The following is a 49122-nucleotide window of genomic DNA, read 5'->3' as shown; positions in this document are numbered from 1 at the left end:
CTGAATTCGAAACCTTCTACACGAAGAACATTCTTCTGAATGAAGGTCTGCGTGCCTGGATGGCACCGGCTGACCAGCCGCATGAAAACTTCGTCTTCCCTGAAGAGGTTCTGCCCCGTGGTAACGCTCTCTAGTCCTTCTCTTACGGCCGTCGGCGGCAAAGACCTGGACTCCACCGGTTATGCCTGGTGGGCCGGCAATGCACGCCTGATCAACCTGTCCGGTCGTCTGCTCGGGGCCCACGTGGCCCACGCTGGCCTGATGGTGTTCTGGGCCGGCGCCATGATGCTGTTTGAGGTGAGCCACTTCACCTTCGACAAACCGATGTACGAACAGGGTCTGATCCTGTTCCCGCACGTGGCCACCCTTGGCTATGGCGTCGGTCCCGGCGGTGAGGTCACCAGCCTCTACCCCTTCTTCGTTGTCGGTGTTCTGCACCTGATCAGCTCGGCCGTTCTCGGCCTGGGCGGTCTTTACCACGCCCTGCGCGGCCCTGAGATCCTGGAGAACTACTCCTCGTTTTTCTCCCAGGACTGGCGGGATAAGAACCAGATGACCAACATCATTGGCTACCACCTCATCCTGTTGGGTGTGGGGTGTCTGCTGCTGGTGTTCAAGGCGATGTTCTTCGGCGGTGTCTATGACACCTGGGCCCCCGGCGGCGGCGATGTGCGCATCATCACCAACCCCACCCTCAGCCCTGGTGTGATCTTCGGTTATCTGTTCCGCGCCCCCTTCGGTGGCGAGGGTTGGATCATCGGGGTGAACTCGATGGAAGACATCATCGGCGGCCACATCTGGCTCGGCCTCATCTGCATCTTCGGTGGCATCTGGCACGTCATCACCAAGCCGTTCGGCTGGGTGCGTCGCGCCTTCATCTGGAACGGTGAGGCCTACCTGAGCTACAGCCTTGGCGCCTTGAGCTTCATGAGCTTCATCGCCTCGGCCTACATCTGGTTCAACAACACCGCTTACCCCTCTGAGTTCTACGGCCCCACCAACGCCGAGTCCTCGCAGGCCCAGAGCTTCACCTTCCTGGTGCGTGACCAACGCCTGGGTGCCAACATCGGTTCAGCCATGGGTCCCACCGGCCTTGGCAAATACTTGATGCGCTCCCCAACCGGCGAGATCATCTTCGGTGGAGAAACCATGCGCTTCTGGGACTTCCGCGGCCCTTGGCTGGAGCCCCTGCGTGGTCCCAACGGGCTCAGCCTCGACAAGCTCCAGAACGACATTCAGCCCTGGCAAGTGCGCCGGGCCGCTGAATACATGACCCACGCTCCGAATGCGTCCCTCAACTCCGTGGGCGGCATCATCACCGAACCCAACTCGGTGAACTTCGTGAACGTGCGTCAGTGGCTGTCTGCCACCCAGTTCGTGCTCGCCTTCTTCTTCTTGGTGGGTCACCTCTGGCATGCAGGCCGAGCCCGCGCCGCGGCGGCTGGCTTCGAGAAAGGCATCGACCGCAAGGCCGAGCCCACCCTGGCCATGCCCGACCTCGACTGAGCTCCATGGCTTCTCCGAGCACCACTGGTTGCTCTCTCCGCCCCCGGCTTCCACGGGGGCTTTTTCATGGGCTGCCTGACCAGAAAGACTTGGTGATGCTTTCCGGCCAGGCGGACACATTCGAGAGATGCCGGCTTACCCGGCTCTTCGTAGCTTTGGGGACCACCGGGAGTTTCCCTTGTCCATCCGCCTAGCCGCCGGCCGCATGGTTGCCGTAGCAGCCCTTCCCCTTGCGCTTTTGCCGTTCGTAGCTGTTCAGCCTGCAGCCGCCAAGAATGCCTCCATCGACTACCCCCGCCAGGGCGTGGTCTGCGACCGGGCCACAAAGATGTGCTTCGACAGCACCGGGGTGTCTGTGACCCTCACCAGGGAGTATTTCGGCCGCAGCGCCGAACGGGAGCTGATTCGCAAGCTGTCGGGCAGCAACCGCCCCACCCAGTTCCAGTTGAGCAACGGCGATGTCTGCGATGTGCGGCGGCAGACCTGCTGGGACGACGGCTGGGATGGCAAGAACATCAGCAGGGCTCTGAGCAAGCAGCTGTTTGGCAACAACGGCGCTTGGCGCAACCCGGGATCAGGCAACACCAGCAACAACTGGAACAACAACAGCGGCTGGAACAACAGCGGTGGCGGTGGCTGGAACAACAACAGTGGCAACAACGGCAGCTGGAACAACGGCAATAACTGGAACAACAACAACTGGCAGCAAGGCCAGGGCAACACCGCCTGCGAGCTGCGTCAGGGTAACCGCCGCCTCTTCAACGGCAGCTGCGTCCTCAATCGGCGTGAATCGTCGAACGGCATGGCCTACAACGTGGAGCTTGGGGATGGGCGCCGCTACAGCTTCTTCAACCGGCAGGGCAACCTGGTGCTCCGAGACGCCACTGGTGTCTGGCCGGTGCAGGTGAGCAACCGCAACGGCAACGTGAGCTTCCGCTGGGCCGACCTGCGGCTGGAAGCCCAGGACAGCCGTTGGAACAACCAGGGGCAGCAAGGTGGTTTTGAGGACGTCAACCCCACAGGGGCATTCCTTCAGAACCTGTTCAACAACCTGTTCCGCTGACCCGCGGGGCTGTTTCATCCTTCAACCAGCGGCGCAATAGCGGCAGGCTGAGGCCGATCACATTGCTGACGCAGCCCTCGATCGTCTCCACCAGCAGGCCGCCGCGGCCTTCAAGAGCAAACCCACCCGCGCAACCGAGCGGTTCACCGCTGGCCACATAGGCCTCGATCTCAGCGGCCTCAAGCTGAGCAAAGCGCACGCGGGTGGTGACAGCCGCCAGGCGGGGGGCTCCGCTGCCCAGCAGGCAATGGCCCGTGTGCAGCTCGCCCCAGCCTCCGGACATGCGCTGCCAGCGCTCGATCGCCTGCAGGGCATCCCTGGGTTTGCCCTGGATCTCGCCCTTAAACACGAACAACGAATCGCAGCCCAGCACAAGCTCCGGGCAGGGGTCGGCCGGGGCGCTGTCGGCCAGGACGGTGGCCACGGCCTCAGCCTTGGCTCTGGCCAGGCAGACGGCCAGCTCGCAGGGATCCGTCGCCTTGATCGTGGCTTCATCGAAGCCACTCGCCAAGACGCGATGGGGGATCTGGGCCCGATCCAGTAGCAGGCGGCGGGCCGGAGAGGCGGAAGCAAGCACCAACGGAACGGTGGACACGGCGGCAGCGCAGGACAACAGGAGGGCGAACCAGGGGTACTGCGCCGGCCTTCGGCTGGAACCGCCGCAGGCTGGAGCAGGGATTGGAGAGAATCAACGCATGGACCCCATCCTGGACAACCCTCGCTCCCTGGCTCGCGCCGCCAGCGCCATGCGCTGCCTGCCATTTCGCCTCGGTCTGTACCGCCTGCTGGAGCAGGAGGCGATCAGCAGCGTGGCGCTGTGGGCCCGCACCGACGCGGAAACGCTCTGCAGCACCAGGCTGACACCCGACGACACTGAAACCCTGTTCATCTGGCTGATCCGGCTCGGCGTGCTGCGCCGCGAAGTGGATGGTCAGGGCCTCACCGAACGGGTAAGGCTCACGCCCATGGGTCGTCAGTTGCTGGCGGGTTGGAGCCAGGAGATTCCGCGCGCCGGCTGGAAGGAACAGCTGCGCCATGCGATCAGCCGCTACCGGCCGCGCCTGTGACAGCACCGGCTGCGGGTTCCGGCCCTGTGCCGCCGGCGTTGATGGTGCTGGGCACCAGCAGCGGCGCCGGCAAATCCCTCATGACGGCGGCGCTCTGCCGGGTGCTGCGACGCCGCGGCGAAACACCGGTGCCCTTCAAGGGGCAGAACATGAGTCTCAACGCCTGGGTGGATGAGGACGGCGGCGAAATGGCCTACAGCCAGGCGCTGCAGGCCTGGGCCGCGGGCCTGGAGCCGCGGGTGGCGATGAATCCGGTGCTGCTCAAGCCGCAGGGCGACAGCACCAGCGAGGTGATCCACATGGGCCGCGCGGTGGGCACGGCCCGCGCCGAGCACTACTACCGCGACTGGTTCCGCCCCGGTTGGCAGGCGATTCGCCAGGGGCTGGAAGACCTGCGCTTCAGCCATCCCGGCGGGCGGCTGGTGCTGGAGGGGGCCGGCAGCCCGGTGGAGGTGAACCTGCAGGCGCGGGATCTCACCAATCTGCGCCTGGCGCAGTTCCTGCGCGCCCGCTGCCTGCTGGTGGCCGACATCGAGCGCGGCGGTGTGTTCGCCCAGATCGTCGGCACCCTGGCCCTGCTCAGACCGGTGGAGCGCCCGCTGATCCGGGGGATCCTGATCAATCGCTTCCGCGGGCGGCGGCAGCTGTTCGATGCAGGGCGCCAGTGGCTGGAACAGGAAACGGGGATTCCGGTGCTGGGCGTGATGCCCTGGCTCGATGAACTCTTCCCACCGGAAGATTCGCTCGATCTGCTGGAACGGCGGGCCCGCAAACCCGAGGCGGAGCTGGAGATCGCCGTGGTGCGGCTGCCGTCGATCAGCAACTTCTCCGACTTCGATCCGCTGGAGGCCGAGCCGAGTGTGCGCCTGCGCTGGGTGCGGCCGGGGGATCCACTCGGTCAGCCCGCAGCAGTGATCCTGCCCGGCAGCAAGCAGACCCTGCGGGATCTGGCCGCGCTCAAGGAGAGCCCACTGGCCGACGCGCTGCTGCGCTTCGTGGCTGGCGGCGGCCACCTGTTCGGGCTCTGCGGCGGCCTGCAGATGCTGGGAGAACGACTGGAGGATCCCCACACGCTGGAGGGAAGCGCCAGCGCGGATGGCGAGGAGGGGCTCAGGGGGCTGGGGCTGCTGCCGCTGGCCACCTGCTTCATGGCAGGGAAAACCCTGCGACAGCGTCGCGAGTTCGCCTGTTGGCCCGCAGCGGGCACACCGCTGGAAGGCTTCGAGCTGCATCAGGGCCGTACCCACTGCCTCGATCCGGCCAACTGTGAGCCGCTGGCGGCTGGTGAATCAGGTGCCGGGTTGGGCTGGTGGTCGGGCAGGGTCGCCGGCTCCTACCTGCACGGTCTGTTCGAGAACGGCCGCTGGCGGCGGCAGTGGCTCAATCAGCTGCGCGAGGCGCGCGGCTTCTCCGCCCTGCCGCTGGATGTGCCGCACCACGGCCTGCAGCGCGAAGACTTGCTCGATCGCCTGGCGGAGGCCTTCGAAGCGGAGGTGAACCTGGCCCCGCTGCTGGTCTAGGGAAACTCTGGCCAACAGGGATTTGACGGGCAGCCGTGCCCAGAGATCCCCGGTAGTGGCCCCTCTCTGCGATGAGGGCGTGGTCGATACTCGTTGAAGCGGCTTGTCTCCTTCTGGTGGTCTGGAGATATCCCTGTGAGCGGCTCCTTTGGACGCCCGAATTCCCTTGTTCATGGTGTCGCGAGCAACTGGCGCCGTGCCAGGAACGGGTTAGTCAGTGCAGCCAGCACATTGATCTTGCAGCTGTTCTTGGTCATTCCCCGCAGCCAGGTCTTCTGAAAGCCAAACGGCTGCATCAGGTGAATCCGCAACACATCGCCAGCAGATATGGCGGGCGGCTTCCTTTCCTGCCGCTCTTGGGGTAGCGGGGCTCAACCAGATGGATCAGCGCCTGCCAGGGCACGACCGGCTCCATGTCGGCCAGAAACGTCTCGCCTTAGGCGCGCTTCTTTGCCGTGATCTGCTCGCAGTCTCCGAATCCAAGCGGCTTGCCGCCCGTGAACCCAGTGCTGACCTGCAATCACAGGGTCATCCTCCTGTGAATGGGGCGGACTTTTCCGAGTCTCCTTAGTCGTAGGCCTTGATGCACAACAATGGACAGCGCTAACGATGAGCAAACAACGGCATTGACGAACGGGAATGACATCGGGTGATCTGCAGCGGAGCGCTGGATAGAACACACAGTTGTCCATAGCCGATCGCAGATCTACACAGCCATCAATGCCGATTGGCTCTAAATTCAAAGCCTCATCACAGTGCAGACATGACAGCCAAACCCAAGCAGGATTTCTTCCTGTTTCTAGTTGGCGGTGCCTTTTTCGCCGCTGGCATCTTTCTGTTCACCAATCAGGTGATGGTGGGATCGGCGTTGCGGTTCTCCGGCAGCGGTTTCGGAGGTCGCACCTTTGGCGGTGGATTCGGTGGCGGCTTCAGTGGGGTGGTGGCCCAGGGGGTGGGTGAGGGCTTCGGTCTGCTGGTGTTGCTGCTGGGCATCGGCGTCTGTCTGCTGTTCTCCGGCACCTACCGCCGGGCCGGCTGGTTTCTGGTCTGGGCGTCTTCAGCGGCCGTGGGGGTGGGGGTGCTGCACAGCCTGTTCATCAGCTTCCGCCCCACCACGCTCTGGAGCCTGGCCACGATGGTGGTGATGATCGCCGCCGGCGGTGGTCTGATGTTCCGCTCCCTCTCCAGCTATGCCGGCGAGGGGAGCAGCCGCAGAACCCACGCCGATGGGCTCGGTGCTTCTGGTGATTCCAGCTCCAGCGCCGACGACCTTGCCGCCGCCGAACGGGAACTGGAACGTCTGCGCCGGGAGCTGGAGCGTGCTGGCAAGCGCTGAATGCCAGCACGGCTATGGGTCAACCACCCCGACAGAAATCCTGCTGCCAAGCCGCATCCACTGGAGGCCGGATCAACTGGTGGCACGATCAACTCGAAGCAGAGGTGTAGAAGCGCAGGGCATAGCGCCAGATGGCGCGGCTGATCATGAGGCAGGCGGCGGCCACCGCCACGCTGGCGACCATCCAGCTGCCGGATGCCCGCCCCAGCACCGCCTCGGCCGGCACCGTGGTGAGGAAGGCAACGGGCAGCACGAAGGTGAAGAAGGCCCTCAGGCCTGCCGGGTACACGCTCACCGGATAGCGGCCGGCCACGAGGGTGCTGCGCAGCACTTCGGTGGCGTTCCAGACCTTCACGAACCAGATGCTGGTGGCGGCGATCACGAACCAGAGGCTGTAAAGGATGGCGGCGCTGGCCAGCAGCAGCACCGCAGCGGCGGCGACCGTGTCCGGCCCCAGCACCGCACCGGCGCGCAGGGCGGCCACCAGGATCAGGCCGGCACCCATCACCATGCCCGGCAGCCCCCAGGGGGAGAAGGTGCGCAGGGATAACCAGAACTGGCTGTCGATGGGTTTGAGCAGCACGAAATCGAGGGTGCCGTTCTGCACGTGGGTGACGATCGTGGACAGGTTGGGCTGGAACAGGGTGCTGGTGAGGCCTTCCAGCAGGGTGTAGAAGCCCAGCACCACCAGCGCCGCGTTCCAGCTCCAGCCGCCCAGGTTCTGGCCTGGCCCGTAGAGCAGCGAGAGCACGAACAGGCTGCCGGCCAGGTTGCCCACTTCGGCGAGCAGCTCCAACACGAAGTTGGCGGGGTATTCCATTTCCGCCGCCAGCGAGGCGCTCCAGAACTGGGCCAGGGTGCGCAGGTAGCGGTGCATCAGGCCCCCATGGCCGAATACCGCCGGATGCCGACGCGCCAGAGCAGTAGAAACAGCAGCAGGAACAGGCCGCTCCAGAGCGCCAGGCCCAGGAAGCCCGCCGCCAGGTTGACCTCCGCTCCCATCAGCACGCGGGCGGGAAAGGCGATCGTGTAAGGGAACGGGGTGGCCAGCGCGAAGGCGCGCACGCCCGGCGGAAAGGTTTCCAGCGGCGCCACCAGGCCCGAGAGGAACAGATAGGGAATCAGCAGCAGCCGCTCCAGCGCCAGCGCCCGCTCGCTCCAGAAGCAGGCCATGGCGATCACCCCCTGCAGCAGAAAGCGCAGGATGAACGCTGACACGGTGGCCAGCACCCCCCAGAACACGTCAGCGGGATGGGGCCACCACAACAGGCTCGGCTGCAGCAGGAACAGCAGCGCCAGCAGGGCCGCCACGAACGGCACACGGGTGACCTGCTCGGCCACGTGGGCGGCCAGGTAGCGCCAGAACGGATGCAGCGGTTGGAGCAGGTAGGGCGAGAGCCGTCCTTGCAGGTTGTCTTCCTCGAAGACATGAATCACCCACACCACCGTGAACTGGCGCACGACGAAGGCCGCCAGGAAATAGCGGGTGAGCATCGCCGGCGTGAAGCCTGCCGCCGCGCCGGCTCCTGAGCCGCTCCAGACGCCGAGCATGATCAGCGGCAGCACCCCGGAAAGCGCCCACAAGGCGATTTCGGCGCGGTATTCGAGCATGTACGCGTACTGCGTGCTGAGCAGCACCCGCGCCAGCGGCAGCACAGGCCTGGCGCGGGGTTCAGGCGGCACTGTCATCCACCGTCCCCCGCTCGAACAGCCCGCCGATGATCTGCTCGATCGGCGGGTCGCTCACTTCCAGGTCCACCACGGCGAACCGCTCCAGCAGCTGGGCCACGCTGCCGGTGAGCTGGGCCGCCGGCACCCGCAGGCAGACCTGATTCCCCTGCAGGGATTCCACGGTTCCATGGGCGGCGAAGGCGGAGGCGGGCTGGGGCACATTCAGCTCCAGCCGCACCAGCCGGTAGGGCGCCAGCTGCTCGCTCAACCCCTCCAGGCGGCCGTCATAGAAGAGCCGGCCCTGATGAATCAGCAACACCCGCTCGCACAGAGCGGTGATATCGCCCATGTAGTGGCTGGTGAGCAGCACGGTGGCGCCGGTGCGCCGGTTGTAGTCGGCGAGGAAATCCCGCACCCGAGCCTGGGCGTTCACATCGAGCCCGAGCGTGGGTTCATCGAGGAACAGCACGGCGGGACGGTGCAGCAGGGCCGCCAGCAGCTCGGCCTTCATGCGCTGGCCCAGTGACAGCTTGCGCACCGGGCGGGTCAGCTCCTCCCCCAGTTCGAGCATGTCGGCCAGTTCGGCGATGCGGCGGCGCGCTTCGGGCGGGGTGAGGCCGTAGACCGCTGCGTTGACCCGAAACGAATCGAGCGGCGGCAGATCCCAGATCAGCTGCTGCTTCTGGCCCATCACCAGGGTGATCTGGTGCAGGAAGGCGGCCTGGCGCCGTTTCGGCTCATGCCCCGCCACCCGCACCGTGCCGGCGGTGGGATGGATCAGGCCGGTGAGCATCTTCAAGGTGGTGGTCTTGCCGGCGCCGTTCGGCCCCAGAAACCCGACCATCTCCCCGGGCGCGATCGCGAACGACACCCCGCTCACGGCGGGCACATCACGATGGCGGCGGCGCACGAAGTGGCGCAGGGTGCCGGCCATGCCGGGTTGCTTGTCGGCCACCCGGTAGGTCTTGCTGAGCTGCTGGACCTCGATGATCACCGGCAGGCTCCGATCACTGGCCGACTCCAGCGGCTGGCTGAGGGGCCGCGTGCCGCTGGGATCGGCACTGCAGAACAGATGGCCGCCAGCGTGGGAGTGGCAGGCGTTGACGCCACGGAGGTGAGAGCGGCAGCGGAGGTTTCACTGCAGGGTCAGGCGTCTTCGGGCAGCAGCACCGTGGTGTGCAGGCTGTCCTTGCCCAGATCACTGGTGATCACCCACACCTGCAGCCCACGGCCGAGGTTGAACACGCTGCGCAGCCCCCCCTGCTGGCGATAAGCGGCCAGGGTGTTGTCGCGGGCATCGCGGGCGTCCACATCGCCCCAGTCACCGCGGCGGTGGCGAGCCACCAGGCGCTGCAGGGTTTCGGCATCCACCCATTCGCGCACGACGGGGTCGACATCGACAGGACCGATGGCGAGGCGGGCGGACAAGGGCGGATCCACAGGAGGGCGAAGGCTGTTCAGCGTAAGGGGGCTGGAGGGGCTACCAAGGGGGGAGTGCGGCAGATTGGGGATGGGGTGTGGCCTGGCGGACTGGCAGGATCCTTCCTCGCAACTGGACTGCCGGCAACAGGAGAGGGCCACCAAGAGGTGGTGGACAGAGGATCGGGAGGCCAGCGGGGCACTCGGCTGAAGATGAAGGCATCTTTCGTTTGTTTACGGGATCAGAAGTTGGCCGTCTTTTTTTGTTCTGCTCTTAAAGTTGTGCGAGCCAACAGGTGCTGATTCAGGGATTCTGACACCAAAGATTCCGACCCAGAGCTTCTGCCTGAAGAAGTCTGAGCCAGGAGTTCTGATTGAAGAATTCTCATCAATGGCGTCGGGTCCAGGGATTCGGATCTGTTGCTTTCTCCCTTCGCTGACCGTTTCACCATGGCACTGCTTCAGGCGCCCTCGCTGGGAATCGAGAGGTTCGAGAACGACAGGAACAAACAGAGTTGGTCACAGGCCTCCGACGACGACAACACCACGATCATCCGGGCGGTGTATCAGCAGGTGCTTGGTCACCAGTATGTGATGGCCAATGAGCGGCTCACCGGGGCCGAATCCCTGTTTCGCAATGGTTTCCTGAGTGTTCGCGAGCTGGTGCGCACCGTGGCGAAGAGCGGGCTGTACCGCGAGCGCTTCTTCGAGAACTGCAACCCCTACCGCTTCATCGAGCTGAACCACAAGCACCTGCTCGGCCGCGCGCCGCAGAACCGCGCCGAGATGCTTCACCACTTCACAATCCTGCAGGAGGAGGGTTTCGATGCCGAAATCGACTCCTACATCGATGGCGATGAATACCAGCAACGCTTCGGGCAGGACACGGTTCCCTACCTGCACGGCTGGGATTATTCGGCAGGGCATGAAGGCCGGCAGTTCTCCTGGCTGATGCAGCTGGCCCGTGGCGCTGCGGCCTCAGTGAAGGGCGATCCCTCCGGCACCCAGTTCCGCCTCGGCAAGGCACTGCACCAGGACCGGGCCGTGCCGGTGCGCGGCTCCATGGGTCGGGTGGTGATCGTGTCCACCGAAGGACCTTTCAAGGCACAGGTGAGCTCCGCCACCAACCTGCTCAACGACGACGACTGGGGCAGCGCGCGCCGGGCACCGTCGCAGGAGCACCGGGCGGAAGCACTGCGGGTGTCAGCCGGGGACCGCTCCACCAGCGGCAGCGGTGCCCGGGTGGTGACCATCTCCGCCACCGGCATCGCCGACAACGGTTATGTGCGCACCAGCGCCTACGTGCTGCGGGTGCCCTACTCCCGCATGAACGAAGCCCTGCGACGGGTGCAGCGCCTCGGTGGCCGCGTCACCGATGTGACTGTGAGCTGAGGCCCCAGCCCCGGGCCGCTGCCGGGAGCGGGTGGGGCTGCGGCCCTGCCCGCTCCCGGCAGCTCATGGGGCACCCCGGCCAGGCATCGCCGGCGCAGCCGCCGGTGTTGGAGCTGGCACGGCTGCCGGTGATGGGGCTTCAGGTGATGCCGGTTCCGGAGACACCTTCGAAGCACCGGCGGGCCGGCGGGGCTGGGGGCTGCCCACCCCGAGCGATTCCAGCAACTGGTTGATACGACGGGTCAGCAGACGCACTTCCTCAAGCGTGTCCACGAGCGGTGGGTGGGCTTCACGCATCAAGCCCAGGGCTTCCTCGGTGGCCTGGCGGGCCGCGCTGCCAGTGGTGTCAATGCGCCGGGCGGTGCTCTCGTACACCTGCAGGGTCTGGCGAGTGGTGGCAGCGGTACGGCCTGTCTCCAGCTCCAGCCGCCGGCTCAGGCGCTGGAGGTCGAGCAACGTGCTGCGGAAGCTGCCCACGGCCCCGGGCACATCACGCTCCGCCATCCGCGCCGTGCCTTCGAGGGCGCGATTGAGCTTGATCCGGGTGGTGCCGATCTCCTCCAGCAGCTGGGCCAGATCGGCCGACGGACGGAAAGGAATCAGCAGGTCGCGCCGCGGCGTTTCTTCTCCAGGGGAAAGGACGTCGGGGGTGAGGGCGATCTGGCTGGCACCGATCAAGCCCTCCTGGTAACGCTCGGCGTGGCTGCCAGGGCCGATCAACCGCCGATAGCGGTCGGCGATGCGCAGGTCGACGGCCACCGTGCCATCGCCAGCCAGCGTGACCCGTTCCACCCGCCCCACCCGGTAGCCCGCCACCGTGACATTCACCCCCGGCCAGATGCCGCTGGCATCGGTGGTGCGGAAGCGCACCCCGAAGCTGCTGGTGAGCCAGCTCTGCTGCTGGACGGCGGCTCCCACCATCCACACGCCCAGCACCACCGCCCCCACGGGCACGGCCCAGCTCAGCGCTGTGGCCAGCCCCTCCAGCGGTCCATCGAACCGCCGGCGGGGTGGGGCGGTATCGCTCGCCGGCGGTTCGGCTGGCGGCTGAGCCTGTGGCTGCAGTGGCACCTGTGGCGGCAATGGGGTCTGGGGTGGCTCCTGTGATGCCGGCTGGGGGGTGGATGAACTCATGGCAAGCCCAGGGCCGCGGGGGGGAGGACGGTCAGCCAGAGGGCTTCCAGCGCCACCACGCCGAGCGCGCAGCACACGATCGCCAGACTGATCAGGTTGGGCAGGCGCTCCGGATGGCGGCGGCTCTGCTTGCCGATGGCATGGGCCAGGCAGGCGGAAGCGGCCGCGAACACGGCCGTGCGAACCATGGCGGACCCCAGTCGCTCCGGCGTGAGCGTGCCCAGGAAGAGCGGCAACTGTTCGCTCAGATCCGGCCGGGGAGAGAGCAACACACTGGCCAGCACCACCGCCAGCAGGAAGTAGGGCAGCAGCAGCAGAGAACCCAGCATCGCCGTGGCCACACGGGCCCCGAGCAGGTGGCGGCCCACGGAGGGCTGGATCCGGCCGGCGAGCTGCACCCGCTGCGGCACGCAGCACCCGATCCAGATCAGGTTGACCACCAGCGGCGCCACGATCTGCACATTGGCCAGCGTGGTGGTTTCGAGCGCGAAGGGCGTGCTGAGGCGCAGCGGCTCCAGCAGCCACTGCGTCACGAAGGCGCCGATGGCGCCGCCCAGCACCACCGCCAGCGGCGCCGCCCCCACCACATCCCGCCGTAATTGCTGCAGCATCCAGGGGCGCAAGCGTCTGGGAGCCTAGGCACAGCTGGCGGATCGGCTGAGCCTCGCCCATGCTTTCGACACCGCCTCCCGGTTGATCCCATGCCCCCCTCGCTCAACCGCCGCCAGTTCCTGGCCCTGGGCGGCCTGGGGCTGGCTGGTCTGGCCTGCGGTGCCCTGCGCGGCGTGGCCGCGGAAACAGCCAGCCGCCTGCCGGCCGGGCTGAGCCTGCCGCCCCGCGGTGATCTGCGCGTGGTGCTGATCGGCGATCTGAACGCCAGCTACGGCTCCACCACCTACATCGAGCAGGTGCACCGGGGGGTGGCCCTGATCCCGGCGCTGCAGGCCGATCTGGTGCTCTGCGCCGGCGACATGGTGGCGGGCCAGAAGGCCAGCTTGAGCAGCGCGCAGCTGCAGGCGATGTGGGCCGGCTTCGATCGCTCCGTGCTGGTGCCGTTGCGCCGCGCCGGCCTGCCGTTTGCGCCGGCAATGGGAAATCACGATGCCTCCAGCCTGCGCCAGGGGGCCGGCTACCTGTTCGCCCGCGATCGGGCCGAGGCGGAACGGTTCTGGGCGCGGCAGAAACAGGCGCTCGGTCTGACGTTCGTGGACGGCAGCGGCTTTCCGTTCTTCTATTCGTTCCGTCAGCAGGATCTGTTCGTGCTGGTGTGGGACGCCTCGTCGGCGGTGGTGCCGGCGGAACAGGTGCGCTGGGCCGACCGCAGCCTCGGTTCCGCTGCGGCCCGTGCGGCGCGGCGGCGGCTGGTGGTGGGGCACCTGCCCCTGCAGGCGGTGGCCCAGGGGCGCGACAGCGCCGGCAACGTGCTGCGTGATGCCACCAGCCTGCGTCAACTGATGGAACGCCACGACGTGGAGGCCTACATCAGCGGCCATCACCACGCCTTCTTCCCCGGCCGGTTGGGGGAGCTGGATGTGATCGCCCTGGGGGCGCTGGGCAGCGGTCCACGCCGCCTGCTGCAGAGCAGCGCCGCTCCCTTTCAGGCGCTCACCGTGCTCGATCTGCCGCGCCGCGGCGGCCGGCCGCTGAGCACCACGATCAACCTGCGCACGCTGCGGACGGTGGCGCCACAGACGCTGCCGCGTCAGCTGGTGGACCGCCAGGGGCGGGTGCTGCCTCGAGCAAGTTGATGCGGTAGAGCACGTCTTCGAGCGCATCGGCGGCGCTGATCGCTGCGTAGCGCTGGGGGGTGTCGGGTCCGCAGCAGCAGGGCAACGGCTGCAACACCGTGCTGGGCCGGGCATGGCAGAACTGCACCACGCTCAGGCGGCCTGCGGCAGCCACTGCTGGGGCTTCGGCGGCAGCGGCCGGCAGGGCGGGGGCGATCACCCGGTGCCAGCCGGCTGGGATGTGGCCGTTGCTGAGCCGCTCCAGCATCAGGCCGCTGTTGATGATCACCCGGCCATCCGGCGGCAGGGCCTCGACCCACTCCCCCTCCACCAGCACCTGCAGCCCCGGGGCAGTGGCCCGCGGCAGGGCCGTGATCAGGTTGATGTCGGCGTGGGGGGCGGCCCAGAGGTGAGGGCCTGAAGGCGCTTCGGCCATCGGTGGGTAGCGGATGGCGCGGGTGAGGGTGGGGGCGTCTTCGACGACGGCATCGAAGAAACCTTCAGCGGCACCCAGACCCACGGCGATCACCCGCAGGAAGCGGCGTTGCAGCTCGGCGATTGCCGCATGGAACTCCTGCAGCACCACGCTCAGCCCGGGCACCACCGCTTCGGGCAGCAACGGCTCCGGATAATGCAGCGGGAAGCGGCGCCGCAACGGGTGCGCCAGCGGCAGCGGCGCCGCCCAGTTGAGCATCTCCTTCCAATCGGCATGGCTGTGGCCGGCGGCTGTTTCCACCAGCAGGCCCGTGTAGCCCGTCTGGCCGCTGGAACCGCTGGCCACGAAGCGTTGCTTGACCGCCGGCTCGAGCGCGAAGAAGCGGCCCAGCAGGCCGTAGGCGGCATCGAGCAGATCGACGGAGAGATCGGCGCGCGCATACACAAAGCCGGTGGCCAGGCTGCACCGCACTCCCTCCACCACCGCGGCTCGGGCGGCACGGCTGCCCTGTTCAAAGGCCAGCAGATCGACGTCGAGGATGGCGCTGTTCATCACACGGATTGTGATGGCCCTGGTGGTGTCATGCCGCCGCCGCTTCCTGGCCGGCGTCCGGTCCGCCGGCGAGCGGAGCACTGGCTGGTCCGCTCGCCAGTGCCAGGCCCTGGGCGCGGGCCAGCCCCACATCGACGCCGATGTGCTGATCGGGGCGGCCGGTGATCAGCAGCGCGCGCCGCTGGCGGGTGGCGATCTGCCACAGCCAGCGGCTCAGCAGGGTGATGCGGTTTTCGGTATCGGGGATGAAGGCCAGGTGGGCCAGCCCCCACAGCAGCCAGCCCGGAAAGCCCGTGACCCGCACGCCGCGCAGGTCCGCCACTGCATACATCGGCCCGATCACGGCCATGCTGCCCAGATCCATCCAGCGGAACGGGGCGCTGGCCTGGCCCGCCAGCTGGTTGAGGATGTCCTTCGCCACCCAGGCGCCCATCTGCACCGCCGGACCGGCCATGCCAGGCAGGGGGGCGCCGTCGCTGGTGTGGCTGTAATGGCAGAGATCACCGATCACCCGCACTTCCGGGTGGCCGGGCAGGCTGAAATCAGGCTCCACCTGCACCCGCCCGCCCCGGTCCACACTGCAGCCGCTCTTCTCGGCCAGCAGGGCACCGAGGCGGGAGGCGCGTACACCGGCGGTCCAGCAGATCGTGGCCGCCTCCAGCGGTTCGTTGCCCTCTTCTCCTTTGAGCCGCACCTTGCCCGGCTCGATCGCCGCCACCATCGTGTTCAGCCGCAGCTCCACGCCCTGACGGCGCAGATAGCCGGCTGCCGCGGCTGACAGGCTCGGATGCATCACCGGCAGCACCCGGTCGACCGCATCCACCAGCAGCACGCGGCAGGCCTCGGGTCGCAACTGCTTGAAATCGCGACGGATGGCGGAATGCATCAGCTCGATCAAGGAGCCGGCCAGCTCACAGCCGGCCGGGCCGGCCCCCACCACCACGGCGGTCTGCAGGAAGCGGCGGCGCTGGGGATCGGGGGTCTGCTCCGCCTCCTCCAGGGCCATCAGCAGGCGCCGGCGGATCTCCTGGGCGTGCTCAAGGATCTTCATCGGCGGCGCCAGCGGCCGCCACTCCTCATGGCCGAAGTAGGCGGAACCTGAGCCGCAGGCCAGCACCAACTGGTCGTAGGCGTAGTGATGGCCGTTGAACAGCAGCGTGCGGGCGTCGAGGTCCACATCGGTGACCTCCCCCAGCAGCACCTGCACGTTGGCCGCCTGGCCCACCATCTGGCGCAGCGGTGACGCAATATCCGCCGCCGACACAAGGCCCGAAGCCACCTGATACAGCAGCGGCTGGAACAGGTTGAAATTGCGCTTGTCGATCAGGGTGACCCGCACCGGCCGGTTGGCCAGCGCCTGGCACACCCTCAGACCGGCAAAGCCACCACCCACCACCACCACATGGGGGACCCCGGCGAGTCGGGCGGCAGGGGGATCGAGTTCGAGGAAGAAGCGTTCCGGCGCCATGGATCCGGCCGCTCCGAAGAGATGTCAAGTTTCTTGTAGCGGGCCTGCAGGCCCATGGCTGTGCCCGTTGCTGCATCGGACCCCTGCCGGTGGCGGCGACGGGACAGCGGGGAGAAGTTACGGCAGGGTGGAGGCATGATCCGCACACTGCTCAACATCCTCTGGTTCGTGCTGGGGGGCTTCCTGATGGGGGTCGGCTGGTGGCTGGCCGGCCTGGTGGCGGCGATCACGATCGTGGGGCTGCCCTGGGCGCGCGCCTGCTTCGTGATCGGCAACTTCTCCTTCTGGCCGTTCGGCCAGGAGGCCGTGAGCCGCCGCGAGCTCACCGGTCGCACGGATTTCGGCACCGGCCCGCTGGGCCTGGTGGGCAACATCGTGTGGTTCGTGCTGGCGGGCTGGTGGCTGGCCCTCGGCCATCTCAGCTCAGCCCTGGCCTGCTTCGTGACGATCATCGGCATTCCCTTCGGCATCCAGCACATCAAGCTGGCCCTGATCGCCCTGGCGCCGATCGGCATGCAGGTGGTGCCCAGCGGCTCCAGGCATTGAGGGAGCTGCGATCAGGCCGGCCAGGCGGATTGCGGCTGTGGCCGCGGCGCTGGCGGCCGAGTTGACTGCGCAGGCCATCTGAGACGTATCAGCGCAGGGCGTCCAGTTCGCCGCGCAGGTGCAGGTCGGCGAGGGCGTCGTAGCCGCCGATGCAGGCCCCATCGATGAACACGAGCGGCAGGGTGTTGATGCCGGTGTGCTCCAGCAGGGCCTGGCGCTGGTCGTCGCTGGTGACGGTGTGGACCCGGTGGGCGATGCCGAGCGTGCGCAGCATGCGCTGGGCGCGGGCGGAATAGGGGCAGCCGGGCAGAACGGCGATCTCCACCCGGGAGTCGCCCTGTAGGTGGGGATCTGATGCAGGCGGCGCGGCGGGCGCGGCGACTGGGGGCGCCTCCGCTGCGTATGGGCCTGGCGCAGGGGCAGCCATGGCCGCTTGCGCCGGGGCGGCCGCTCGCGACATGGCCTCGGCCATGGCGGCGGCATGGGCGGCGGCGGCTGGCTCCGGCGCCGGCTCCGGCGCGCCGGCCAGGAAGCCCACCAGCAGATCAGCGCCTTTGAGCACCACCGTGCCGTGCTCCAGGTGGCCGCCCCACACCTGGCAATCGGAATCGGACAGGCTCAGGTGCAGGTGCACTCCCTGGGGCGAGAGCGTGCCCTGCAGGGTGATGATCTCCAGATCGCCTTCCAGCACCGACGGTTGCGAGCGGCCCGGGCACTGAAAGGCCACACGCGAGAGGTTGCCCACCACCCCCAGCACGAAGCCGGCGGCGTTCTGCTCCACGGCCAGCTGCTCGAGGCTGGCGCGCAGATCGCTGCCGGGTTCGAGGTGCAGCGGCAACGGATGCATGGGCAAAGACGACGGCTCAGGGGGTCAGGTTACGGGTGAGCCCGACAGCTCAGCTGCCAGGCAGCACCTGGCGGTAGCCGTTGGCGCTCACCACCCGCAGCGGCGTGTCGAACAGGGCGCTGAGCGGAGCATCCTGCAGCAGCGTGGCGGCTGGGCCATCGCCCACCACCGTCCCCTGGCGAAGCAGCACGCAGCGGCTGATCTCCGGAATGATCGCGTCGATCTGGTGGGTGACGAGCAGCAGGGTGGTGCCGGCCCGGGACAGGCCACGCAGGATCTCCAGCAACTGGTGGCGGGCCTGGAGATCGAGGCCGTTGGTGGGCTCATCGAGCACCAGCACCTCCGGTTCATGCACCAGCGCGCGGGCCAGCAGCAGCCGGCGGCGCTGGCCATCGGAGAGCTGGGCGTAGGGACGCTCCTCCAGATGTGCCAGCCCCAGCTGCTCCATCAGCGTGCGCACGCGCTCGCGCTGGGCGGCGTTGGCCACCTGGCTGCGGCCGATGCCGACCGAACCGAAGAAACCGGAGAGCACCACATCAGCGGCAGGCACCCGGCCCACGTAGCCGGCCTGCAGGTCTTGCGACACCAGGCCGATGCGACGACGCAGCTGCCACAGGTTCACCGTTTCGCTGCCGAACAGCCGCAGCCGCGAGCCCGGCTTCACCACCGGATAGAGCTCACGGCTGAGCAACTTGATCAGGGAGCTCTTGCCGGAGCCGTTGGGACCCATCACCACGGCATGCTCGCCGCGATGGAACTGCACGCTGAGGTTCTCGAACACCTTGCGCGGACCAAGCCAGGCCTCCACCGCCTGGACCTCGAAGTAAGGGCTGGGGGAGGCAGAACTGGCCATCGCTGCAAGGTAAGGCCAGGCAGAGGGGGCTTGGGCTGGGCCTGAACGCACTGTTTCGACTGGGGGCGAAGTGGCCATCAGGTGTGGAAGTCATGAACACCTTGTGATGGCTGCGCGGCCTTGCGCTCCGGCAGCCTCCAGAGTGGTGAGTGATGCATCACCCCACGCCTCACACCATTGCCGCCCTGATCTGGGCAGGAATGCTGGCCGTCAAGGCTGTGGGCATGGCGCGCCGCTGGCAGCGGCACAGGGCACAGGCGCTCAGCCGTGCATTTGGGCGGGAGTTGCGGCGGCGGGAGCTGGTGGCAGCAGCAGGTCGGAGCCAGAACTCACACAGCTGAGTGGCGAGGTGCGGCCAGTGGCGCTCAGCCGTGCTGGGCTGAGCCCGCTGCAGGCAGCTGGAGGGATTGCTGACGGGCACCTTGGCGCTCCCAGCGCGCCCGATCACCTGGCCGATCAGACGGCGGCCGACCGGAATGTCGTGAGGCCCACAATGGTTGGAACGAGGGATCGGATGGTGGCTTCAGCAGTAGCCGCGGCACTTTCTGATGAATGCTGCACCGCATTGCGCGCGGTCCAGGCGATCACCTTTGATGTACAGGGCACCTGCGTTGATTTCTACCGCCCGCTGCTTCGCCTGGGAGACAGCATCAACCAGGCGAAGTCCCTCTCGATCGACTGGGCAGTGATGTCGTCGGGATGGCGCGCGCTCTACCGAGAGGTGCTCGATGCCGTGATCTACGGGCATCGGCCCTGGCTTCCGGTCGTGGAGATCTACCGCGAAACACTCGATGTGCTGTTGGAGGATCGCGGCCTTGCCAGCCACTTTTCCACTACGGAGCGCGATCAGCTCAATGGGATCTGGTCGAGATTGGAACCCTGGCCGGACACGGTTGAAGGATTACGCCGCCTTCGTCAGAGCTACGTCACCTCCACGTTGTCGAATGCGGGCATGGCCACGATGGTGTCGATCGTTAAGCGGGCAGGGCTTCCTTTCGATGCCGTGCTGACAGCCGAACTGGTGCAGGCCTACAAACCCGCTGCCGCTGTTTATCAGCTGGCGGTCGATTCTCTCGGCTACAGGCCCTGTCAGATCCTCATGGTGGCTTGCCACAAATACGACCTCAAAGCAGCACGTGCCTTCGGCATGCGCACAGCCTTCATTGCCCGCCCGCTTGAATTCGGTCCCGGTGTTGACACCGACGTGACCCCCGAGAGCTGGATCGATGTGCCTGTCAGCAGCCTGACCGAGCTCGCAGACGTGCTGGAGATCGTGACCGCTCCCGGTGTTGAGGCCGCCTCCACTTGAGAACGGATCACCCGTGGGGAGGTGGCTGAATCCGCCGCCCCTGCGAGCTGCAATCCTTGCCTCAGGAGGGCGGAAGTCGCCCACGCGGATGGGGGAAAACCAGCACGGGCGTGGGCTCAACCGGTCCGCCACGCACCTCTGTTGAGCCGGCCCCACGCACCGCCGCTCCGCCGGCTCCGCGCTCAGCCCAGCTGCGCCAGCACTGCCGCCGCCGCTTCCTCGCCGCTGCGCACGGCTCCGTCGAAGAAGCCGGGCCAGCGCTCGGCCACTTCGGTGCCGGCCCAGTACACCGCCCCGTGGGGCCGGCGCATGGCATCGCCGCAGCGGCTCCAGAGCCCCGGTGGCATCCAGGCGGCGTAGGCACCGCCCACAAAGGGCACGGCAGGCCAGTCTTTTTCCACATAGGCCACGGGTTCGAGCGCCTGTGGGCCGAGATAGGTGGCCAGATCGCCCAGCACCGCCTGCCTTCGCGCCTCGGCATCCAGCGGTGCCCAGCGCGCATGGCGGTGACCCACCACGAAGGCCGCCAGCACGCCGGTGCCGCTTTCAGGGTCGGAGCTGTCGGCGCAGAGCTCCACCCAGGGGCGATCACCGATCGCGATGCCCGACAGCCCCTGCTGGCGCCACCACGGCGTTCGGTACACCACCAGCACCTTGGCGCAGGCGCCCATCTCCATGCGCTGCTGCAGCTCCAGCCGATCAGCGGGCAGCTCCGGGCTGAAGCGCAGCTGGGCGGCCTGGGCCGGTGGCATCGCCACGATCGCCGCACGGCAGGGATACACCGCCTTGTCGGTGTGGACCACGACGGGATGGGCGGCCGTGGGGCCGCTGCCTGCCGCATCGGCTTGATCCGGGACTCCGCTCGCCGCCTGAACAGGGCCGCCTGGCTCCAGCTGGCTCACGGCCCGCACCGGTTCCCCCAGCCGCACGACGCCTTTCCCTAAGTCCGCCGCCAGCAGCGCTGGCAGCTGGCCGGCTCCGCCATGCAGCAGCTCTTCCTCCGGGTGCTCGCCCTGGGCGGCGGTGCGCTGGCCCCAGAGCACGTGCAGCAGCGACACCTGCTCCGGTTCCGCCGGACCAAGGAAGCCCACGGCCCGACAGAAGTAGGCGAAATACCAGGCGGCGAAGGGGGTATGGGTATTGGCGTCGATCCACTCCTGGAAGCTGAGCTGATCGAGCTCGGCGGCGGCCGGATGGTGGTGCGGGTGGCCTTCGGGAAGCTCCTCCACCAGCGCCTGGAAGCGCTCCAGTGCCGCCATGGCGTCGTCCCAGTCGGCGCTGGGCACGGCTGGCGGCTGGCCTTCCGGGAACCCCTGGAAGAAGCCGGCGAAGGTGCAGCGCGTGCTGCCGAACACCAGCACCGTCTCTCCGTCGTGGGGGGACTCGAAGCGGCGGATGCTGTGGCGCTCCAGCAGCGCCAGGAAGCGGGTCTGGGTGGGCCCGACCCACTGGCCGCCCAGATCGATCCAGGGGCTAGGGGCCGGCGCCGCCACTGCGGAACCCGGGCCGGAGAGGTCCACCCGTTGGCCGGTCATGCGGCCACCCAGTTCCGCTGCGGCCTCGATCAGATGAACGGAGCGGCCGGCCGCCTGCAGTTCCCGAGCCGCCACCAGCCCCGACAGGCCACCGCCCACCACCACCACATCGACGGGATCGAACGTGTTCAGGCTCATCTGTTCAACATCGCAACGGGGCGCAGGGGACGCCGGTGCGGCGGTTACCACCAGCGCTCTTGTAGCCGATAGTCTCCAGAGCCCGCGGTGCCGCTCGACGCGCCCATGGCCACCTTCCTCGTCACCGGTGCCAACCGCGGCATCGGCACCGAATACTGCCGCCAGCTGAAGGCCCGCGGTGACACGGTGATCGCCGCCTGCCGCACAGCTTCGGCCGAGCTCTCCGCCCTGGGGGTGCGGATCGAGCAGGACGTGGACATCACCTCCGATGCCGCCGTGGCCGGCTTGCTGCAACGGCTCGACGGGCTGGCGATCGATGGACTGATCCACAACGCCGGCATCCTGGAGCGCACGAGCCTGGAGGATCTCGATCCGATCAGCCTGCGCCGTCAGTTCGAGGTGAATGCGGTGGCACCGCTGCGTCTCACCCGCGCCCTGCTGCCCCAGCTGCCGGCGGGCGCCAAGGTGATCCTGATGACCAGCCGCATGGGTTCGATCGCCGACAACAGCTCCGGCGGTTCCTACGGCTACCGGATGTCGAAGGTGGCGCTCTGCATGGCGGGCAAGTCGCTGGCGATTGACCTGGCACCACGCGGCATCGCGGTGGCCATCCTTCATCCCGGCCTGGTGCGCACGCGCATGACGGGCTTCACGGCGCAGGGCATCAGCGTCGAGCAGTCGGTGCAGGGGCTGCTGGCCCGCATCGATGCGCTCAACCTCGCCACCTCCGGCAGCTTCTGGCACGCCAACGGCGAGCTGCTGCCCTGGTGAGCGGCTGTGGCGTAAGCGGCTTTGGGGTGAGCTGATGGCGCTGCCGGCCTGTGGGACAGTGAAGGGCCCTTCGATCCAGCGCGTGCCGAACGCCAGCGGCTCTTCCAAATCGGTGCTGGCCAGCCTGCTGGTGGTGCTCGCGGTGATCGGTGGCCTGGCCCTGCTGGGGTGGTTCGGGGTGGTGCTGCTGGATCTCAAGCACCTGAACACCTCGGGCTTCACCCTGCCCTGAGGCGGAGCCAGATCGCCGCAGGGACCACTTGCCCCGAGCGAGCGCTGGCGGATCCGCTCAGAACTTGCGCAGCTCTCGCCGCACCTTGAGCGGGTCGCCCGACTGCTGCACGTTGGTGAGCAGCAGCGGCAGGGTGAACAGCACCACGGCAATGGCGATCGCCACACCCGGGGAGATCGTGGACGCGCGGACCGGCGGAACCTCGCTGGAGTGGGTCGGGCTGTGGCGATGCCGCCGCCGCAATGGCCTGGTGGACCTTCCCATCGCTGGAACCTGCCGGCCTGCTGGGGATTCAGTGTGACGGGGTGCCGCAAGGCGCCGGTGGACGGCGAGACGCTGGTGCCAGATTCAAGGGCTGCCTCGTTTGGCTGAACAGGTGGCCGACCCTGAGGCCCTCTGATCGCCGTCTGCCCATGGTGGGCCCGCTCACCGGGCAGGGATGAAAGGATGCCCGCCACACCGCGGAGCGCCTGCCATGGATCTTCCAGCCCTGCTGCTCGCCAACGGGGGGCATCAGATCGAAGCGGCCGAAACGCTCATCCAGGCGGGTCGCTTCATCGTGATCCTCTTCGCCGCCCGCGCCCTGGCCGAGCTGATGGTGCGGTTCGGCCTGCCGGCCATCCTCGGTGAGCTGGTGGCCGGGGTGCTGATCGGCGTGTCGGGGTTGCATCTGATCCTGGCGCCGGAGCTGGCCAGTGCGCTCAACGGCACCGCCCAGGGCGCGATCGCCTCGCTGGCCCACGTGGAGCCGGTCCAGGTGCAGGAGATCTACGACCACAGCTTCAGCAACCTTCAGTCGGTGGGCAAGATCGGCCTGTTCGCCCTGCTGTTCCTCACCGGCCTCGAAAGCGAGCTGGAGGAGCTGATGGCCGTGGGGGTGCAAGCCATCACCGTGGCGCTCACCGGGGTGGTGCTGCCTTTTGTTCTGGGCACCTTCGGGCTCCATGCCCTGTTCGGTGTGCCCCTGCTGCCGGCGATCTTCGCCGGCGCCGCCATGACCGCCACCAGCATCGGCATCACCGCCAGCGTGCTGGGCGAGCTCAAGTTTCTGCGCACCCGCGACGGCCAGACCGTGATCGGCGCGGCTGTGCTCGATGACATCCTCGGCATCGTGATCCTGGCGGTGGTGGTGGCGCTGGCCGGCGGCGAAGGCTTCGCCCTGGCGCCGGTGCTGAAGCTGGTGGCAGCAGCTGCGGTGTTCGTGGCGGTGGCCCTGCTGCTGAGCCGCACCGCCGCGCCCGCCTTCGACTGGCTGCTCGACCGCCTGCGCGCCCCGGGTGAAGTGGTGGTGGCGGCCTTCCTGGCGCTTTCGCTGGCCTGTTTCGCGGCCCAGGCCTTCGGGCTGGAGGCCGCCCTCGGCGCCTTCGCCGGCGGGCTGATCCTGAGTTCCTCCCGCCACCGGCATGCGATCGAGCAGGCGGTGAAGCCCCTGGTGGCGCTGTTCGCCACCGTGTTCTTCGTGCTGATCGGCAGCGGCCTCGATCTGGCCGTGCTCAACCCCTTCGATGCAGCCAACCATGAGGGGCTGGTGATGGCCGGCTTCCTGCTGGTGGCGGCGGTGGTGAGCAAGGTGGCGGCAGGCTGGAGCTACCTCAGCAAGGAGCCCACCAACCGGCTGGCGGTAGGGCTGGGCATGATGCCGCGCGGCGAAGTGGGCCTGATCTTCCTCGGCCTCGGCACCCAGACCGGAGTGCTGGGTCCGTCGCTGGAGGCGGCGATCCTGTTGATGGTGATGGGCACCACCTTCCTGGCACCGGTGCTGCTGCGTGTGGTGCTGGCCACTCCCCCAGAGGCCGTGGGGCTCACCCCCTGACGCCGCTCCCGCACTGCACCCCTACGCCGCGGGGCCGCAGCAGCGACCATGAGCGCGCACCAGGGTGGCCGAGAGAAGTTCACCCTTGAGCGGCTTGCCGAGCACTTCGTTCATGCCGGCCTGCAGGGCCGCCGCCCGATCTTCCACGGTGGTGAAGGCGGTGACGGCAACGATCCAGGGCCGCTCCGCGCCACCGGTGGCGGAGCGGATGCGGCGGGCGGCCTCCAGGCCATCCAGCCGCGGCATCTGCACATCCATCAGGATCAGGTCCGGGTCGAACTGGCGCTGCCGTTCGAGCGCCTCCTGGCCATCGACGGCGGACTCGGGTTCATAGCCCAGGCGCCGCAGCATCAGCTCACAGAGCCGCCGGTTCACGGCGCTGTCGTCGGCCAGCAGGATGCGCAGGGGATGGCAGGCCGCGAAGCTGCTGCCTTCCGGCTGGGCCGGCGGCGAAGACGAGGGACCTGACGGAGGTGTGGCGGCCGGGGGTTCCAGGGCAGTTGGAGAGGCCGCAGCTTCCAGAGCAGACCCTGTGGCAAGGGGGTCCAGCGCAGACGCAGCGGCGTCCGCCTCCGGAGCGGGCGTTGAGGCCATCGTTTCCACCGGCAGGCTGAAGCTCACGGCGGTGCCTTGGCCGGGGTGGCTCTCCACCTGGATCGTGCCGCCGAGGGCTTCCACCAGCTGCCGGCTGATGGCCAGGCCCAGGCCGGTGCCGGCGTGGGGCGTGTGGGTGGAGCTGGTGAGCTGGGAAAACGGCCGGAACAGGAGCTCGATCTGATCGGCGGCCATGCCGACCCCGGTGTCCACAACGGAGAAGCTCAAGGCGGTTGCCGGTTGCTCTCCTTTGGGGGCGGTGCCCTTTGCTGTGACCTCCCCAGTGACCTCAGACGCCTGAACGGAGACCACCACACGGCCGGAGTCGGTGAACTTGATCGCATTGCCGATCAGGATGAGCAGGATCTGGCGCAGGCGCTGGCCGTCGGTGCGGATCAGTGGCGGCACTTCTGCGCCCACCACCAACGACAGGTCGATCGCCTTGGCTCTGGCCAGGCTCAGACAGGTGGCGATCACCTCCTCCATCAGCGCAGGCACTGCGCACGGCGCCAGCTCGACCACCAGATCTCCCGCTTCGATCCGGGCGAAGTCGAGCGCCTGATTGAGCAGGGCAAGCAGGGATTCGCCCGAGCTGGTCACGATCTCCAGGCACTCCCGCTGCTGAGCGGACAACTCCGTGTCCAGCACGAGGCCCGTCATGCCGATGACGCCATTGAGTGGGGTGCGGATCTCGTGGCTGAGGGTGGCGAGAAAGGTGCTCTTGGCCCGATCGGCGGAAGCCATGGCTTCAAACGCTCGGGCACGGGCCTTGAGGGAACGGCGATGGAAGCCGGCCGCCAGCAGCGAAAAGCCGGCGCTGCCCAGCAGACCAAGCCCGAAGGTGAGCTGCAGCGGAAGTTTCTTGCGCTGCAGTTGCGCCAGCGAGAAATCGATGCCCACCAGGCCCACCTGCTTCCCATTGCTGTTGCGGATCGGGGCAAAGCCGCTCATGAAGGTGCCGAAGTGGTCCGTGTAGGGCCCGGCGCTGATCTGGATCAAGCCGGTTCGGGCCGCCTGCAGCGCATCCGCCGAGGGGTCGAGGTAGAGCTCACCAACGGTGAGAGGGCTGACGAAGTCCCTCGGATTCTTGATGTAATAGGTGCTGTCAAGCGTGAAGCGCAGGCCTTCCGGCGAGTTGACCAACACATAGGCGTAGAAGATCTCGGGCACCAGCCGGCGCAGCTTCAGCAGCGGAGCACTGGCGCGGCGGTAATCGGCGTTGCCCGTCTGCTCGGGACTGGTGATCGCAGCCACCAAGGCAGGATCCATCTCGCCGGCAGCGATGCTCACCAGATGGCGAAGGCTTTCGCGCACCTCCTGGCGCAGCAGCCTGGTGGCACTCCAGTAGTTGAAACTGAGGGCAACCGCGGCCACGCCAAAGATCGTGGCGGCCAGTAGAACGCTCTCGCGGCGAATGCGTTGGCGGCTCCAACCGGATGTGGCGAGCTGAGGCTGGCGTTGAGCCGACCGGAAAACACCGTACATGCGGGAGAACCAGCCAGCCAGATGCCCTCACGGCCCGTCGTCTCTCTGGTCTACAACGGCGGCCCCTCAGGCGCGCCTGCGCGAGGGCCTGGCGTTGCGCCATGAGGAGATGTGAACCCTCCCAGGGCGCACGATCCCTGTTCCCTACGTTTGCAGTGGTGATCAGGCTTTCCATGCGCGCGAATGTGGCTCCCCGCGAAGCAGCCCGCCTGGAGGCCTTGAAGAACTACCGCATCCTGGATACGGAGGCTGAATCGTCGTACGACGCCATCACCTACCTCGCCGCCCAGCTTTGCGACGTGCCGATCGCGTTGATCAGCCTGGTGGATGAGGAACGCCAGTGGTTCAAATCCAAGGTGGGCCTGGAGGTGAGCGAAACGAGCCGTGATGTGTCGTTCTGCGCGCACGCCATTCTCGGCGAGCAAACCCTCGTCGTGCGCGATGCCCGCGAAGATGAGCGCTTCCGCGATAACCCACTGGTGTGCAGCGAGCCGAACATCGTGTTTTACATGGGGGTACCGCTGAGCACACCGGAAGGCGCCAAGATCGGCACCCTCTGCGTGATCGACCGCCAACCCCGTGAACTCAGCGCCGCGCAGGTGCACGCGCTTGAAGTGCTGGCCCATCAGGTGGTGCTGCAGCTGGAGCTCAAGCGGGTGTCCGATCAGCTGGCAGCGGCCCTCGAGCGCATCAATGTGATGGAGGAGCTGATTCCGATCTGCTCCTACTGCAAGGGCATCCGCAACGACAGCGGCTACTGGCAGAGCGTGGAGGCCTTCATCAAGAGCCACGACAACGTGGAGTTCTCCCACGGTGTCTGCAACGCCTGCATGGCCCGCTTCTTCCCAGAAGTGGAGCCCATCCCGGGGGATCCTGCCGGGGATGCACCGGAAAGCTGAATGTGGGTGAGCCGAACCTGCGGCGCGGTCTAGACAACCTGTAGGGCGCCGGCGGCTGCGAGCTCCAGCTGGGCAAGGCCGCGCCTGTGAATCTCGCTGGCGTAGTCGGTCCAGGTGCCTTGGCCCCAGTAGCGGAAGCAGCTGGTTTCCAGCAACAACAGGTGCAGCAGGGCCTGCTGGTAAGGCTCGGTGGCGGTGACACCGGGATCCCTCGCCAGCTGAGGGGCAAACAGCTGGTGGAACTGAGCGCTCAGGCTGGTCATTGGTTCGAGCACATTGGCGTAGCCCTCCACCCAGCTGAGGTTGTTGGTCCAGGAGGCGCCGGCCATCGAAAAGGAGGAATCCTGGGCCTGGAGCTCGGCGATCGCAGCTTCAGTGGCAGCAGGGCTGGGCGGGCCGCTCAGCTGTTGCCAGAGCTTGTGCTGCTGCACCGCCTGAATCTGGGGGAACTGCTCGGAGGTCACCCCAGCCGCCTCCAGCAACTCCAGGTATTCCGTGCCGTTGATGGCCACCGTGTCCGCCTCGCTGCCCTTGGCACTGATGGTGCGGTGGGCCTGAAGGAAGGCGGGCGGGAACTCATTCATCATCACGCCACCGTTCTCGCCATCGGCGATCTGTGACACCAACGAAGGCACCGTGCTGCCTCCCAGCACCTGCCGGCCCAGCCCCATCGCTTCATAGCAGGGCTGCATCTGACCCACCAGCTTCGTGTCGGAGCCCTGGGTTTTGATCAATGCCGTGATCGACAGTTCCTCCCCGCTGGAGTTGCGCGCCACCAGCAGATTGGGAAGCACCTTCTGCTCCTGGCTCAGGCCGCTGCCATCACGCCGTTCCACGCTGTGCTCCTGCACCAGCAGCCAGCGGTAGCCGCATTCCTTGAGCGCCTTCACCAGCTCATAGAGGGTGTCGGGATGGTTGGGCAGGTGCATCTCCGGTGGGGAGAATCCCTTCACGCGCTGCAGTGCCTCAGGGCCGAACAGGGCCTTGAACTGGTGCTGCCAGGCGAGGATCTGCAGCCTGAGATCAGGAATCGGGGTGGAGGGCGCCACTGCGTGGCTCCAGAAGGTGCCGAGCCACTCCACATGGGGCTGGAGGCTGGGGTCGCAGGCGAGCTTCTGCAGCGCCTCGATCACATCGACGCGGCCCATCTGACCCAGGCCCCAGAGCAGATTGCCGGAATAATCCAACATGATCCGTGGGTTGCAGCCCTCTGCAATCAGCTGGGGGAGGATGTCTGCCAGACGCCTGTAGCACTGGGCAAAGGGTTCGGCGTTGTGGTTATCGCCTTCGCCCGGATGCTCCAGCATGTATTGAAGGTGGGAGATCAGCTCACCACCGGTACCCGCTGGAATCGTGGGTTGGTGCATGTGCAAGGCGCAGGCGAAGCCTGAGCGGATCTGCCCCAGGTTCAGGTTGCTGCGTGGCAGGAACACCGGGCCGGAATCCTGCACCAGGGCAAGGATCTCGGCTTCTGAGCCGGCGATCGGCGGCAGGGTTGGGTGGCTCATTGTGATGGCTGCCGGCAGGGTCATCATCGTCGCGGCGGCCCGGGCTCGCCCCGGATGGCTCACGGATTGGTCGGGCACTGTCCATCCGCTGTCCATCCGCTGTCCTTCCGCTGGTCTTGCGCTGTTCTTCCCCTGCTCACGCACTGGTCGGTCGCCAGCTGGTTCCTCGTCCCCCCGCGCCAAGCTGGATCCGTCTGCGGCCGGCAATAGCGATGAGCGTGGAGGTGGCCCTGGCGATGGCGGAGCAGCAGGGCCGCTGGCTGCTGCAGCTGCGCGACGACATCGAGGGCATCGTGTACCCCGGCACCTGGGGATTGTTCGGCGGCCACCTGGATCCGGGTGAAACCCCGGAGCAGGCCCTGCGGCGCGAATTGCGCGAGGAGATCCGCTGGGAGGCGCAAGACCTCGCTTTCTGGTTTCTGCACCGCAACCCACAACGCGACGCCCACTTCTTCCGCACCACCATCACGCTGCCCCTGGATGCGCTCGATCTGCGTGAGGGGCAGGATCTGACGCTGGCGTCCCTGGAGGAGCTGCGCACCGGTTCGATCTGGAGCCCCCGCCGCAGGGAAACGCGCCCGCTGGCCCCCTCGCTGCAGCGGGCGGTGGAGAAGCTGGTGGAGGAGGGCTGGGTGCCATGAAACGACCTGGCCCTGAGCGGCTGCGTTGGGTGGGTGCTTCGTGGTCCAAAACTGCCAGGGCCAGAGCGGCATTGGCTGTGGCTCTGGTCACCGCTGTGGCGGGCCTGTGGCTGCATCGCTCGGATGAAGGCAGTGACAGAGGCACCTCCAGCTCCGCCGATCAGGAGCTGGCGGCCGAAGTGCAGCGCCGTTATGACGAGATGAAGCTGCAGCAGTTTCCCGGCCAGCCGGAGATCTCCGTGGGCGAATGGGTGACCCGCCCGAACGACCGGCCTGCGGTGCTGGTGGATGTGCGCGAACCGCACGAACGGCGCGTGTCGATGTTGCCGGGGGCGATCAGCAGCGAAGAGTTCGAGCGCAACAGCGCCCGCTATCGTTCCTGGCTCGTAGTGCCGTATTGCACCATCGGCGTGCGCAGCGGCCATTACACCAGAACGCTCAGAGAGCGAGGGTTCGAGGCCCGCAACCTGGCTGGCAGTGCGCTGGCCTGGGCCCATGCGGGCCTGCCGTTCGAGGCCGATGGCAAGGCCACCCGCAGGGTGCATGTGTATGACGCTGGCTGGAATTTGCTGCCGCGAGGATATGAGCCCGTCGTCTACGGATTCCTAGCACTGCCGGGCGATGTTAGGCGTCCTGGTCTACCTAATAAGATGACCCGCTGATGCGCTCGTCTAGGGCAACCACAGCATCTGCCCTTTTGCCCAGGCGGAGAGGGAGCGGCAGGTGCCCCTGCCAAACACTGGGTGTGTCGCTCAAGCCATGCATGGGCGCTGCTGTGTCCTAAAGCTGGGATCAAGAGCCTGACCCTTGCGTGCCGCTGGCGTGGTTTCTCCTCGCTTGCCCAAGGTGCCCACGGGATCATGATGCCTACGGGAGAGCACTGGTCGGAGCCGCAGTGCTGAAACTTGCTCGGAATTCTCGATCCAACTCAACGAGTGCTGGGGAGCGCCAGAGTCGAAGTCAAGCCTCGCGATACCAATGAAACCATGCTCTTCGTGAACGATCACCGCCAACCGGATGGCATCTAAAAATGCATCGAATGAACGGAAGAAGCGTGAGAAAGCCCAGCACTGGCACTGGGCATTAGGATTGTCAGACAGAACTGCAATTGAGAGCCTTTCTGATCATATTCGAATCTGATCATATTCGAATCATATTCGAGTGCAAGCGAGTTGAGATAAAGGCACTTGAAAGGAATTCAGGTAGAATCGAAATGCCCCAAGGCTTCCAACAAGCCAACTGAAGCCACCATGGCATCAGTCATGAAAAAGACCGAGCTCAAATGCCCTGCCTAAGTTCCTGACCGCAGGTGATAGTTTTTGGAATTCTGCCGACAGCTCACTCGGAACAGCCATCACCTCCTCTTCAGGGGCGCCAATGTCCTGATTGTGTTGATACACGAGCTGGCAGTTTGCAAAAAAGCCGTCTACGAGTGAAAGACATGAAGGAAATTGCAGAGAGGATGCGCTTGAATGTGAACCATGTTTTCCTGAAGTCATGGCCTGCGGATGTAAACTATGGAACTTGACGCAAGCCCAATCTTAGGGCTTTCCGGGCTTGAAAGCCAGGTTGATACAGCTCTTCACGCAAGTAGCAATCGCCACAATTGCACCGCTGACTCAAATACTGCTCCTTCGCCTGTATCAAGAAGGAAGGAGCTATATCAGGGAAGTTGTGGTCAAAAAGTGGCAAGCGATACCTAAGTGCCCTTAGCAGGTTCGCGTTGGCCCTTCTCGGTTCAGATTCAGCAAGGTTCGGTCTAATTCCAGCTCTTTGGGGCCATTTACCCTGCTTGATTCGGTTCTCCATTGTCGTCCAGAGGAGCACACCCTTCGCTGGTCATGTCCTATCCAACAACTGATGATGGGCCAAGAACAGCATCGCTGAGCAGCGAACACGTTCACCTTGCAGCTGTTCTTGGTCATTCCCCGCAGCCGGGTCTTCTGAAGGCCAAACGGCGGCCTCCTTTCATGCCGCTCTTGGGGTAGCGGGGCTCAACCAGATGGATCAGCGCCTGCCAGGGCACGACCTGCTCCATGTCGGCCAGAAACGTCTCGCCTTAGGTGCGCTTCTTTGCCGTGATCGGCTCGTAGTCTCCGAATCCAAGCGGCTTGCCGCCCGTGAACCCAGTGCTTACCTGCAATCACAGGGTCATCCTCCTGTGAATGGGGCGGATGTTCCTGAGTCTCTCTGTAGCAATCCACGTCCCGATTGCTCCTCCTCCCCCTCGCCACGCCATGCCTGAGGCCCCGCCGAATTCAGAGCCCGTGGTAGCGATTCAGTGGCCAGATGGCAGCACTACCAGCGCACCGGTGGGCAGTGATTGGCTGCAGGCAGCCGCCGCGGCCGGGGTGGTGATTCCTACCGGCTGTCTGGGTGGTAGCTGCGGGGCCTGCGAAATCGATGTCAACGGCGAGGTGCTGAGGGCCTGCATCGCCACCGTTCACGCCTGCGGCAGCGGCGTCCTGCAGGTGGAGCTGGCAGTCGATCCCTATTGGTGATCTTCTGCGGCAATCAAGCCGCCGCCCAGCAGCACCTCTCCGGCGTAGAACACCGCCGCCTGTCCGGGGGTGATCGAAAACTGCTCCTCGGCGAACTCCAGGCGGGCACGGCTGGGCCGGCCGGCGGCCGTGTCGGCGGCGGTGGCAGCCAGGGGAGTGAGCCGGGCCGCCACCGGAGCACTGCGGTAGCGCACCTGCACCTCCAGATCCAGCGGCGCCTGGGGCGGATCGATTGACACCCAGTTGATCGCCCCGACCACACAGCCACCCCGGCCGGCCTCAGCCCGCGGCGCCACCACCACCCGGTTCATGGCGGCATCGAGGCGCACCACATGCAGCGGTTCGCTCCAGGCCACCCCCAGTCCTTTGCGCTGGCCGATGGTGAAGTGCTCGATGCCGTCATGCTGGCCCAGCACCCGCCCATCGCTCAGCACAATCTCCCCCTGGCGCGGCGGCAGATAGGCATCCAGAAACGCCTTCATCGAGCCATGGTGATCGGCAAGGCAGAGGTCCTGGGATTCAGGCTTCCTGGCCGTGCGCAGCCCGTACCGCTCCGCCTCCAGCCGCGTGTCAGCCTTGGTGAGCTCCCCGAGCGGGAACACCAGCCGGCTGAGCACCTGCTGGGGCAGGTCGTAGAGGAAGTAGCTCTGATCCTTGCGCGCATCCAGGCCGCGCAGCAGCTGGGTACGGCCGCTCGGTTCGGGAGCGTGCCGCAGGCGGGCGTAGTGGCCGGTGGCGATCCGGGCAATGCCGCGTTCGCGCTCCGCCCACTCCAGCATCGGCGAGAACTTCACCTCGCGGTTGCAGCGGGAGCAGGGCAGGGGCGTGACCCCAGCGGCATAGCCCTCCACCAGAAACCCGACGATCTGCTCCTCAAAGCGGGCGCGCGAATCCACCACGTGATGCGGAATCGCCAGCTGTTCGCAGATCCCGGCCGCGTCCACCAGCCCTTCGGCACAGCAGGCTCCCTTGCCGCTCATCAACCAGAGGGTGAGCCCCTCCACCTGCCAGCCGGCCTCCACCAGCAGCGCCGCGGTGAGGGAGCTGTCGACGCCACCGGAGAGCCCCACGGCCACCCGATGTTCCCCGGGCCAGCCGCGCAGGCGGCCGATCACAGCAGCGGCGGGGGCGGCAGGGGTGGCAGCAAGAGCGGCTGCGGTGGCAGAAGGCCCGTCAGGGGCGCCGGAGGTGGCGGGGGGAGGAAAGGCCAAGGGGAGCGGTGCCGCCGTCGCGAGTGCGCAGCGTCGGGGCCTCTCCATCATGAAGCGACGCGCCCAGCACGGTTGGGCCCCACCCTTCGAGTGCTGCCATGAGCTGTTGGCCCGCCCGTGACGCCGCCCACCTGCTGGTGGAATCCGCGCCGATGGCGGCGTTGGAGGAACGCCTGTTCGCCAGCGGGCTGCCGGTGGAGGCGTTGATGGAGAAAGCCGCCCTGGCGATCAGCCGGGCACTGCTGGCGCGGCCCGAGCTGCTGCGGGATGGCGTGCTCGTGCTGGCAGGGCCGGGCCACAACGGCGGCGATGCTCTGGTGGTGGCACGGGAGCTGTACCTGGCCGGTGTCGCCGTGCGGATCTGGAGCCCGTTTGAGCGCCACAAACCCCTTACCGAAGCCCATCTGCGCCATGCGGCCTGGCTGGGCATCGAACGCCTCGCGGCGCCACCCGATCCGGCGGCGACCGAGCTGTGGGTCGACGGCCTGTTCGGCATCGGCCAGCACCGGCCGCCGGAGCCCCGCATCGCCACCTTGCTGGAGCAGCGCCAGCGGCTGATGGGCGGTCGGCTGGTGGCGATCGATGTGCCCACCGGCCTCTGCGCCGACAGCGGCCGGCCCCTGGGCCCGGTGGCCGCCTGCGCCGCCATCACGTACTGCCTGGGCTTGCTCAAGCAGGGGCTGGTGCAGGACACGGCCCTGGCCTGGGTGGGCCAGCTGGAGCGCCTCGATCTCGGCCTGCCGGCGGCACTGCTGGCGGACCTGCCCGCCGATCAACCACTGGCACTGCTCGGCAGCGACCGGGCCACCGCTCCCTGGCCCCAGCGGCCCCAGGCGGCCGGCAAGTACGCCCGAGGGCGCCTGCTGGTGGTGAGCGGCAGCGCCGCCTACCCCGGAGCAGGCCAGCTCAGCCTGCTGGGGGCCAGTGCCAGCGGCTGCGGCAGCCTGCGGGCAGCCCTGCCCCGCGCCCTGGCGGAGCAGATCTGGCTGGTGCAGCCCCACGTCGTGATCAGCGCCGCACTTGAGGAGCGGGTCGGCGGCGGGCTGGCATTGGCGGGTCTGGCGAATCCCGGGCTGCTGGAGCGGCTGGACACTGTGCTGGTGGGGCCCGGCATCGGAGGCGATCACTGGGGCGACAGCGGGGCTGGTGGCGAAGCGTGCCTGAGGATGGAGCACGGCTCTGCTGCAACGGCGGGCGGCGAGGAGAAGGGCTGGGAGGCGCTGGGTCGCTTTCCCGGGCTGGTGGTGCTCGACGCCGACGGGCTCAACCGCCTGGCGGCCGGCGCCGCCGGTGCGCCAGAGGAGTGGCTGCGGGGCCGGGCCGGAACCACCTGGCTCACGCCCCACCAGGGCGAGTTCGCCCGGCTGTTCCCCGACCTGGCCGGTGAAACGCCGCTGCGGGCCGCCGCCACCGCCGCCCAGCGGTGCGGTGTGAGCCTGGCCCTCAAGGGGGCCCGCACCGTGGTGGCCGCTGCCGATGGGCGGCGCTGGCAAGTGCTCCAGGCGGCCACCGCCGTCGCCCGGGCCGGCCTGGGGGATGTGCTGGCGGGGTACGCCGCCGGGCGAGGCGCATGCGCCGCCGCCGGGGACGGGGTGCTGTTGGCAGCGGCGGTGCTGGAGCATGCCGAGGCGGGCCTGACCTGTGCCCGGCAGCGAGGGGCAGGGCAGACCACGCCCCAGGAAGTGGCCGCCACCTTGGGATCTGCCGCTTGAATCAGGCGACAAATGAACGAATCGATCAATCAAACCGGCCCAATGTTTCCTTTTGCACGCAGAAAGTTGAAAGGTTGCTGAAATCACAGCCCCTTTCAAAAAACTGAGCGGATAGTGACGCCAATCAGCGGGCACAGGCTCCTCCATGACAGCCTCCAGCCTCCAGGGCGAAAAAAGCAGTCGGAGCCGCGGTGGGGATCCGATCAGCTGGTATCTCACCTCCATTGGCCGAGAACCTCTGCTCACCCCTGCCGAAGAGATCGAACTGGGCAATCAGGTGCAGGCGATGATGCAGCTCACCCAATCCGGTGAGCCCGACCATCCCACCGACCAGGAACGTCAGCTGATCCGGATCGGTCGCCGCTCCAAGCAGCGGATGATGAAAGCCAACCTGAGGCTCGTGGTCAGCGTGGCCAAGAAATATCAGGGCAAAGGGCTGGAGCTGCTCGATCTGATCCAGGAAGGTTCGCTCGGTCTGGAGCGGGCGGTGGAGAAGTTCGATCCCACGCGCGGCTACAAGTTCTCCACGTATGCCTTCTGGTGGATCCGCCAGAGCATGACCCGCGCGATCGCCTGCCAGTCGCGCACGATCCGCCTGCCAGTGCATCTCAGCGAACGGCTCACCGCCATCCGCCGCGTGAGCCTTGATCTGGCCCACAAGCTCGGCGCCATGCCCAGCCGCCGCGAAATCGCCGAGGCCATGGCGATGCCGCTCGAAGAGCTTGATGCCCTGCTGGGCCAGGCCCTCACCACCTCCAGCCTGGATGCGCCCGTGAACGGCGAAGAGGGCCGCAGTTTCCTCGGGGATCTGATCGCCGATCCCGCCAACGAGCAACCGCTCGATGTGGTGGAGCGTGGCATGCACCACGAACAGCTCAACCGCTGGCTCAGCCATCTCTCCGAACAGGAGCGCCAGGTGCTCGAACTCCGGTTCGGACTGCATGGCGACGAGCGCCACACCCTCGCCGAGATCGGCCGTCAGCTCGACGTTTCCCGTGAACGGGTGCGGCAGGTGGAACTGAAGGCGCTGCGCAAGCTGCGCAGCCTCACCCACCGGCTGCCCAGCCGCCTCTGAGGGCCAGCCCCTGCGGCCTCCCCTCGTTTACCACCCGGCCTACTCCGCGCCGCTGCCGAGCAGCCATCGTTTTCCGATGGCCAAATTCCGGCTGCTGCACGACCTGCTGCGCGCACGGGATCTGGCCCGGGACAGCCAGCTGCACCAGCCGCTGCCAGCGCCGCGTCGCTGGATCGAACAGGTGCATCCCCGCACGTATCACCAGGCGTTTGCCCGCAATCAGCTGAGTGCGGCCCAGCAGCGGCGCATCGGCCTGCCGGCCACGGCACCACTGGTGCGCCGCACATGGTTGGCGGTAGGAGGCACCGTGCTCACCGCCCGGCTGGCCCTGCGCCATGGCGTGGCCTGCCATCTGGCCGGCGGCACCCACCACGCCTTCGCCACCCAGGGCAGCGGCTTCTGCATCTTCAACGACTACGCCGTCGCTGCCCGGGTGCTGCTGGCGGAAGGGGCGGTGCGTCAGCTGCTGGTGGTGGATCTGGACGTGCATCAGGGCGATGCCACGGCGGCGCTGTTCGCCGAAGAGCCACGCGTGTTCACCTTCTCGGTGCACTGCGCCAGCAACTTTCCCCTGCACAAGCAAGCCAGCGACCTGGATCTGCCACTCGCTGACGGCCTCGAGGATCAGGCCTACCTGGAGACGGTGGGGGAGCACCTGCCCGTCCTGCTCGAGCGGCTCCGGCCGGATCTCGTGCTCTACAACGCCGGTGTGGACCCGCACCGCGACGATCGGCTGGGCAGGCTTTGTCTCAGCAGCGAGGGCTTGCTGCAGCGCGACCGCCTGGTGTTCGACGCCTGCCTCAGGCGAGGGGTCCCCGTGGCCAGTGTGATCGGCGGCGGCTACGACAGCCTGCCGGAGCTGGTGGAGCGCCATGGGCTGGTGTTCCGCGCCGCTGCTGAGCAGGCCCGCCTGCACGGGCTGTGAGCCCAGCAGGCCGCCACTGCACCTCTGTGTTGGGGCTGGCGAGCCCTCAGCGCCTCAGTCTTCAGCCCAGATGTAGCGGGTGAGTTCGGCAGGATCGGGCTCGGGCGCCGCGAGGGCGAAGCTGACCGCATCGGCCACCTCCGCGTCGATCTCCTTCTCGATCTCCTTCAGCTCATCGGCGCTGGCGAGGCCGTGGGACGTGAGGTGAGCGGCGAGGGCCTTGATCGGATCGCGCTGCGCCCAGAAGTCCTTCTCCGCCTCGCTGCGGAGCTCGTCGGGGTCGGCCAGGGAGTGGCCGCGGAAGCGATAGGTGAGGCACTCCAGCAGGGTGGGGCCTTCGCCCGCCCTGGCCCGCTCCACCGCCCGCTGAGCCGCAGCGCGAACCGCCAGCACATCCATGCCGTCGACTTCCTCGCCAGCCATGCCGAAGGCGGCGGCTTTGCGCCAGATCTCCGGATCGCTGGTGGCACGGTCGTGGGCCATGCCGATCGCCCACTTGTTGTTCTCCACCACGAACAGGATCGGCAGCTTCCAGAGCGCCGCCATGTTCAGGCACTCGAAGAACTGGCCGTTGTTGCAGGTGCCATCGCCGAAGAAGGCGGCGGTGACCGCATCGCTGCTGGCATCACCGAGCGCGTCGCGCTTGTAGCGGCTGGTGAACGCCGCCCCCAGGGCCACCGGGATGCCTTCGCCGATGAAGGCATAGCCGCCCAGCAGGTGATGCTCCCTGGAGAACAGGTGCATGGAGCCACCCCGGCCCTTGCTGCAGCCGGTGGCCTTGCCGAACAGCTCACTCATCACCTCACGGGCCGGCACGCCGCAGCTGAGCGCATGAACGTGATCCCGATAGGTGCTGCAGAACCAGTCGTGCTGGGCACGCATCGCCTTGATCACGCCCGTGCTCACGGCCTCCTGGCCGTTGTAGAGGTGCACGAAGCCGAACATCTTGCCGCGGTAGTACATCTCCGCGCACTTGTCTTCGAACCGTCGACCCAGGGTCATGTCCCGGTAGAGGACCAGACCGTCGGCACGGCTCACCGATGTGGGGCCAGCCGTGTAAAGGGATGCGAGCCTTTCCGAATGGCTGCTGACAGGCTCGGCCGCCGGCGGGGCCGGGACAGCGATCTCCTGGGTCATGGCAGGGACAGCGGAACTTCTGACCGCTGACTGTACGGGGTCTGTTCCGCCCGCAGAGTCAAATTGGTTGCCTCTGCCTACACTCCCTGCCAAGCCCGTGCCGCGGGATTGCGAGTCGCCAGGGTTGGAACTGCCGATCGACCATTTCCAACTTCTGGGGGTGAGACCGGCCACTGATGCCCAGACGGTCTTGCACACCTTGCAGCAGCGGCTCGACCGGCCGCCGGAGCAGGGTTTCACCGCCGCAGCCCTGGAGGCCCGTGCCGTGCTGCTGCGCGAAAGCGCTGATGTGCTCAGCGATCCGGAGCGACGCCAGGCCTACGAAGCCGAGCTCATGGCGCTCGACACCGAGGACGGCGCCCTGACACCGGGCCTGGACGTGCCGCCTTCCCGCGAGATGGGGGCCTTGCTGCTGCTCTGGGAAGCGGGGCTGGCCATCGATGCTTTCGATGCAGCCCGTCGCTGCCTGCAACCGCCGCAGGCGCCGGCACTGGGCAGCCACCGCGAGGCCGATCTCACCCTGCTGGCGGGGGAAGCCTGCCGCATGGGTGCCAGAGAGCTGCAGGGGCGCCGTCAGTTCGAGCGGGCGGCCCAGCTGCTTCAGGAGGGCATCACCTTGATGCGGCGCACGGGCCGCCAACCGGAGCAGCAACGGCAGATGGAACACGACCTGGCCGATCTGCTGCCGTTTCGGGTGCTCGATCTGCTGCGGCGTGATCTGAGCGCCACCGACGAGCGCGCCGAAGGTCTGAACCTGCTGGAGATGCTGGTGGAGCGGCGCGGCGGACTGGAGGGCGACGGAGATCCAGCCCTACCCAGGAAAGACTTCCAGGACTTCTTCAAGCAGATCCGCCACTACCTGACGGTCCAGGAGCAGGTCGACCTGTTCAGCCGCTGGGCCAGCGGCAACGCCACCACCCCCGGCTCCGCCACCGCCGAATTCCTGGCCTGCCTGGCGCTCACCGCCTCCGGCTTCGCCCAGCGCAAGCCAGAACGCATCGCCGCCGCCCAGCTGCGGCTGGAGGCCAGCGGTCAACCGGGCCTGCAGCCCTTCCTGGCCTGCCAGCATCTGCTGCTGGGGCGGGTGGCTACGGCGGAGGCCTGCTTCAGCCAGGGCGCTGATCCCGCCCTGCGCGCCTGGGCGGCCGAGCATGGGAGCGAACCGCTGGCTCAGCTCTGCGCCTACTGCTGCGACTGGCTGCGGCGCGATGTTCTCGCCGGATACCGCGACATCGAAATCGACCCTGATCTGGAGGCTTACTTCGCCGATCGCGACGTGCAGGCCTATGTGGAGCAGCTCGACCGGCGCCAGAACCGGGAGCTGCAGGGCCGGAGCCATGCCGGTACGGAAGCCATGTCTGCTGCTCCGCTCACCACAGATCCGGTCCTCGACTCTCTGGCGTCCCGTGGCACGGCAGCTTCTTCTGAAGACCCGATGCGCTGGCCGGATCCACTGGAGCCCGCCGCTGACCCGGCCAGCCTGCCGCTCGAGAGCTCAGACCCCTTCCGCACAGCGACAACCACCCCGGCGCGGTCCAGTGCCGCCCCCCGCCCCAGGCGCGCTCCCCTTGGCGCCGCCGGCTGGAAAGCTCTGCCCGGCTGGGGCCGCATGGCCGCGGCCGCCGTTCTGGTCAGCGCCTTCGTCGCCGCTGGCCTGGCAGGAATGATGGCCCTGCGGCCCTTGTCGCCCGCCAGCCCCGACAAGCAGCCCAAACCAGGAGTGGGCGCCACCGGCACCTCCCCCCCGCCAGCAGACACCCCCGCCAAGAGTCCCCCCGCGGCCAAGCCCCAGCCAGCCCGGGCGGCTGGCCCAGTGCCGCTCACCAGCGCCGAGCCGGATGAAAGCCAGCTGCGCGCCCTGCTGGAAACCTGGCTGCAGACCAAAGCCGCAGCCCTCGATGGCCGAACCCCCGCCATCCCGCCCGCAGACCTGGCCCGGGAAAGGCTGGTGCGCGAACTGGCCGCCGAGCTACGCCGCAACCGTGCCCGGGGCGTGAGCCGTGAGCAGGTGACGACCGAGATCCAGGGCCTCCGCATCGACACCCGCACCCCCCGCCGGATCGCCGCCGCCGTGGACATCCGCTACAGCGACACGGCGCTCGACGCCCAGGGCAAGGTGGTCGATCGCACCCCTGCCACCAACTTTCGCAACCTCTACATCTTCGGCCGCGAGGGCGAGGTGTGGAAGGTGGTGGGCTTCCGCCCGCTCTCCTGAGCCGCAGCTGAGCCCTTGAGCCTGAGCTGAGGCTGGGGGCGTGCAAGCGGCGCCGCCGAAGCAGCGGCGGAAGGCCGGCCGGCATGTTTTTACGATCGGGTCACGATCCGCCGGTGCTTCGCCCCATGTTCGACGAACTTTCCCAGCGTTTCGAAGACGCGGTCAAGAGCCTGCGGGGCCAGGACAAGATCACCGAGAGCAACGTGGATGGGGCGCTGCAGCAGGTGCGCCGGGCCCTGCTGGAGGCCGATGTCAGCCTCGATGTGGTCAAGGGCTTCATCGCCGATGTGCGCGAGCGCGCCATCGGTGCCGAGGTGGTGCGGGGGGTGAGCCCGGATCAGCAGTTCATCCAGCTGGTGCATCAGGCACTGGTGGAGGTGATGGGCGGGGAGAACGCACCGCTGGCCCGTGCCGATCAGGCCCCCACGGTGGTGCTGATGGCCGGTCTGCAGGGGGCGGGCAAGACCACCGCCACCGCCAAGCTGGGCCTCCACCTCAAGGAACAGGGCCGGCGCGCGCTGCTGGTGGCCGCCGACGTCTACCGGCCCGCCGCCATCGATCAGCTGCAGACCCTCGGCAAGCAGATCGGCGTGGAGGTGTTCAGCCTGGGGGCCGACGCCCGGCCGGAGGACATCGCTGCCGCCGGTGTGGCCAAGGCGCGTGCCGAAGGCTTCGACACCGTGCTGGTGGACACCGCCGGCCGGCTGCAGATCGACACCGCGATGATGGAGGAGATGGTGCGGATCCGCACCGTGGCAGCGCCCGATGAGGTGCTGCTGGTGGTGGATTCGATGATCGGCCAGGAGGCCGCCGACCTCACCCGCGCCTTTCACGAGCAGGTGGGCATCACCGGAGCCGTGCTCACCAAACTCGACGGCGACTCCCGCGGGGGTGCGGCGCTCTCGATCCGCAAGGTGAGCGGCGCGCCGATCAAGTTCATCGGCACCGGCGAAAAGGTGGAAGCCCTGCAGCCGTTCCACCCGGAGCGGATGGCCAGCCGCATCCTCGGTATGGGCGATGTGCTCACCCTGGTGGAGAAAGCCCAGAAGGAGGTGGAGATCGCCGATGTGGAGCGTATGCAGAAGAAGCTGCAGGAAGCCTCCTTCGACTTCAGCGACTTCGTTCAGCAGATGCGCATGATCAAGCGCATGGGATCTCTGGGCGGCCTGATGAAGCTGATCCCGGGAATGAACAAGATCGACGACGGCATGCTCAAGCAGGGCGAGGCCCAGCTCAAGCGGATCGAGGCGATGATCGGCTCAATGACCGAGGACGAACGCAAGCAACCCCAATTGCTGGCGGCCCAACCCTCACGGCGGCGGCGCATCGCCGCAGGCAGCGGTCACACCCCGGCGGATGTCGACAAGGTGCTGGCTGATTTCCAGAAGATGCGCGGCTTCATGCAGCAGATGACCCGCGGCGGAGGCATGCCGGGCATGCCAGGGATGGGCGGCGGCATGCCCGGATTCCCCGGAATGGGGGGCGGCATGCCAGGCATGGGCGGCTTCCCCGGCATGGGCGGAGGGATGCCGGCCGCTGCCGGTGGGGGCACTGCTGGGGGGGCGCGCAAAGCCAACCGGCCGCCGAAAAAGCGCAAAGGCTTCGGCCAGCTGTGAGCAGCAGCCGGCCGCGCCTGTGGGCTGTGAGGGCTGTTGTACCGTTATGGACTGCCATCTTCACGACTGCGCCACGATGATCAAGCTCCGCCTGAAGCGGTTCGGCAAGAAGCGGGAAGCGAGCTTCCGCTTGGTTGCCACCAACAGCACATCACGTCGTGATGGGCGGCCGCTGGAGGAACTGGGCTTCTACAACCCCCGCACGAAAGAAACCCGCCTCGACACCGAGGCGATCCGTGTGCGTCTGGGCCAGGGCGCCCAACCCACCGACACGGTGCGTTCGCTGCTGGAAAAAGGCGGCCTGATCGAGAAAACGATCCGTCCGGGCGAAACCGTCGGCAAGGCCAACCAGGCCGCTGCCCGCGAAGCTGCAGCCAAGCAGGCTGAGAAGGAAGCGGCAGAAGCCAAGGCCGCCGCTGCAGAAGCTGCCGCCAAGGAAGCCGCTGAAGCTGCTGCCAAAGTGGCAGAGGCTGCTGAAGCCGCTGCTGCCGCCGCCGCCGAACCTGAACCCACTGCTGCTTCTGCGGCCGCTTGAGGGCGCGCCCCATGACCGGGGCCGACACCTCCTCTTCGCGCACGCTCATCGCGCTGCCGAATCCATCGTCAGCCCTGGCTCTGGCTGGCGAAGCAGAAGCCACCCTGCACCACATCGAGGCGCTCACCGGCGTCTCCATGGTGCTGCGGGGTCTTGATCTGTCGATTCAGGGGCGCAGCAGCCAGCGCGAGCGGGCCGCCGCCCTCGTTGATTTGCTGAGGCCCCTCTGGCAAGAGGGCCAGGCCGTCGGGGCCGTGGATGTGCAAACTGCACTGGTGGCACTCGACACCGGCCGCAGCGCCGAACATCGCGACCTGGGCAATGTGGTGCTGGCCCGCAGCCAGGCCGGCAAGCTGCTGCGTCCGCGCACCCTGCGCCAGCGCAGCTATGTCGAGGCGATGGAGCGCCACGACCTCACCTTGGCGCTCGGTCCAGCGGGCACCGGCAAAACGTTCCTGGCCACCGTCCAGGCGGTGCGGATGCTGACTGAGCGGCGGGTGGAACGGCTGATCCTCACCCGGCCTGCCGTGGAAGCAGGCGAACGGCTGGGCTTCCTCCCCGGCGATCTGCAGCAGAAGGTGGACCCCTACCTCCGTCCCCTCTACGACGCGCTGCACAGCCTGCTGGGGGCGGAACGCACCAGCGCGCTGCTGGAAAAAGGGGTGATCGAGGTGGCTCCGCTGGCCTACATGCGAGGCCGAACGCTGGCCGACGCCTTCGTGATCCTCGATGAAGCCCAGAACACCACAACAGCCCAGATGCGCATGGTGCTGACGCGGCTGGGGGAGAACTCCCGCATGGTGGTCACGGGTGATCCCACCCAGATGGATCTGCCGGCGGGCCAGCTCAGCGGCCTGATCGAGGCGGCCCAGGTGCTTCAGGGGGTCGAAGGCGTGGCGATCTGCGAGCTCACGGCGGCCGATGTGGTGCGCCACCCCCTGGTGCAGCGGCTGGTGACCGCCTATGCCAACCGCGATGCCAACGGGCCGGCACCCACAGCGCAACAGCGATTCGACGGCCAGCAACGCCGCCGGGGACCATGAACAGCACAGAACGGCTCCGCATTCCCGCCGAAATCGCATTGGCGGCCCTTGTGGCCTATGTGCTCGGCTTCTGGTTCACCAGCCTGTTCCCTGGCTATCTGCCCAAGATCGGCGGCCTCTGGTCGGCCATCTCGGCGATCGTGGTCACCCAGTCCACCCGCAAGGAAACGACCTCCTCCGCCTCCCTGCGCATTCTTGGATCGGCAATCGGCGCGATCACCAGCGCCATCTACCTGACGCTGCTGCCCTTTCACCCGCTCGGCATGGCCCTGGCGATCTTCGCCACGGTTCTGCTCTGCGCCGTCGTCAACATTCCCAGCCACGGCCGCCTGGCTGCGATCACGGTGATCGTGGTGATGGTCACCGGCAGCCTGGATCCGAAGCTGAGCCCAGGCCTGAACGCCTTGCTGCGCTTCGTTGAATCCTGCATCGGCACGGGCGTGGCGATGCTGGGCGTCCGGCTCTGGCCAGGTCCCGTCGAGAAAGACTGAAGCGACCGTTCAGACGGCATGGGGAGATCCGCACCCCTCAGCAGGCGTGGACGCTCCCAATGACCGAAACCCGCTGGCAGGATGGATGGAGTTTCGTTCCACTGGAGCGCAATGCCGGCCAGCAGCAATTTTCAGCAAGCCATTCGTGAGGCCCAGTCGAGCGCCCTTGTTGGCCCCAATGTGGTCAACAAGGCTCTCCCCTATGTGGGCGGCGGCATGGTGCTCACCGCCGGGGGTGTGGTGGGTGGCCTGTCGATGATCGGCACCCCGCTGTTCATGCCCCTGTTCTGGGTGGCCCTGATCGGCAACTTCATCCTGTTCTTCGTCGCCCAGAACGTGGCGATGAAGGGCAACAACAGCACGGCGCTGCCGATCCTGGCGATCTACAGCCTGATCACAGGGTTCACGCTCAGCGGCATCGTGGCCATGGCCATCGGCACCGCCGGGATCGGCGCCATCGGCACGGCCGCCCTGGCCACCGGCATCACCTTCGTAGTGGCCTCAATGGTGGGCCGCCGCATGAGCGACAACCTGGGCCAGGCCCTGGGCGGTGTGGTGGGCCTGGGCATCCTCGGCCTGATCATCGCCATGGTGGTGCAGATCGTGGGCGGGATCTTCATTCCGGGCTTCGGTGGCAACGGCTTTGAGCTGCTGATCGCCGGCTTCGGCACCGTGCTGTTCGTGGGAGCCGCCTTCCTCGACTTCTACACGATGCCCCGCACCTACAACGACGACCAGTACCTGGCCGGCGCCCTGGGGATGTACCTCACCTATATCAACCTGTTCATCTTCATTCTGCGCCTGATCATTGCCCTTAACGGCGGCGGCCGGCGCGACTGAACACTGCAAAGTGTTGTGATCTGCCAGGGGGTTACCCCTGGCTTTTTCATGCTGACTTGCTCCGGATGAACCAACAAGGCGAGCCAAGACCTCCTCTAGGTGTGCAATTTTCTGCGCGAGAACGAGTATGCATTTCATCAAGCGAATCCAATAGCATGAGCTCCGATCCCATGAACTAGCTGCACAGAATCCACACCGTTTGCTGATCTGATGAATTCTCACCCTGCTAGAAATCCGATCCTCGTCATTCAGCAGGGGAAACCTGATGCGATGCATCCGCCAATCAGAGATACCTTTGTCCAGAAGCTACGCACAAATCGACAGAAAGCCAGCCCGAAGTGTCTTGTCGTTGTCAAGAAGAAGCGCCCTCGTATCAGCAGAATGAAAAAGGCGATCAAGCAGCAGCTCGCCCATCTGGAGCGTAACCTTGCCAGCATTGATTCCCTGATCGCATGTTGTGGCAACCTTCAGGTATGAGGGACAGTGTAGGTTGCTTCCCGGATCAAACAGTGAGCCATCTGCTAACCATGCATATCGGCCTCCGAATAGCAACCATTCTCAGGCCAGCGATGTGTCAGCACCATGCCTTCCAGTAAGCCAGGTTCCTTGCCACATCGTTTTCTGATGGTGGCCGCTGCCTCTGTGCTATTGGCTCCAGCATCCTTGCCTGCAGGATCAGCGACACAGGCCATGCAGATTCAAACGGAGCTCCTGCAACACTGCGGCGAGCCCATACAGGTGGAAGGCTACATCCTCGCCCCCGGGGATGTACTGGAACTGAGAATGCTCCATTCCTCGGCACAGCCCCTGGGTGGCAGCCTGGAAATACTCAGCGATGGCACTGCCTCGCTGGCCCTCATTGGCTCAGCCAAGCTCAGCGGCCTCACTCTGAGTCAAGCAGAGAGGTGGTTAACCCAACTCTATAAACAGGTGCTATTGCGGCCCGAGCTCACGCTGCGAATTGTTCGGATAAGCCCGTGCTTGCGTCGGGGTTAGGAGAGATTCAGAATTCAAGCAAGGTCATTGGCGCCAAGCGGGAGATGGTGCGAAAGACAATGACTCACTATGATCTAACCGAGCCTTTCCTTCGTGATATCAACGATTGGGAAGCCCGGCAGCATCACCCCATGAAGCGCGGATCTGCGCCAGGTGGCGTTTCACCTCAGCCTCAGAACGCCGAGCATAGGCGCAGAGGGCAAGCCGATCTAGCTCAACTTCGTTGAAATCCCACGCATCAACAGTCAGTATCAGGACAATCTCTGTTCTACCGGAACACCTTCCTGACCGCTCGAATCTTCACGCCATCACCGGATGATGAGCCGAAGATTGACGATGGCAACCTTTTCGCCGAGACAATCACCATGACTGTGAGCTTGGCGGTCCGAGCTCTGGGGTACGTCCCTCTGCGGGGAAGCAACCACCCTCTGATGGACATCACTCGTATCGCAAAGGGGCCTAAGCACTGGTGCACCGAGGAGCGACGCTCAGATCATTCTCATCCGCCTCAATAGCACTCTGTAGCGCCAAACCCCCGCCATCGCCTACAACCAATGGGTGTGGTGTCCACTACCTTCAACTCAATTTTGCGTGAGAGTGACACCATGGTAAAGAATCGAAACCCCTCAGACAACGCGGTGGACACCCGGAACTAGGCAAGCCTGCCCAGAGGGCAGTTCATGGTGATCCATTCTTCTAATGACAACATCAACCCACGGTTCTGACAAGCGCTCAGCTAGCGTCTCCTACCTAGGGTCGTCTGTAACGCAGAGGTCATGATGCAAAGCAATGCGATGGCCACTTTGCGGGTCATCTGTGTCATTACGCTCTTCCCGTTGGTCTGGATCACCCTGGCCATGATCAATGGCAGTGAGCGCCATGGGGTGAGCCAATTGGTTGACGTCCCCGCTAGGCCATTACCGGCAAAGCGCAAGCTCGTTGCAGATCATGCTGCGGCTATTCACGATTCGGTGCTGTCAGCACTGCTGCTGAATTCGTCCAGTTCCTCTCTCCCCAAGGAGCCAGCGTCGAATCGAAAGAAGGGCCCTTTCCTTCAGTCATCAAGCCCGAAAGAAGGCCTTGGTCAGAATCCATCCTCAAGCCCAGCGGCCGTGCCATCTGAACGAAGCGACAACGTCCTGGTTGCGTCTTCAAGAGCAAGGGAAGAAGGGCTCCGTGAACAGATTCGAGTTCCCCGGCCGGGCGTATCGATCGGATTCAGCAAGGCTGATCTGCTGGGCGGTCCGCTCTCCCTCGCCTCCTCACGCGAAGTCGTGATGCCGGTTCTTGCTAGGGCTCAACGTGCACACTGGGCAAGCAGCGGTGATCCACTAGCGCCGCTGCCCGCCGAGTGGCGCACTCCCATGCGTCAGGCGGTAAACCAGCTCGTTTCTACCAGCAAACAGAAACTCACCGAACTCACTGCACAAGTTGTTCATCTTCCCTCAACCAGAGTTACCCTGATAGAACAGGTGCCTGTGGTAATCCACCACGACGGTACTGCCACTTTGCTGCGTGCGCCCCACAGTCGTGCAGCAATCAAAGACATTGAAGACTGGGCTGCACAACAGCCTGTACCGAATCAAGGCGCTCTATCCATCGCATTGGTAACCATCCACCCGTTGCTGCAATCGCTGCCATCCCCACCAAAGGCAGTGAATTCCCGGATTGATTCAAGGCTGCCACCTCCAGTCTCAGCGACCCAGGCCAGCTCTGTCAGGCCGCTCCAAGGGACTAGCTTTCCCATACCACCGCCCCTCCCAACAGAGGGCCAACGGCTGGCAAAATGAATTGGGGCCCGCCACGTGGCCATGCGAAGCCGCCGCCGACAAGCTCCCAGCAGCGCCTTTTCGCTCCATCACGCAGTTTCCAACCCCACGCCAGAACTCGACCCATTCGCCACGTCATCAACGGGAAAAAGGTTGGCAGCCTGCTTGTGCTTTCCTAGCGGTGATCCCTCACGAGGTGGTTCATTCCTGCGGCCAAACAACACGCTGTTGGGGGATGGAGCCACCTGGATGTGGCCTGCTCGAAATCACCAAACCCGAGCTAACTGTTGCCCATGAGCCCCACCCATCCATCCCTGCTATCCCAGGACCCTTGCTTCGCAGTCGGAGTGGCTTTCCAGAGTTTCAACCAATCAATGATCCACAGGACATCATTTTCCGCAGATGTCCACAAGGGCGGAACGAGCGCCGTCCGCAGATTCAGAAACCACTGCAGTTCCCGGTGCCAGGCGAATAGCTCCTCAACCGCCTGCTCCGCGGCAATGAAACGCCCAAGCAAGGCCGAGGCGAAGCGAGGCCGTGGGGCAAGACTTGATCAAGGCAGTGGAACAGCCAGGGGAACGGCCAATGTGGCGCCGCCCTGCCCCCGGCATCGCCTGTCGCAGGGCGATGCAGAGGTCGTCCTCGAGGCCAGATGACGCTGCTGCGCGGCGTCGACGGCTGCCGGGCCGGCTGGTTGTGCGTGGAGCTGGGGCAGCAAGAACGGCTGGTGCGGGTGCGGCTCTGCCGCAGCGCCGTCGAGCTGTTCAAGGGGGCTGAACCAGCCATCACCGCCATCGATATGCCGATCGGACTGGGCGACAACGGGCCACGTCCCTGCGACCGGGCGGCACGGCGCTTCCTGCGCCAGCGGGGTAGCAGTGTGTTTCCTGCACCGGTGCGGGCCGTGCTCGCGGCCACCACCTACGTAGAGGCCTGTGAACTCTCGCTGGCCGCGCAGGGGCGCAAGCTCAGCAAGCAGAGCTTTTTCCTGCTGCCGAAGATCCGCGAGCTCGATGGGGTGTTGCGGGCGAATGCGCAGCTGGCCGCTGCCACGGTGGAGGCGCACCCTGAGGTGTGCTTCGCTCGCTGGAACGGCGACACGCCGATGCTCCATGCCAAGAAGACGGCTGCCGGCCGCGCCGAGCGGCTCGCCCTGGTGGAGGGTTGCTTCCCTGGCACCGTCAGCCGCGTGCGGAGCCGATTTCTGAAGCGGGAGGTGGCCGACGACGACATCCTTGATGCCCTAGCCACTCTGCACACCGCCAGCCGTCTCGCCGACGGTTCAGCCGTGGCCTTTGGTGACGCTGACGTCAGAGACAGTGCCGGCCTGCCGATGCGGATCTGGGGATGAGCCAGGCCCAGAACCACATACCCACCCCGCAGACCTGCGCCTAACCCCATCCACCTCTCGCTGCTTCCTGCCAAAAAAAAAGCCCCCGCAATCTGCGGGGGCTGCTGATCGATCAATGTTCCTCAACCTGTCTTCAATGAAAACCTGTTGAAGAACGTAGGGGATCAGCCGATCGCCGGAGCGGTCAGGGCCACAGGGGTGGCTTCGGCAGACGCCAGGTCGAGCGGGAAGTTGTGCGCATTG

Annotated in this window: 47 protein-coding genes and 2 pseudogenes; 30 read left to right on the top strand and 19 right to left on the bottom strand. The window is 66.5% G+C overall.

The features are described 5' to 3' along the window. From KBZ19_RS14535 to KBZ19_RS14525, 3 genes and pseudogenes are all read left to right on the top strand, one after another. Positions 1–134 (top strand): annotated as a pseudogene (locus KBZ19_RS14535) (photosystem II D2 protein (photosystem q(a) protein)); the annotation flags it as partial. After that, complete coding sequence (gene psbC / locus KBZ19_RS14530) at positions 118–1506, top strand: photosystem II reaction center protein CP43 (RefSeq protein ID WP_255101425.1); 1389 nt, start codon at positions 118–120, stop codon at positions 1504–1506. The pseudogene KBZ19_RS14535 and the gene psbC, both read left to right, overlap by 17 nt. A gap of 238 nt (positions 1507–1744) precedes the next feature. Continuing rightward, on the top strand, positions 1745–2569 hold the full coding sequence (locus KBZ19_RS14525) for a YcgJ family protein (protein WP_255101424.1): 825 nt from the start codon (positions 1745–1747) through the stop codon (positions 2567–2569). On the opposite strand, the gene KBZ19_RS14520 is transcribed toward KBZ19_RS14525, so the two are convergent. Continuing rightward, positions 2550–3164 (bottom strand): nucleoside triphosphate pyrophosphatase, encoded by a 615-nt coding sequence (locus tag KBZ19_RS14520; RefSeq protein WP_255101420.1) that lies wholly within the window; start codon positions 3162–3164, stop codon positions 2550–2552. The genes KBZ19_RS14525 and KBZ19_RS14520 overlap by 20 nt on opposite strands. Before the next feature lie 100 nt (positions 3165–3264). Here KBZ19_RS14520 and KBZ19_RS14515 point away from each other — a divergent pair, with 100 nt between their 5' ends. Both KBZ19_RS14515 and KBZ19_RS14510 read left to right on the top strand, forming a co-directional pair. After that, positions 3265–3636, top strand: coding sequence for an Npun_F0494 family protein (locus tag KBZ19_RS14515; protein ID WP_255101419.1), 372 nt, complete (start codon positions 3265–3267; stop codon positions 3634–3636). A 41-nt stretch (positions 3637–3677) separates the two neighbouring features. Next, positions 3678–5156, top strand: coding sequence for a cobyric acid synthase (locus KBZ19_RS14510; protein WP_255101431.1), 1479 nt, complete (start codon positions 3678–3680; stop codon positions 5154–5156). A 170-nt stretch (positions 5157–5326) separates the two neighbouring features. On the opposite strand, the gene KBZ19_RS14505 is transcribed toward KBZ19_RS14510, so the two are convergent. After that, positions 5327–5467, bottom strand: a complete 141-nt coding sequence (locus KBZ19_RS14505; RefSeq protein WP_198948330.1) for a hypothetical protein — start codon at positions 5465–5467, stop codon at positions 5327–5329. Positions 5468–5919: 452 nt separating this feature from the next. Between KBZ19_RS14505 and KBZ19_RS14500 the strand changes: the two genes are divergently transcribed. Continuing rightward, positions 5920–6492 (top strand): hypothetical protein, encoded by a 573-nt coding sequence (locus KBZ19_RS14500; RefSeq protein WP_255101418.1) that lies wholly within the window; start codon positions 5920–5922, stop codon positions 6490–6492. Positions 6493–6580: 88 nt separating this feature from the next. Here KBZ19_RS14500 and KBZ19_RS14495 read toward each other — a convergent pair whose 3' ends face one another. The 4 genes from KBZ19_RS14495 to KBZ19_RS14480 all read right to left on the bottom strand — a co-directional run bounded on the left by KBZ19_RS14495 (position 6581) and on the right by KBZ19_RS14480 (position 9591). Continuing rightward, positions 6581–7369 carry an ABC transporter permease gene (locus KBZ19_RS14495; protein WP_094514709.1) on the bottom strand — a complete coding sequence of 263 codons (789 nt, stop codon included), beginning with the start codon at positions 7367–7369 and terminating at the stop codon, positions 6581–6583. Continuing rightward, positions 7369–8181 carry an ABC-2 family transporter protein gene (locus KBZ19_RS14490; protein ID WP_233133136.1) on the bottom strand — a complete coding sequence of 271 codons (813 nt, stop codon included), beginning with the start codon at positions 8179–8181 and terminating at the stop codon, positions 7369–7371. The genes KBZ19_RS14495 and KBZ19_RS14490 overlap by 1 nt, the downstream gene beginning before the upstream one ends. After that, positions 8165–9154 (bottom strand): ATP-binding cassette domain-containing protein, encoded by a 990-nt coding sequence (locus tag KBZ19_RS14485; protein WP_094514727.1) that lies wholly within the window; start codon positions 9152–9154, stop codon positions 8165–8167. Before KBZ19_RS14485 ends, KBZ19_RS14490 begins: the two co-directional genes overlap by 17 nt. Before the next feature lie 155 nt (positions 9155–9309). Further along, the gene (locus KBZ19_RS14480; RefSeq protein ID WP_094514707.1) at positions 9310–9591 is read right to left on the bottom strand and encodes a hypothetical protein; all 282 of its coding nucleotides are present in this window, start codon (positions 9589–9591) and stop codon (positions 9310–9312) included. A gap of 441 nt (positions 9592–10032) precedes the next feature. Between KBZ19_RS14480 and KBZ19_RS14475 the strand changes: the two genes are divergently transcribed. After that, positions 10033–10974, top strand: coding sequence for a phycobilisome rod-core linker polypeptide (locus tag KBZ19_RS14475; protein WP_255101417.1), 942 nt, complete (start codon positions 10033–10035; stop codon positions 10972–10974). Positions 10975–11037: 63 nt separating this feature from the next. Here KBZ19_RS14475 and KBZ19_RS15045 read toward each other — a convergent pair whose 3' ends face one another. Together KBZ19_RS15045 and KBZ19_RS14465 are read right to left on the bottom strand one after the other, a co-directional pair. Then, a complete protein-coding gene (locus tag KBZ19_RS15045; RefSeq protein ID WP_315855835.1) occupies positions 11038–12045 on the bottom strand; it encodes an MlaD family protein in 1008 nt (335 codons plus the stop codon). A gap of 59 nt (positions 12046–12104) precedes the next feature. After that, positions 12105–12719 (bottom strand): hypothetical protein, encoded by a 615-nt coding sequence (locus KBZ19_RS14465; RefSeq protein ID WP_158217492.1) that lies wholly within the window; start codon positions 12717–12719, stop codon positions 12105–12107. Between the two features lie 90 nt (positions 12720–12809). Between KBZ19_RS14465 and KBZ19_RS14460 the strand changes: the two genes are divergently transcribed. Then, the gene (locus tag KBZ19_RS14460) at positions 12810–13856 is read left to right on the top strand and encodes a metallophosphoesterase (protein ID WP_255101416.1); all 1047 of its coding nucleotides are present in this window, start codon (positions 12810–12812) and stop codon (positions 13854–13856) included. Here the strand turns inward: KBZ19_RS14460 and KBZ19_RS14455 are convergent. Further along, the gene (locus KBZ19_RS14455; RefSeq protein ID WP_255101415.1) at positions 13765–14823 is read right to left on the bottom strand and encodes an isopenicillin N synthase family oxygenase; all 1059 of its coding nucleotides are present in this window, start codon (positions 14821–14823) and stop codon (positions 13765–13767) included. The genes KBZ19_RS14460 and KBZ19_RS14455 overlap by 92 nt on opposite strands. Positions 14824–14851: 28 nt before the next feature. Further along, the gene (locus KBZ19_RS14450; protein ID WP_255101414.1) at positions 14852–16291 is read right to left on the bottom strand and encodes an NAD(P)/FAD-dependent oxidoreductase; all 1440 of its coding nucleotides are present in this window, start codon (positions 16289–16291) and stop codon (positions 14852–14854) included. 135 nt (positions 16292–16426) lie between these two features. On the opposite strand from KBZ19_RS14450, the gene KBZ19_RS14445 reads away from it, so the two are divergent. Beyond that, positions 16427–16837 carry a YccF domain-containing protein gene (locus KBZ19_RS14445; protein WP_094514698.1) on the top strand — a complete coding sequence of 137 codons (411 nt, stop codon included), beginning with the start codon at positions 16427–16429 and terminating at the stop codon, positions 16835–16837. An 88-nt stretch (positions 16838–16925) separates the two neighbouring features. Here the strand turns inward: KBZ19_RS14445 and KBZ19_RS14440 are convergent, their stop codons facing one another. Then, positions 16926–17684 (bottom strand): PCC domain-containing protein, encoded by a 759-nt coding sequence (locus KBZ19_RS14440; protein ID WP_255101413.1) that lies wholly within the window; start codon positions 17682–17684, stop codon positions 16926–16928. Positions 17685–17733: 49 nt separating this feature from the next. Further along, a complete protein-coding gene (locus tag KBZ19_RS14435; RefSeq protein WP_255101412.1) occupies positions 17734–18537 on the bottom strand; it encodes an ABC transporter ATP-binding protein in 804 nt (267 codons plus the stop codon). Between the two features lie 358 nt (positions 18538–18895). Here KBZ19_RS14435 and KBZ19_RS14430 point away from each other — a divergent pair, with 358 nt between their 5' ends. Then, positions 18896–19846 carry a haloacid dehalogenase type II gene (locus KBZ19_RS14430; protein WP_255101410.1) on the top strand — a complete coding sequence of 317 codons (951 nt, stop codon included), beginning with the start codon at positions 18896–18898 and terminating at the stop codon, positions 19844–19846. Positions 19847–20028: 182 nt separating this feature from the next. Here KBZ19_RS14430 and KBZ19_RS14425 read toward each other — a convergent pair whose 3' ends face one another. Continuing rightward, positions 20029–21519: an FAD-dependent oxidoreductase gene (locus KBZ19_RS14425; protein WP_255101409.1), complete on the bottom strand. Its 1491-nt coding sequence runs from the start codon at positions 21517–21519 to the stop codon at positions 20029–20031. A gap of 105 nt (positions 21520–21624) precedes the next feature. On the opposite strand from KBZ19_RS14425, the gene KBZ19_RS14420 reads away from it, so the two are divergent. After that, on the top strand, positions 21625–22290 hold the full coding sequence (locus tag KBZ19_RS14420; RefSeq protein WP_255101407.1) for an SDR family oxidoreductase: 666 nt from the start codon (positions 21625–21627) through the stop codon (positions 22288–22290). Between the two features lie 82 nt (positions 22291–22372). Beyond that, on the top strand, positions 22373–22522 hold the full coding sequence (locus KBZ19_RS14415; protein ID WP_255101406.1) for a hypothetical protein: 150 nt from the start codon (positions 22373–22375) through the stop codon (positions 22520–22522). A 57-nt stretch (positions 22523–22579) separates the two neighbouring features. On the opposite strand, the gene KBZ19_RS14410 is transcribed toward KBZ19_RS14415, so the two are convergent. Further along, positions 22580–22786, bottom strand: a complete 207-nt coding sequence (locus KBZ19_RS14410; protein WP_255101405.1) for a hypothetical protein — start codon at positions 22784–22786, stop codon at positions 22580–22582. Positions 22787–22997: 211 nt separating this feature from the next. Between KBZ19_RS14410 and KBZ19_RS14405 the strand changes: the two genes are divergently transcribed. Then, entirely contained in the window at positions 22998–24335 is a 1338-nt protein-coding gene (locus tag KBZ19_RS14405) for a cation:proton antiporter (protein ID WP_255101404.1), read from the top strand. A gap of 21 nt (positions 24336–24356) precedes the next feature. Here the strand turns inward: KBZ19_RS14405 and KBZ19_RS14400 are convergent, their stop codons facing one another. Further along, positions 24357–26303, bottom strand: a complete 1947-nt coding sequence (locus KBZ19_RS14400) for an ATP-binding protein (RefSeq protein WP_255101403.1) — start codon at positions 26301–26303, stop codon at positions 24357–24359. 284 nt (positions 26304–26587) lie between these two features. Between KBZ19_RS14400 and KBZ19_RS14395 the strand changes: the two genes are divergently transcribed. Continuing rightward, entirely contained in the window at positions 26588–27313 is a 726-nt protein-coding gene (locus tag KBZ19_RS14395) for a GAF domain-containing protein (protein ID WP_094514723.1), read from the top strand. Between the two features lie 29 nt (positions 27314–27342). Here KBZ19_RS14395 and KBZ19_RS14390 read toward each other — a convergent pair whose 3' ends face one another. Further along, on the bottom strand, positions 27343–28821 hold the full coding sequence (locus KBZ19_RS14390; protein ID WP_255101402.1) for a glycosyl hydrolase family 57: 1479 nt from the start codon (positions 28819–28821) through the stop codon (positions 27343–27345). 212 nt (positions 28822–29033) lie between these two features. On the opposite strand from KBZ19_RS14390, the gene KBZ19_RS14385 reads away from it, so the two are divergent. Then, the gene (locus KBZ19_RS14385) at positions 29034–29462 is read left to right on the top strand and encodes an NUDIX hydrolase (RefSeq protein WP_255101401.1); all 429 of its coding nucleotides are present in this window, start codon (positions 29034–29036) and stop codon (positions 29460–29462) included. A gap of 77 nt (positions 29463–29539) precedes the next feature. Further along, positions 29540–30124: a rhodanese-like domain-containing protein gene (locus tag KBZ19_RS14380; protein ID WP_255101429.1), complete on the top strand. Its 585-nt coding sequence runs from the start codon at positions 29540–29542 to the stop codon at positions 30122–30124. A gap of 1301 nt (positions 30125–31425) precedes the next feature. On the opposite strand, the pseudogene KBZ19_RS15245 reads toward KBZ19_RS14380, so the two are convergent. After that, positions 31426–31605: pseudogene (locus tag KBZ19_RS15245) on the bottom strand (hypothetical protein); the annotation flags it as partial. Positions 31606–31699: 94 nt separating this feature from the next. Here KBZ19_RS15245 and KBZ19_RS14370 point away from each other — a divergent pair. Beyond that, entirely contained in the window at positions 31700–31963 is a 264-nt protein-coding gene (locus KBZ19_RS14370) for a 2Fe-2S iron-sulfur cluster-binding protein (RefSeq protein ID WP_255101400.1), read from the top strand. Here the strand turns inward: KBZ19_RS14370 and mnmA are convergent. Next, the gene (mnmA, locus tag KBZ19_RS14365; protein ID WP_261346638.1) at positions 31954–33066 is read right to left on the bottom strand and encodes a tRNA 2-thiouridine(34) synthase MnmA; all 1113 of its coding nucleotides are present in this window, start codon (positions 33064–33066) and stop codon (positions 31954–31956) included. The two genes, KBZ19_RS14370 and mnmA, sit on opposite strands and share 10 nt — an antisense overlap. A 206-nt stretch (positions 33067–33272) precedes the next feature. On the opposite strand from mnmA, the gene KBZ19_RS14360 reads away from it, so the two are divergent. The 3 genes from KBZ19_RS14360 (at position 33273) to KBZ19_RS14350 (ending at position 36886) form a co-directional block, all read left to right on the top strand. Next, positions 33273–34886 carry an NAD(P)H-hydrate epimerase gene (locus KBZ19_RS14360; RefSeq protein ID WP_255101398.1) on the top strand — a complete coding sequence of 538 codons (1614 nt, stop codon included), beginning with the start codon at positions 33273–33275 and terminating at the stop codon, positions 34884–34886. A 145-nt stretch (positions 34887–35031) separates the two neighbouring features. After that, positions 35032–35961 carry a sigma-70 family RNA polymerase sigma factor gene (locus KBZ19_RS14355; protein WP_094514664.1) on the top strand — a complete coding sequence of 310 codons (930 nt, stop codon included), beginning with the start codon at positions 35032–35034 and terminating at the stop codon, positions 35959–35961. A gap of 10 nt (positions 35962–35971) precedes the next feature. Continuing rightward, positions 35972–36886, top strand: coding sequence for a histone deacetylase (locus tag KBZ19_RS14350; protein ID WP_094514660.1), 915 nt, complete (start codon positions 35972–35974; stop codon positions 36884–36886). 54 nt (positions 36887–36940) lie between these two features. Here the strand turns inward: KBZ19_RS14350 and pdhA are convergent, their stop codons facing one another. After that, positions 36941–38023 carry a pyruvate dehydrogenase (acetyl-transferring) E1 component subunit alpha gene (gene pdhA / locus KBZ19_RS14345; RefSeq protein ID WP_094514657.1) on the bottom strand — a complete coding sequence of 361 codons (1083 nt, stop codon included), beginning with the start codon at positions 38021–38023 and terminating at the stop codon, positions 36941–36943. 160 nt (positions 38024–38183) lie between these two features. On the opposite strand from pdhA, the gene KBZ19_RS14340 reads away from it, so the two are divergent. The 10 genes from KBZ19_RS14340 (at position 38184) to KBZ19_RS14300 (ending at position 48879) form a co-directional block, all read left to right on the top strand. Continuing rightward, positions 38184–40238, top strand: a complete 2055-nt coding sequence (locus KBZ19_RS14340; RefSeq protein WP_255101397.1) for an IMS domain-containing protein — start codon at positions 38184–38186, stop codon at positions 40236–40238. Between the two features lie 125 nt (positions 40239–40363). Further along, positions 40364–41854 (top strand): signal recognition particle protein, encoded by a 1491-nt coding sequence (gene ffh, locus KBZ19_RS14335; RefSeq protein WP_094514652.1) that lies wholly within the window; start codon positions 40364–40366, stop codon positions 41852–41854. 76 nt (positions 41855–41930) lie between these two features. Beyond that, on the top strand, positions 41931–42389 hold the full coding sequence (rpsP, locus tag KBZ19_RS14330; RefSeq protein ID WP_255101396.1) for a 30S ribosomal protein S16: 459 nt from the start codon (positions 41931–41933) through the stop codon (positions 42387–42389). An 11-nt stretch (positions 42390–42400) separates the two neighbouring features. Further along, complete coding sequence (locus KBZ19_RS14325; RefSeq protein WP_094514650.1) at positions 42401–43432, top strand: PhoH family protein; 1032 nt, start codon at positions 42401–42403, stop codon at positions 43430–43432. Further along, a complete protein-coding gene (locus KBZ19_RS14320) occupies positions 43429–43923 on the top strand; it encodes an aromatic acid exporter family protein (protein WP_255101395.1) in 495 nt (164 codons plus the stop codon). The genes KBZ19_RS14325 and KBZ19_RS14320 overlap by 4 nt, the downstream gene beginning before the upstream one ends. Before the next feature lie 111 nt (positions 43924–44034). After that, positions 44035–44763: a Bax inhibitor-1 family protein gene (locus KBZ19_RS14315; RefSeq protein ID WP_094514645.1), complete on the top strand. Its 729-nt coding sequence runs from the start codon at positions 44035–44037 to the stop codon at positions 44761–44763. 210 nt (positions 44764–44973) lie between these two features. Further along, positions 44974–45240, top strand: coding sequence for a hypothetical protein (locus tag KBZ19_RS14310; protein ID WP_255101394.1), 267 nt, complete (start codon positions 44974–44976; stop codon positions 45238–45240). Positions 45241–45345: 105 nt separating this feature from the next. Continuing rightward, positions 45346–45759, top strand: coding sequence for a polysaccharide biosynthesis/export family protein (locus KBZ19_RS15240; RefSeq protein WP_399220391.1), 414 nt, complete (start codon positions 45346–45348; stop codon positions 45757–45759). Positions 45760–46535: 776 nt separating this feature from the next. Beyond that, entirely contained in the window at positions 46536–47549 is a 1014-nt protein-coding gene (locus tag KBZ19_RS14305; RefSeq protein WP_255101393.1) for a hypothetical protein, read from the top strand. A 631-nt stretch (positions 47550–48180) separates the two neighbouring features. Further along, entirely contained in the window at positions 48181–48879 is a 699-nt protein-coding gene (locus KBZ19_RS14300) for a DUF429 domain-containing protein (RefSeq protein WP_255101392.1), read from the top strand. Positions 48880–49122 lie beyond the last annotated feature (243 nt).

This window comes from Synechococcus sp. L2F, assembly GCF_024345695.1.
Lineage (GTDB): Bacteria > Cyanobacteriota > Cyanobacteriia > PCC-6307 > Cyanobiaceae > MW101C3.
This window is presented reverse-complemented; position numbering and strand designations above follow the sequence as displayed.

Coding starts and splice junctions, on each gene's coding strand:
- KBZ19_RS14315 (WP_094514645.1), top strand. CDS start 44,035: ATGCCGGCCAGCAGCAATTTTCAGCAAGCCATTCGTGAGGCCCAGTCG.
- KBZ19_RS14510 (WP_255101431.1), top strand. CDS start 3,678: ATGGTGCTGGGCACCAGCAGCGGCGCCGGCAAATCCCTCATGACGGCG.
- pdhA (WP_094514657.1), bottom strand. CDS start 38,023: ATGACCCAGGAGATCGCTGTCCCGGCCCCGCCGGCGGCCGAGCCTGTC.
- KBZ19_RS14310 (WP_255101394.1), top strand. CDS start 44,974: ATGAATTCTCACCCTGCTAGAAATCCGATCCTCGTCATTCAGCAGGGG.
- KBZ19_RS14475 (WP_255101417.1), top strand. CDS start 10,033: ATGGCACTGCTTCAGGCGCCCTCGCTGGGAATCGAGAGGTTCGAGAAC.
- KBZ19_RS14320 (WP_255101395.1), top strand. CDS start 43,429: ATGAACAGCACAGAACGGCTCCGCATTCCCGCCGAAATCGCATTGGCG.
- KBZ19_RS14305 (WP_255101393.1), top strand. CDS start 46,536: ATGATGCAAAGCAATGCGATGGCCACTTTGCGGGTCATCTGTGTCATT.
- KBZ19_RS14360 (WP_255101398.1), top strand. CDS start 33,273: ATGAGCTGTTGGCCCGCCCGTGACGCCGCCCACCTGCTGGTGGAATCC.
- KBZ19_RS14325 (WP_094514650.1), top strand. CDS start 42,401: ATGACCGGGGCCGACACCTCCTCTTCGCGCACGCTCATCGCGCTGCCG.
- KBZ19_RS14440 (WP_255101413.1), bottom strand. CDS start 17,684: ATGCATCCGTTGCCGCTGCACCTCGAACCCGGCAGCGATCTGCGCGCC.
- KBZ19_RS14450 (WP_255101414.1), bottom strand. CDS start 16,291: ATGGCGCCGGAACGCTTCTTCCTCGAACTCGATCCCCCTGCCGCCCGA.
- KBZ19_RS14465 (WP_158217492.1), bottom strand. CDS start 12,719: ATGCTGCAGCAATTACGGCGGGATGTGGTGGGGGCGGCGCCGCTGGCG.
- KBZ19_RS14370 (WP_255101400.1), top strand. CDS start 31,700: ATGCCTGAGGCCCCGCCGAATTCAGAGCCCGTGGTAGCGATTCAGTGG.
- KBZ19_RS14395 (WP_094514723.1), top strand. CDS start 26,588: ATGCGCGCGAATGTGGCTCCCCGCGAAGCAGCCCGCCTGGAGGCCTTG.
- KBZ19_RS14500 (WP_255101418.1), top strand. CDS start 5,920: ATGACAGCCAAACCCAAGCAGGATTTCTTCCTGTTTCTAGTTGGCGGT.
- KBZ19_RS14425 (WP_255101409.1), bottom strand. CDS start 21,519: ATGAGCCTGAACACGTTCGATCCCGTCGATGTGGTGGTGGTGGGCGGT.
- KBZ19_RS14390 (WP_255101402.1), bottom strand. CDS start 28,821: ATGAGCCACCCAACCCTGCCGCCGATCGCCGGCTCAGAAGCCGAGATC.
- KBZ19_RS14490 (WP_233133136.1), bottom strand. CDS start 8,181: ATGACAGTGCCGCCTGAACCCCGCGCCAGGCCTGTGCTGCCGCTGGCG.
- KBZ19_RS14455 (WP_255101415.1), bottom strand. CDS start 14,823: ATGAACAGCGCCATCCTCGACGTCGATCTGCTGGCCTTTGAACAGGGC.
- KBZ19_RS14300 (WP_255101392.1), top strand. CDS start 48,181: ATGACGCTGCTGCGCGGCGTCGACGGCTGCCGGGCCGGCTGGTTGTGC.
- KBZ19_RS14405 (WP_255101404.1), top strand. CDS start 22,998: ATGGATCTTCCAGCCCTGCTGCTCGCCAACGGGGGGCATCAGATCGAA.
- rpsP (WP_255101396.1), top strand. CDS start 41,931: ATGATCAAGCTCCGCCTGAAGCGGTTCGGCAAGAAGCGGGAAGCGAGC.
- KBZ19_RS14460 (WP_255101416.1), top strand. CDS start 12,810: ATGCCCCCCTCGCTCAACCGCCGCCAGTTCCTGGCCCTGGGCGGCCTG.
- KBZ19_RS14355 (WP_094514664.1), top strand. CDS start 35,032: ATGACAGCCTCCAGCCTCCAGGGCGAAAAAAGCAGTCGGAGCCGCGGT.
- KBZ19_RS14515 (WP_255101419.1), top strand. CDS start 3,265: ATGGACCCCATCCTGGACAACCCTCGCTCCCTGGCTCGCGCCGCCAGC.
- KBZ19_RS15240 (WP_399220391.1), top strand. CDS start 45,346: ATGCCTTCCAGTAAGCCAGGTTCCTTGCCACATCGTTTTCTGATGGTG.
- KBZ19_RS14445 (WP_094514698.1), top strand. CDS start 16,427: ATGATCCGCACACTGCTCAACATCCTCTGGTTCGTGCTGGGGGGCTTC.
- KBZ19_RS14435 (WP_255101412.1), bottom strand. CDS start 18,537: ATGGCCAGTTCTGCCTCCCCCAGCCCTTACTTCGAGGTCCAGGCGGTG.
- KBZ19_RS14495 (WP_094514709.1), bottom strand. CDS start 7,369: ATGCACCGCTACCTGCGCACCCTGGCCCAGTTCTGGAGCGCCTCGCTG.
- KBZ19_RS14420 (WP_255101407.1), top strand. CDS start 21,625: ATGGCCACCTTCCTCGTCACCGGTGCCAACCGCGGCATCGGCACCGAA.
- KBZ19_RS14410 (WP_255101405.1), bottom strand. CDS start 22,786: ATGGGAAGGTCCACCAGGCCATTGCGGCGGCGGCATCGCCACAGCCCG.
- ffh (WP_094514652.1), top strand. CDS start 40,364: ATGTTCGACGAACTTTCCCAGCGTTTCGAAGACGCGGTCAAGAGCCTG.
- KBZ19_RS14385 (WP_255101401.1), top strand. CDS start 29,034: ATGAGCGTGGAGGTGGCCCTGGCGATGGCGGAGCAGCAGGGCCGCTGG.